Raw genomic sequence first — 41,581 nt, forward strand, 5'->3', positions numbered from 1 at the left:
GTCGATTCAAGCGGATTTGAGTCTATGTTCGGAAATATGCGTCGGTTCAAGCAGTTTTTCATCTTTGATCTGATATTTGCTAACGCCGATAGAATCGAATTATCATCGAAAGAATTAAAATAACGCCGATAGAATCGAATTATCATCGAAAGAATTAAAATAACGCCGATAGAAATAGACTAACGCCGATAGAACCCGCGCTAACGCCGCCGATAGAACCAAATTATCGCCGATAGGGGTTAACGTAGAGAACTCAGTACTATTTGAAAACTGTACAAAGTTGCAAATAAAAAAGGGAAAGCCACTTTGGCTTTCCCTTTTTAGTGTAAAGAAAAATACCTGTTATGAAGCCTTCTGCCCTTCCAGTACCTGCCCCTTTTTCTCCTTCGGTGCTTTCATGAAGATGAAGTTCATCACGATGGCTGTTAGGCTTCCAATGACGATTCCGTTGTTGGTTAGGATTTGGACTCCTTCTGGTAGGTTTGCGAATAGGGTTGGGACGGTTGTGATACCGAGTCCCATTCCAATCGAACATGCCATGATTAACAGATTTTCCTGTGATGCAAAGTCAACCTTGCTAAGCATTTTGATACCCGCAGAGATGACCATTCCAAACATTGCGAGCATCGCGCCACCGAGAACAGGTGTCGGGATGACAGTTGTGAACGCGCCGACTTTTGGGAGGAATCCAAGTATGATTAAAAATGCCCCAGCTGCGTAGATGACAGTGTTCTTTTTTACACCTGAAAGCTGGATTAGTCCAACGTTCTGTGAGTACGTTGTATATGGGAACGCGTTGAAAATTCCGCCTAAAATGGTCGCAATTCCTTCTGCACGGTACCCCTTTGATATCTCTTCTTCTGATAGCTTTTTACCAGTGATATCACCGAGTGCGAAGTAAACGCCTGATGCTTCAACAAGCCCCACAATTAATACTAAAATCATCATGATGATCGCTGAGGGCTCGAACGTTGGCATACCGAAGTAGAACGGTTTCGGCATGTGCATCCAAGACGCATCTGCAACAGCTGAAAAATCAACCTTGCCTAAGAAATAAGCAACAGCTGTTCCAATGATTAACCCAAGTAAAATAGCAATTTGGCGCATAAAACCTTTTGCAAAACGATACAACACTAATATAAAAAATAGCGTTCCAAATGAAAGGGCAAGATTTTGAACCGAACCGAAATCTGCGCTTCCAACTCCACCCGCCATGTCGTTCATTGCAACTGGGATGAGAGTGATTCCGATGATTGTAACAACTGACCCGGTCACGACCGGAGGAAAGTATTTTACGAGCTTACCAAAGATAGTAGAAACAAGAACGAGGAACACACCGCCGGCTAAAATCGAACCGTAAATCGCGGATATCCCGTACTGGTCACCGATTGCAATCATTGGTCCGACTGCTGTGAACGTACAGCCAAGCATAACTGGCAACCCGATTCCGAAGAATTTATTTTTCCACACCTGTAAAAGCGTTGCGATTCCACACATTAATAAGTCGATTGAAACGAGGTACGTGAGTTGCTCACCTGATAAACCGATGGCGCCACCGACAATGAGCGGTACAATTACAGCACCTGCGTACATCGCGAGTACGTGCTGAATTCCCAGAGAAGCGGTTTTGAACATGTTTCCCTTCATTAGCGACCAACCCCCACTTCTTCTAAAAATGTAACCTTTCCACCTTCGAGTGACTGGATTCGTGCTAGAGATTCAACCTTGAAACCTTTTTCGCGAAGCAACTTACCACCGTCTTGGAAGGATTTTTCAATCACTATTCCAATTCCAGCGGTTTTAGCGCCAGCTAACTCAACGATTTCAGCAAGACCTAGTGCAGCCTGGCCGTTTGCTAAAAAGTCATCGATGATCAACACATTGTCTGTTGGTTCTAGAAATTTCCCTGATACGGAGATTTCATTGGTTTCATTTTTCGTAAAAGAATGAACTGAAGCTGTGATCAGGTCGTCTACAAGTGTTAGAGATTTTCTTTTTCGAGCAAAAATCACTGGTACACCAAGTTCGAGGGCTGCCATTAATCCAGGCGCGATCCCTGATGACTCAATTGTCAAAACCTTTGTGATTTGGTCATTTTTGAATCGGTGCGCAAATTCTTTGCCGACCTCGACCATTAGCTCAGGGTCTATTTGGTGATTTAAAAAGGTGTCGACCTTTAGGACGTGGTCTGAGAGGACTGTACCTTCGTTGATAATTTTTTGTTGTAAAAGCTTCAATTGAGTTTCCTCCTTTAAAATGAAAAAGCCTGAACATCATTGCACTCCTCAAAATACGAGTGAGTCAATGACCTTCAGGCTTTCAACGAAGGAAAGTGGAATAAGCATAAATGCATTCCCATTGCTCACTCATAGTCAGCGCATTTACGGTACGCTGGTAGAAACTTACGGGCCATATCCCCGAGATTATATGAGTGAATGCCGATATTCAAATGGTATGTTGGTATTATATGACGTGAGGTGGGATTTGTAAATGGTGGGAGTTGGAAAAAGGAGGTGGGCTTTGCCGTTGTGTTTAAAAGGGGCTCAGAGACAAATGAAGCAAACCGAGCTGGTTAAATGTATATGAGCGAGGTCCTCGCAGACATTTCAACGCTGTTCTGAAGGTAGATCGTCTCTGAGCCAGGGCCTCAAGGACAAAGGGAAGCGAGTAATAATGTAAAATGTCGCTGATACCGATTATCGAAGACAAAACCATGAGGGAGCCTAAGCAAAATGTCTCTGAGGAATGTTATCGAAGACAAAATCTTGCTATACTTTTTTGAAATGTCTTTGAGTGCAATTCTCAAAGACAAAACTATCTAATGCTTTTCATAGAATGTCTTTGAAACTATTAAATGTAGTAAGGTTATATAGCGGTCACTTTGTTTTCTTCTACATGAAAAGGATGCACAAAAACGTACATCCTTTTCCATTGCTATACCACTGCCACTCAGCTGTCATACCCCTCAACAAAATCCTTCAACACATGCACGGATTGCACGCAGTCGCTTAATGAAGACCATTCGGCTGGGTTATGGCTGATGCCATCTTTACTTTGGACGAAAATCATCGCCACTGGCAACACATGTCCGACAATCATGGAGTCGTGACCAGCGCCACTCGGTAAATACACGGGTTTGATTCCTTGAGCGCCGACAGATTTTTCGAGTTTTTGTTGCATGACCTCACTAATCGGTACGGGTGCTTCACGCAATGTTTCTTCATATTGAAGCTCAATTCCATGTGCCGCGCTAAGTGATTTTGCTTTTTCAATAACCATGTCAACGAGTTGATCCCGTGTTTCTTTTTTAATATCACGAATATCGACTGTGAGACGCACCTCACCTGGGATGACATTCACGCCGTTTGGCAGTACATCAACCTTTCCAACAGTTGCGACCGCTGATGAGCTAACCTGGCTGGGGAGAGAATGGACCTCGTGGATGAACTGGCTCGCTGCAACCAAGGCATCCCTGCGGTCGTCCATTGGCGTGTTGCCCGCATGTCCAGCATGACCCGTGAACGTCATTTTTAACCAACAAGGCCCCGCGATTCCAGTTACAATCCCAACTGGAACACCAACTCGCTCCAACCTTTTCCCCTGCTCAATATGTATTTCCACAAACGCCTCCAGTTTGGAGAGATCCCTTTTTGAATTGAAAAAATCATCAACCGATAGCCCGATGTCCTCTAAAACTTTTGTAAAAGAGTCACCATGGATATCTTTTTTCGGCAGGAGTTCCTCTCTAGTTGCCTCGCCAATCATAGATGAGCTTCCACTGAACCCTCCGTTAAATCGCGCGCCTTCTTCGTCTGTAAAAATGACAACCTCAAATGAACGTTCCGGTACAAAGCCAGTTTGTTTCCATGCCTCAGCAACCTCTAGTGCCGCGAGCACACCAAGGGGGCCGTCAAAATGACCACCATTAGGAACACTATCAACATGGGAACCGGACAGGAGTGCAGGTAGATTTGGATTTTTGCCATCGATACGCCCAAATACATTACCAGCACCGTCCTCCGTCACAGTGAGACCAGCCTCTGTCATCCATTGCTTCACTAAATCCTTCGCGGCCTTTTCTTCACGAGAAAAACCGATTCGGTGTGAGCCGTTATCGGAAGTTAATCCAATTTCTGAAAGAGCAGCAAGTCGGGAAGCCAAACGCTCTCCACCAACACCATTTTTATCCAATGAAAAATCATAATCTGATATCAATCTTTCGAAAAAATTCATAGGGGAAAACTCCTTTACTAGATTTTTTATATATTCTATCACAACACGTTTCTGTAAAAATAATAGGAACAAATGTTCTGTTTTTGCTAGTAATCTATTATCTGAAATGTTAAAATAGGGGTACAGTTACATAAAGCGGGTGGGCGGTTAGCCACTTCCTTGAGAAGGGGGGTGGTCAGATGACGGCATACGAGGCAATGTCTGTGGCACTGCAATCTAATTTAGTTTTGCTAGGGCTCATAACAATTGTAGTCATGTTGGTCGTTGCAAACAAAAAGAAGTAACCGCCCCGCCCAACCAAGGCATTTGGGGTGATTACTTCCATTTGTAATCCTTTAAAGATTGGTTAGCCGCCTACTTTGCGGCATGTAATTGTGTTGATCAGGTGTTAGCGCACCTGATCTTTTTTATTATATCTTCATTATAAGCATTATAAACGTTTATTTCAACTTTTGCGGAAGTCATTTTGATGAAAAAAGTAGCGTGATATCTGTATTTATTGCTAACAAAAAGAAGTAACCGCCTATCCCGGCATTGGATATAGGTAGTTACTTCTTTTTGATATCACTTCTAAGTTCATGGGCAATCCGCTCACTGAGCGGTGTATCAAGTGCAACCGTAATTAATAGCACGATGAACTACAAATTCTACGATTTTCGGATAAGGCACAATTCCCTGAAGTTAGGGAGCAATTCTCCCACTTTAGGGCGCAATTCCAACAACTTAAGGCTCAATTCTCTTAAAATAGGGAAAAATCCCACGCCCTCACTCATAACTCCCCTGCACTGCTAGTGCTTTTTTCAGCATTTTCTTCTTCTTTTCCTCGTATTGTTCCCGGAAAGGGGTGGCCTCGTCCTTCGAATAGCCGCTTGCTTCAAGATCGGTTTCGAGCTGCAAATAGATTTGCTCGAAGACTTCGTCGGTTTCTTTTTCAAGCGTCTTGAACTCGTTGTAATAGCTACTCATCACCTGCAGAACGGCGATGCCATCACTCGATTCCTCCACGAAATCAGCTTTAGCACGTGCTAGTAGATCCTTCGCCTTCTTTTTTGTTTCCTTTTCTAAATTCTTAAATTCAACCGTATATTTATCTTTTATTACCATCAAAGGGTCAGTTGTTGCCGCCGCTTCAACCGCAGGCTCTGGTTCATCTGCAGGGACCTTTTTCATGTCCAAAAAGAGCTCGCGCTGTGGTAATTTCTCCACCTGTACCTGGACGGGCCTCATTTCCTGATGCACATACCAAAACACACCGAGCTCCACAATGATTGCGAGAATCAATAACCTCTTAATCATGTCTTCACCTCACCATACATTGTTACCCATTGCCGCAATCCTAATCCTTCATTATCCTCAGAAAATGTGACCGAACTTCAAACAAACGCTTGTTTAAACATGGAAACCCATGGTCATTACCCCAAAAAATTCAAACAAACGTTTATTTGAAAAAAATTATCCTTCTACCATAATAATTTGCCGCAATTTCTTAATAGCCTGGCGTCCCCAGGACTTCACCGATTCTACGGTAACACCATGTTCGGCTGCGATTTCCTTATAGTTTTTATCCTCGATAATTCGCCCTTGAATCCACTTCACCTGGTTTTCCGTCAAACCTTCGCCGTACTCTTCGATGAGGTCTACGGAATAACCATCCGAGAAATCTGCAATCTTTAGAAAAATCTGCTCCCCTAAAGGCTGGCAATGCTCCTGGTAACGAGCTTCCTTTTTTAAATGATCGAGAAGCTTTCCGCGTATCGTTGAAAAAGCAAACGTCGAAAACCGGGCATCTTTTCCTGAATCAAACCGGGTCGACGCCTCCCAAAGTCCGATCAAACCAATTTGGTAAAACGTCTCCCTGTCCCCGTACAGCCGTAAGCTTTTTATCACCTGAAAAATTAATGGTTTATACTGTTCTGCAAGTTCCTCAAACTCCATGCAAATAGTCCTTTTAAAGAACGCGTTCCTCATGTATTCCGCCGGTAAGTTCAATTTACTTGGTAACAGGAATGGGAGTCCAAAGGCTAAACTTCACGTACGAGGTATCTGGGAAGGGACCGTATGTAACGTTTGCTTAGGCGGAACTTTATGTTCGAAACAACAATACATGACAAAATTATAAAAAAATGACAAAAAAAGTTAAAAATGTGATGAAATTCACAGAAATATGCCGAATCAGGAAGTATTATATAGGTAGAAAGACTCACTTGGATCTACATCGATTGTTACACCGACGAAACACACCTTAGTGTTTTTTTACATATTACATATCCCTCCACCGACGATTCATTCCGTTGGTATGCAACCGAGTTTCGACATAAACAACTGAATAATGCCAAAGTTAAGGTGTGCATAATTTGTACACCTCCTTTCATAGGGATATTAGTCAGAATATTCATTACATATAGTTAGCAACATGGTAAACTATTTTAAAAGGAGGTTTTTCCATGGAACAAATTTTTCTTATTGATGGGGCTCGTACGGCATTCACTAGTTTTGGAGGCTCATTTTCAGGGACGGGTGCTACAGAGTTAGGATGCGCCACCGCAATTGAAGCAATGAAGCGCTCTAAGGTAGATCCCGCACAAATTGATCACGTCATTTACGGAAACGTCATTCATACCGAAAAAAATGCATCCTATCTTGCACGACACATTGCACTACATAGCGGTGTTCCTCAGGAAGTTCCAGCATTTATGGTTAACCGCTTATGTGGCTCTGGTCTGCAAGCTGTTGTTTCCGCGGCTCAGCATATTTTAGTAGGGGATGCGAAAATGGTACTTGCAGGAGGAACGGAGAACATGTCCCAATCCCCATATGCGAATTTTACACAGCGATTTGGCGGCTCAAAAATGGGCAATCTTCAATTTGAAGACATGTTGCTGACAACCCTCACGGACCAATACACAGGAAAAGGGATGGGGATGACTGCTGAAAAACTGGCAAAAAAGTATTCGATCTCCAGGGAGGAGCAGGACAAATTCGCGATTGAGTCGAATCAAAGGGCAGCAAACTCTTCTGAGAACGGAACCTTTGCGGAAGAGATTGTCGCCGTTGAGGTGAAAACGAGAAAAGGTAGTATTTTAGTAGAAAAAGATGAACACATTAAGCCGAACGCGAATTTGGAGTCGATGAGTAAATTACGACCGTCATTCAATGCAGACGGAACAGTCACCGCTGCAAACGCATCCGGAATCAATGACGGGGCAGCATCAGTTGTTGTTGCTGGTGAAAAAGCTGTCCGTGAAAATGGACTCAAGCCACTTGCAAAGGTGATATCGTGGGGAGTAGCCGGTGTTGACCCAACCATCATGGGAATCGGCCCGGTTCCAGCGATAAAAAAAGCACTCGAACGAGCGGGACTAAGCTTAGCCGACATGGACTTAGTCGAGGTAAACGAAGCATTCGCTGCGCAATATCTCGTAGTTGAAAAAGAACTCAGACTTGACCGGGAAAAAACAAACGTCAACGGTGGGGCAGTTGCACTAGGCCACCCAGTCGGAGCAAGTGGAGCGAGAATCCTACTATCAGCAGCATACGAACTAAGACGACGGGGGAAAAGATATGCGGCGGTGAGCCTCTGTATCGGCGGCGGCCAAGGAATCGCAATGATCATTGAAAATAATAGCTTTTAAGATAGTCGAGGCCTTCTGCTAAACACTGAAGGCCTTTTTATATTTGGAGGGTAGGGTTCCTTCGAACCTTCCACTCATCCAAAGCCATACAAAATCCTACTCCTCGACATCTCCAACAAACAAATAATCATTCAGCGCCAGCTGCAAGGTACTCTTCGATTCCGCAATTTCCGCAAAGCTGATATCTAACGCGATCATCTTTTTTACGAATTCCGCGCGAATGCCAGTTGGGACAATTTGGCAACCCATCATTTTAACGCCCTCTATCAGCTTCATGAAGCGGTGAATTACTTCGTCCTCCATGAAGGCAACGCCAGATAAATCCATGATTAGCGTGCGGATATGCTCATTTTCAATCGTAGACAAAATTTTGTCCTCAATCGTCATGACTCGACGATAGTCGATGCCACCAATCAACGGGATAATATACGTGTCCTTGTTAATCGGAATGATCGGCACAGACAGATTTTCAACAAGCTGCCTGTGCGACTCCAGCTGGTCGTCCTTGTACTTGGAATAGCTGATGAAAAAGTGTGTTAAGAAATGGTCGAGCAGGGTATTTATCCTTTTTTCAAGCGTAAAAAACGCGTCACGACTGGATTCATTATTCAATAGCAGGTCATAATTGTACTGGAAGTCCCACAGGGTGCGGCGGATGGATTGGACCCACTCAAGCTTGAACGCGAGTGTCAGAGAATTTTTTGCCCAGGCCATACCCTCACGCTTTGCAAATGTAATCAACTCGTGTTCACGTTCTTCGACTACAAAAAGTACAAGTTTATGAGCGTTATCGAGAAGGTTGATGTTTCCGACAGTCTGAATATCCTTGATTTTATCCTTCACATTGATGGCTTCCTCAAGCAATTTTTCCTCAAAACAGACTTTGTTTTCCAGGAAAAAATCTTTAATAGATTCTTTGTAGGTTACATCCAATTTCCGAACACCTCGATTAATGGTTTTGTGTTGTTTTGGCAGTCTGATGGTAAAAGTTGTTCCAGCGTTCAATTCACTTTCAACGGAAATGTCGCCGCCGTGCTGGTAGACAACGGAGAAAACCTGCGCGAGACCCATTCCAGTTCCGGAGTCCTTTGTTGAAAAAAAGGGTGTGCCAAGAAGTTTCATTTTTTCCTTCGGGATACCGACGCCTGAATCTTGAATTGTGACAATAACCTCCTTGTCATTGGCACAGTGGGTAATCGTAATGTTTCCAGTGCCAACAATCGACTCAATCGCATTTTTAATCAGGTTAAAAAATGCTTTCTTGAACTGATTTTTCTTGCCGACAATGACGGCATCCGTATTCTTAAAGTCCGTCTCAAGCTTAATTTCGTACAATTTATCTAAAAATAGATTTAAAATCGACTCCAATTCGGCCGCTAGATGGATCGCCTGCTCATCCTCATCCTCCAAATCAGGCTTGGACACCTGAAGCAAATCGTTCAAGGTGATAAGCGCGTCGTCGAGCTCGCTCTGAGCAATGTCAAGGTAGTTGTGCCCCTCCTCTTGTTGAAGAAGCTGCAAAAATCCTTTCACGGCGGTTAGTGGATTGCGTACCTCATGAGCAATCCCGGCAGCAATCTGCCCAACCGAGGCAAGTTGACTTAAATGTGTATCCCTCCTTTGTTTCTCATTTCTCATCTCATTCGAAACCATAAGAAGAAATCCCCCCACTAACTAACTTTAAAATAATTTTAATCTTTTGATATATACTTTAAAAATTCTACTGGAAAAACATTCAGTACTCAACGAAAACAACCGGAAAACTATGGAATTTACTGAAAAATACTACAAAGGTAGTAGGGACAGAGAACCTATCCTCATGACCCGATAATTCTTTTTTGAGAACATGTCGCATAATGATAATAAATTTTATAAAGTGCTCATACTTTTACTTATATGAGTAAAATTTCATTCAGCGAAAGGACCATTTCCATTTCGCTGGGAGGAAAGAAGGGTGTGGTGGAACTGAGACATGTCCAGTGCCCACTCCGCCTAAAAACTCATGATAGGACGCATCCAACTGTGAGGGAAAGATATGGGTCAACAGAGAAACATAAATTGGAAAATGATAATGAGTATTGCCCTAATGTTCGGGATTTTTTGCGCACCGACAACGAATGTGTCCGCAAAGGATCCAAAGGTGCTGGTCGTTTTTTCATCACAAACTGAAAGAATCGATGAGCATCAGCGCCTCCTTGATATGCTAATTAGCCATTTTACGCAGGATATTTCGTTCAAAAGCAGTAGTGAGGTCAAAGACGGGGATTTAAAGGGGGTGACCCATCTTTTTTACTATGGGCAAACGCGGGAGCAGCTACCGCAAAAACTCATCGATATTCTAGCTAGCTACCAAGGCACAATCATGTCAATTGGTCTCAATATCGAACAACAGCAAGCGATTTTTCCTTTTATCAAAACCAATCAAGCCGAGCTGTACACCGAGGAACTCTATCTACCGAAAGAGGATAAATCAATTAATGTCGACCCAACTAACATTATTCAGGTAGAAACAACTGCTGAAACCATAATCGAAGCGAAGCAAGCAAACCAAACCTACCCACTCCTTATTAATGAGGAAAACAAATATTATTACGCGACAAACAATTTATTTCCACCGAACTCTAATTTTTTAGCCGAGGCCTTGCATGAGGTCTTCAACACCGAGCACAAAACGCCGACCCAGGCGTACCTGAGGCTGGAGGACATTAACCCAGCTTCTAACTCGAAGGACTTAATGGAGATTGCGAGAATACTAGAGCAGCGCAACATTCCGTACATGGTGTCGGTCACTCCTGTGTATGTCAGCCCGCATACGGACGAGGAATATCACCTTGCTGATGCGCCGAACGTTCGCGCTGCATTGAAATACATGCAGGATCATGGTGGTAGCATCATTCTGCACGGCTACACTGACCAATATAAAAATACAAAAACTGGCGACGGCTTCGAGTTTTGGGATGCTGGGCAAAATACGCCTATTCAAAATGATAAAAATTACATCAAAAGCCGCATCCAACAGGGCTTGGAGGAGCTTGCCGAGTATAAGCTGTATCCACTTGCATTCGAGGCTCCGCATTATGCGATGAGTCAAAACGGCTATAAAGTGCTGTCTGAGCATTTTTCAACGATCGTCGGTCAACTCCAACTGACAGATAAGGACTGGCGCATCATGACCGAGTCGCCTTACATCACAAAACCAACGTATTTGCACGGCATGCAGCTATTGCCAGAAACGATCCGCTATGTGCGCTATGAGGACCCGCAGTCGATACAGGAAATGAAGTCCCGTATTCATGATTTTACCACCGTGCGCGATGGTGTCATCGGCGGCTTTTATCACCCATTTTTGGGAGCGCGGGGACTTATCGAAATCCTAAATGAATTTGAAAAAATCCCGGGAGTCGAGTGGATTGATTTGAAAAATCTACCGAACACAGTGAAGGCTGACGGCATCTCGATTGAATCGAAAAACGGGGAGATCATCCCAGACATCGACCTCGACTCGTATATCGACCTGGAGGCCAAACCAATGTCAATGTCCGAACTATTCCATTTGTTTTTTGATAATACATTTTGGGTGCTTATGGGGGTGGCGTTCACCTTATTGGTCGCCGTTGTCTCCTTAAAAAGAGGTGAATCAACATGAAATACATTCCACTCATACTCGCAATCATACTAATGGTAGCCTGGGACAACGGCCATGTCCCACTGACCCAGGGCGGGGAACTAGTGTCCACGTGGGACAAGGGAACGGGTTCATCATCCCACTCGGTGTTGGTGGTCTATTCGACGAAAACTGGTGAAATCTCGGACCAGCAGAGGGTGCTCGATTTACTCGTCGGACATTTTACATCAAACATAAAGTTTAGAAGTACGAAAGAGGTCACAACCGAAGATTTAAAGGACGTCACTCATCTCTTTTATCACGGTCAAATCAAGGAAACCTTGCCGAAAAATTTTAAAACGGCGCTAACTAAATTCGACGGAACACTTGTCGCCATCGGCCACAATTTTGAACAGCTCTCGGATCGGTTTTCTTTTATGAAAGTTGAAAATGAGGTGTCAGTTTCGAAAATAACAAATGACACAGAATCAATCATCATTTTTCCGCAGAGCATCCTGCACGTTACAGCGGAAAATGCCGAAACCATTGTAAAAGCGAGTCATGGTACGGAGAACGAGTACCCGTTGTTTCTCAGTAAAAATCAATCTTATTACTACGCATCACCGGTCATCGAGAAATCGAAGGCAATTTTCCTTGGGGAGGCGCTTCACGCTGTATTCGGAGATGAGCATGCCCACATTCACCCGGGCTACATCCGACTTGAAGACATCCATCCGAAGGTGAATGCGAAGAAGGTAATGGAAATTGCGGAAATTTTAAAAGAAAAACAGATTCCTTACATGGTCGCGGTCATTCCGGTCTACACCAATCCAGAAACGCAAAAAGAATACCATTTTTCCGACTCGCCCCAGCTATTAAAGGCACTAAAATACATGCAGAACAACGGTGGCAGCATTGTCCTCCACGGCTACACACACCAATTCCGCGCGGATGAGACAGGTGAGGGTTTTGAGTTTTGGGATGTTGACAACAATATGCCAATCTACCATACGCTTGATGAAGAAGTTGTGAAAAAAACACGGAGCGATTTCGCGTCAAACGCCGAGTATGAGGCATTTAGGAAAAGTCAGCTCGATTTTGAGACGAAATATATCGAAGGAAAAATTCAGCGTGGGATTGATGAACTAGTGAATTACGGGCTCTTCCCACTTGCATTCGAGGCGCCACACTACACGATGTCGCAAAACGGATACAAGGTTGTGTCCAATCATTTTTCAACATATGTCGGCCAGGTCCAGCTTAGTGATGAGAACTGGGAAGTGATGGGGACAGCGCCATCTCAAACCCAGCCGACGATGTTTGGCGGCATGACCCTACTCCCGGAAACAATCGGCTTCGTTGACGAACACGATCCAAACGCCATCGAATCGATGATCAAGGAAGCGCAGCGCTACACCGTGATGCGGGATGGCTTTGTCGCAGGTTTTTATCATCCATATCTTGGGGTGGAGGGCTTCGAGATGCTTTTAGGAGAGCTTGAAAAAATCCCGAATGTAAAGTGGATTGACTTAAAGGAGCGCGTCAATACGGTGAAGTCGGAGAACGTCACAATTGTGTCTGGAGACGGCCTCGTGAAAGTTGACATCAACTACACCGGTTTGTTTGCTTCATCCCTGGACTATCTTTTTTACAGAATAAAAGACATGGCGCAGTATATGACATGGGTGATGGTCGGTGCTGGTGCGTTTGCGGTCGTGCTTTTTACATTGTATGGACTCATTTTACGGTGGAAATGGAGGAGGGAATATTATGGCTGACACATTTATGTATATTTCCCTCTTTCTGATTTGGTCGATGTTGTTTTACCATATGTTTCTAATGCAGGGCGGTTACCTCCACTCGATTCGCCACCGGAAAAAAGCGCGCGAATGGGAGAAAAATCGCACTCCGTTTCCAAAGGTAAGCATTCTTATTCCGGCTCATAACGAGGAGGTCGTCATCCGTGCCACGCTTGAGTCGATGTGTGCTTTACGATATCCGCTTGATCGCCTTGAGGTTATTGTCATTAACGACAACTCTAGTGACAGGACTGGCGATATCGTCGATGAGTTCACACGGAATTACCATTTTATAAAAGCCATCCACTCCAAACCTCCGAATGGTGGAAAAGGAAAGTCGGCCGCGCTGAACATCGGCTTTTTGCGGGCAACCGGTGACATCATTTGTGTCTACGATGCTGACAACACACCCGAGCCAGATGCGGTTTACTGGCATGCGATTGCTTTAATGAATGATCCTCATGCAGGTGCCAGCGTTGGGAAATTTCGTGTCATCAATGCCGGTAAAAATCTGCTTACCCGCCTCATCAATGTCGAGACGCTCACGTTCCAGTGGCTCGCCCAAGCAGGTCGGTGGTTTTGGTTTAAAATGTCGACGATCCCTGGTACGAATTTTGCGATTCGGCGCTCGATTCTCGAAGAGCTTGGTGGCTGGGATGAAAAAGCCTTGTCTGAGGACACGGAACTCAGTTTTCGCGTTTACAACCTTGGCTACTACATCCGCTTTTTTCCTGAGGCTGTTACCTGGGAGCAGGAGCCTGAAACATTAAGGGTCTGGTGGCGCCAACGGACACGCTGGGCGCGCGGCAATCTGTACGTGATCACGAAATACTTATTGCGCTTTTTTAAACTGAAAAATAAAAAAGTTGGCGTCGACCTATTTTATTTTTTCTTCACATATCTGTTGTTCTTCGGCGGCGTCATGGTGTCACATATCATCTTTTTCACGAACTTATTTGTTGATTTGAACCTTTCCATCGGCTATGTGTCATACGCACTCTTGATTCTGGGGTTTTTGCTGTTCGTAACCGAGGGCATCCTCACCCTCAGCATGGAAAAAGACCAACTCAATACGAAAACCTTTTTCACCGTCATCTTCATGTACTTCACCTACTCCCAGCTCTGGATCCTACTCGTCGCCTACGCAGCATTCTTGGAAGTGAAGCGAGTCATCCTTCGCCAAGAAGTCAAATGGTACAAAACAAAACGATTTGTTTCGGGGGACACAGGGTCAGGTCCTTCTTCCCAAAACACAGTGAAGGAAGAGTGTAAAGGTGAGAGGTCTGGTTAAAGGAGTGAGAACAGTCGCTGCGCTACTTATTATTGTAATTGTAGTTTGGGTCGCTTTGCTTTTTCTAAAAAAACCGATGTCGCCAACTGAGGCCTTCATTAAAAAATGGATGACGAATCCGAACGGAACTATCGCTACTTACGTTCTACCGGACGAAGACTTCGACGCCGACCTCGCAAAAGGAAGGGAGTCGCTATCCGAGTCGCTTGGCTTGTGGATGCAGTATGCGATTGTGGTTGACGACCGAAAGCTATTTGAAAAAGCACACCAATCTTTGGTCGCCTACTTTTTAGAGGATGACGGGTTTGTGTATTGGAAGCTGAACAAATTGGGGACGAATCAGGTATACACGAATGCGTTGGTTGATGACTTGAGGATGATGGAGGCATTGTTTCAAGCTGAGAAAAAATGGGGTAGGGATTACTCGGCGACGGCTATGAAAATTGGAGAGTTCCTATCTGAGAATAATATTCGCGATGAGGTTTTGGTGGATTATTATGATTGGCAAAATGGATTTAGTGCGAAGTCGTTAAGTTTGTCATATATTGATCCGGTTGCAATCGAGTCGATGTGGGAGCGGGGATTGCTTGATGCGAAGACGGCTGAGAGGACGACTGGGATTTTACGCGAGGCACCTTTGAAGGGTGTTTTTTATCCAAAATCGTACCGGGTCGAGGATTATCGTTTTACGGATGAAGTTCACATGGTTGACCAGGCGTTGGTTGCTTATCATCAGGCGAAGCTTGGGATTGTGGCAGAGGATTTTTTAGAATTTGTAAAAAAAGAAATGATGGGGGCTGGCGTGGTTTATGGGAGGTATCAGTTGGTGAATGGTCAGCCGACAGTAGAATATGAATCTCCGTCAGTTTACGGGTTTTTGCTCATGTACAGTGTGGAAATAGGGGAAAAAGAGTTAGCGGAAAAGATTTATCGTCGGATGGCCTCATTTAGAAATAGCGATAAAGATAGTCCGTATTATGGCGGCTATTCGGTCGACAAGAGCGGGAATACACATGCGTTTGATAACCTCGTGCCGATGCTGGCGGAGCGGCTGTATTTGGGGAGATAGATGTTTGGGCAAGGACAAACTAGGCTACGAAACTAGTTGGAGTGTCTGTGAAGGTTGGGGTCGGGGACGAAATAAGGGATTTGAGCATTTCGAAATGTCTCTGAGGCAGTGGCTCGAGGAGAAACTGAGGGCTAGGTGTTATGAAATGTCTCTGAGAGAGGTCCTCGGAGACAAAATGAAGTAGGGTGTCAATTGAAATGTCTTTGAGGAGTGCACTCGGAGACAAAATGGGGTTGGTCTTCGGGCAAATGTCTTTGAGACCTACTCTCGCGGACAAATTAGATCTGACCTTCGGATAAAACGTCTCTGAAACAGCCTATCGGGTAAAAAATGATGTCTGGAACGGTGGGGATTGTCTTTGATAAGAGCTTAAACAATTACTTCCAATATACCAAACCACATAGTACGATAGACTCATAAACGAAAAACGGGGTGAGGGAAGATGGTCTTCTTTCGTAAGGTAGGTAAAGGAGTCGGTACGGTTGCTGGTGGTGTTATCGGTGGTGGAATTAAGATAGTAGGAAGGGCTGTAAAATCCGAGTGGGTGGAAGAGGTCGGAGATGGGGTTAAACAAGCTTCCACTATTGCATTAGATAACGCGGGTCAATTTGTGGATGGCGCCGTAAGAGGCACATACGGGGTTTTGAAGAAAGATGAGATTGCTAAGCAAGAGGGGTTTTATGATTTAAAAGACTCAACCGGAAGAACACTAAAAGGGATTGGCAGTGCAGTAAGCTATACGGTAAAAAGCGCAGGAACGACCATTGATGGGATAAAAACTGGAAATAATGAAAAAACGTTGCAGGGCGTGAAAAACATAGGCAAAGTAGCGGTCATTTCAACTCTAGCAGTTGGAGTGGTTGATGTAATTGATGGAGTAGATGTGGCTGATGCTGAGGAAGTTTCTACTCGAAATGATGCTTTAGCAGGGGATGTACATCCAGAAACAAATATCCCATTTATTGAAAAAACGGTTGAAGTTCCAGATGGGACAATCGTTGGGACATTCCCAGTTTTTGAATCAGTATATGATGTCCAACTCCAAGAAGATATGTATCTTCAGTCGGATTCGGTTCATTTTACATACGCAAATTATGAATTATATGAAGCAATTGAATCCAATCAAGCACTTTCGCAAGAGTTAGGCTTAAACAGTACGGATATCCAACAGCTCGCACAAGGTAACACACCGGAAGGATTTACATGGCATCATGCTGAAGAGGCGGGGCTGCTACAACTTGTTGACGAGGAGACTCATCATAACACTGGACACACTGGTGGAAGAGAGCTTTGGGGTGGAGGAGCCGAATACCGCTAAATCAAAAATAGATCCAAACAAAGAAACCTGAAATCTAGGTTTCTTTTTTGTGAACCAACCCTGTGAAAAAAGAACCACAAAACTCACGAAAAAATTGTCGGAAGGCAACACTTATTGCAATATTATGTTAATATTATAGTAGTTTGTGATTTTATACCTAGACCAGAAACGTGAGAGGTCTTTGAGAAAAGGACTTTAAACCTATATAGTAGGAATCAAAATATAGGACGAGTACATATAAATCCCGAAAACTTCAGATAGTAAAGAAATTGCGGAGGATCAATCATGCAAGCAACAAGTGTTATAAGTTATTACGACCTGCTTGAAGTCAATCAAACAGCGGCACAGGCAGAAATAAAAAGAGCTTATTTTAAAAAAATTCGTCAATTCCCAAATGAAACACATCCAGAAGAATTTCAACAGATTTCAAAGGCTTACAAGGTACTAATGGACCCTGATGCAAAGTCAAACTATGACCGTGAAATTATGGACAATGGGGCATATTCAAGATTATTGCAGCAGGCATTAGATAGTATGGAAAATGAGAATTATAATAGTGCCATTTACACGTTAGAAGAGATGTTAAGGCAGTACCCGAATGATCAAAAGGTTCGGAAGAATATGGCTTTATGTTATCTGAATCTAGAACGTTATGAAGAATCAAAAAGGATTCTATACCTTTTAGAAAATGAAAACCGGAATGATGAAGATACACTGTATCTACTTGCTCAAGTATTCCAAAACCAAAAGGCTTATCAACAAGCAATTAATTACTATGAAAGACTTATAGTGTTAGCCCCAGGTGAGTCGAACTATTATTTACGCCTTTCAAATGCCTATTTTCAATTAAATAATTACGATCGGGCTTGTAGTGTTTTAGAAGAAAAATTAAATCAAGGGAAAGAATCTGTGTATGATTATCCATTGTTAGAAGAATTATTTTTCCTAACCATGATTGCGGATAATAAAACGTATCATCAAAAGGTAATCACAAGAATAAAAAAGTTATATACGAATAGTGCCGAAAAGCAACAACTATTAAATATGCTAATTGGATTGTGTGATAATCTATCAAATGAAAATAATGGATATAAAGAGCTTGTTAGATTAGTCAGGGACATTAACAATAATGAGTTCTATGATGCAAATGACTGGATACGTAGTGCTGAATCCCGAATACGTCAAGATCTAATCTATTACGGTGATCCGAAACCTACAAATCAGGCTACATCATCTCCATCCCACTCAACATCTTCCCAGCAGGTTTATGAAGACAATGGTAGGGGGTCCGTTGGTTTCTCCATTCTTCTTGGAATTGTCTTATCGTTTATTGCTACACCAATCGTTGGAATTATCGCTGGGTTTGTATGGTACTTTAAAGCAAGGACCATTAAAAATTTACTGAGTGGTTTAGGTTGTCTAGTGGCAATTATCGTTATTGTAGGTTTTATCCTGTCCAATTTATAGCTAATGTAATTTCGTGTGTGGTGTGCTAGGCGCTCACATTTAAAAATAGTATAAAGTTAATTAAAAAAGCAGTGGATTCCTAAGAATACTACTGCTTTTCATTATGGAAAAATGCAGGTTAATGTCGAATTAGGGGGATTACTACATGGGATTTTGGAATAAAGTAGGGAAAGTGGTAGGGGCGGTAATTGATCACGCACCTGAAGTAATTGGAGCATTACAGCAAGAGGCAGCAAAGAAGCAGGCATCATTACATAAAGAGGCCGATAGAAGATTAAAAGAACATGAAAGAAAAGTGACGCAGGCGGAAAAATCGGATAGAATGAGTGACCCCACTTTCGCAAGAAAAGTAAAAGAGGAAAGGGAGAAATTAAATACATATAATAATCGGGGCTCACAATCGAAGAACGCTAGTGGTGAGATTACATACGGAGGACTTACACTTTCTCAATGGAATCAAAAGTGGATTAGATTAGGTGTATTAAGTTCTCTTACATTAGAAGATTTAAGTAGATACAACAAACATATAGGCTTATATAAAGCTGAGATGAATGGGCAAATTGTATATCTGGGCAGAGCAATTGAATACAATAACGGTGGGTTTAGAAAACGACTAAGAGATTATGTAAGAAGTAGTGATAGTGCTCGTACTCATGGGTCGGGGCAGAAAATGAATGAGAACAGAGATCACATTCAAATTTCGATTTTAATCGTAGGTGATTCTGCAGAAGATGTGGAAACAGTAAAAGTCCTCGAACGTGCAATGATTGGTCAGTTAAAAAAATGGAGTTGGAATGTACAACATAATAGATAGGAATAAAACTATGCGATAATCGGCACTGATTATCGCATTTTTTTATGAAAAGAGTAAAAAAAGTCCGCAAAATTCCTCATGAAATCCTTTATCTAAACATAAATTTAAACCAAACCATAATAGTCATTTTGTAGGAAGGAAATACTAAGCGAAAGTAGAAGTAATAGTAAAGTTTACCATATGAAAAGAGGTCCGACATTATGACTTTAATAGATGCGGAAGGAAACATAATTGAAAAATTCTCACGTATGTTTGAAGGAAACCCGGAAAAAATCAAACAAGCTCAAGTCGTAACGGATGCACTAAAAAAGCTGATCGAACTTTGTGGGGACGACCCGACCCGTGACGGGCTCGTTGAAACACCCCAACGCGTAGTCAAGGCATTCCTCGAATACACTGAAGGCTACCATGAGGATCCAAAGGACCATTTGAAAAAGGTGTTCGATGTCGCACACCGAGAGCTCGTTCTTGTAAAAAATATCGAGTTCCACTCCATGTGTGAGCATCATTTTGCTCCGTTCTTTGGTGTCGCGCATGTAGGCTACATTCCAGATAAAAAGGTAACCGGACTTTCAAAGATTGGCAGAATGCTAGAGGGGTATGCAAAACGATTCCAGGTTCAAGAAACGCTGACGAACCAAGTCGCAAACGCAATCGAAGAAATCCTCGAACCACAGGGCACAATGGTAGTCGTTGAGGCTAAACATATGTGCATGTGTGGGCGCGGAATTAAGAAGACAAACTCCGAAACCACAACAACAGCCGTAAGAGGCATTTTCGAGCAAAGCGCAAACTCTCGTCTTGAATTTCTAACACTATTAAACCGATAAGGGAGCCAGGGGCCACAGGGACGGTTCGTGATCCCTTGGAACCACAAGAACCGTCCCCCTAGTCCCCAAAACGAAAGGTAGGTGAATAAGGTGAGACATGCAGTTATTACAGCTGGAACGAAGGGATTAGGTAGAAAGGTTACCGAGGAGTTTTTAAAGATGGGTTGCTCGGTGACCGTGAATTACAGGAGCGATGTGTCTCGCGTTGAAGAGCTTAAAAAAGATTGGAATCCCTTTTTAGAATGCATTCAATTCGTTCAAGGTGACATTACAAAAAGAGAGGACATCACAAACATTTTCAATCAGGCAATGAACCGCTTTGGCCGAATCGACTATCTCATAAACAACGCGGGTCCTTATATTTTTGAACGTAAAAAGTTAGTAGAATACGAGGACCACGAGTGGAATGAGATGATTGACGGTAACCTCAGCTCGGTGTTTCATTTTCTTAAGCTAACCATTCCCGTCATGCGAAAGCAACAATTCGGTAGGGTCATCACTTATGGCTTTCAGGACGCTGAGAGCTCACCTGGCTGGATGTATCGCTCGGCTTTTAGTGCAGCAAAGGTTGGGCTGGTGTCACTTACGAAATCGATTGCTCTCGAGGAGGCCGAACATGGCATTACTGCAAACATGGTGTGCCCCGGGGACATAACCGGTGAGATGAAGGAGGCCACTATTACCACAGCCCGCACACGAAACGACCCAGAAACCCCAATCGGTCGCCCAGGTACAGGAGAAGATATAGCCAGAATCATCGCGTTTCTCTGTGAGGAAAACTCAGATTTTATCACAGGAAGTGTAATTGCGGCGTCGGGTGGCGTGAAAGTCGTGAACAAGATAGGGTCAAGGGGACAGGTTCACTGACCCAAGCTGGAACGAGGGACTTGTCATTGTGACCCACCACCATCCAACAAAAAAGGAGAGAACAAATGAAACGGAAAATAAAGGTAATGACGATTTTTGGTACGAGGCCTGAGGCAATTAAAATGGCGCCGGTTATCAAGGAGTTAGAGAATCACCCACATCAAATTACTCCAATCGTGACCGTTACAGCCCAACATCGGAATATGCTTGATCAAGTTTTAGACACATTCGAAATCAAGCCACAGTATGATTTAGACATTATGCAGGAGCGGCAAACGCTCACCAGCATCACATCTCGTGCACTCACTGGAATCGATGAAATTTTAATAAAGGAAACTCCAGATCTTGTTTTAGTTCATGGGGATACGACTACCACGTTTGCAGCGGGCGTAGCCGCCTTTTACAATCAAATCAAAGTTGGGCATGTCGAAGCGGGGCTTAGAACTTACAACAAATACTCACCATTCCCGGAAGAGATGAACCGCAAAATGACAACCTGCATCGCCGACTTTCATTTTGCACCGACTGAAAAAGCGGCGCAAAACCTGCACGCCGAGAACATCCCAGAAAGCTCCATTTTTATAACAGGAAACACTGGAATAGACGCACTCAAATTAACCGTCACCCCTTCATACCAGCACCCAATTCTGAACAAAATCGGCACAGACAAACTTCTACTACTCACAGCACACAGACGCGAAAACCTAGGCGAACCACTGAAAAATATTTTTAAAGCGATAAAACGGATTACTCAAGTCCACGAAGATGTCCAAGTCGTCTACCCGGTTCACCTAAACCCAGCCGTAAAAGATGCCGCAACAACTATTCTAGGAAACAATGAACGAATCCATCTAATCGACCCACTTCCAGTACTAGATTTTCACAACTTTGCAGCTCGAGCACATTTGATTTTGACCGACTCGGGTGGAATCCAGGAAGAGGCACCTTCACTTGGAGTTCCTGTACTTGTCCTCCGAGACACGACCGAACGCCCAGAAGGCATTGAAGCTGGCACGCTAAAACTCGCCGGAACTGATGAACATTCAATCTTCTCACTCGCACACGAACTCCTAACAAATCCAATTGAATATGAAAAAATGGCAAGAGCCTCAAATCCATATGGTGATGGAAACGGGGCAAAGCGGATTGTGGAGGTGATTTTACTCAATTTCCAAAATACACCGGATTATTCCACAGTATAAGAATAGTCAAGTGACGCCACTTGACCCACCTAATAAGACTAGTAATCAAGTTTTGGTTACTGGTCTTTTTAGCGTTTGGTGTGTAAACAATGGTTACGACTTGGAAAATCCCCAATTACTCCTGCCGAAGATACAATCTGACAAGTAAAATCTGCATATCCGCATGACACGCTAATCCACCAATACAGTGCCACCACCACTAAGTGTCGTTAAAAAGCACTTTTCCCACTTTGGGCTCCCCTAAAAAAGTACGGGACAATGGACCTATCCCATCTCATTGAGGGGACCACCGGAACCGTCCCCCTGGTTCCATTAAGACATGATAAAGACAACTTCTCGACTCATAATGGACTTGTTACCGTAATTAGGTGAACTATATAATTGGTTAAAGATTCAAAATTATTAAAATGAAAGGAGATTTAAGATGGAGAAAAAATGTTTTCGAAAACTGTTCTCGAGTTTCTTAATTGTAGTGTTAATAACTAGTTTCTTTCAATTCAGTGCAAGTGCCGAAACGAATAAAGATGAGACTGTGGTTGCAAAATTGAATGGTCGTGGTTTTAAAGAAGTGCAGAATCTAGGTACTCCTGCTACAGGTGCTGTTGTTACCGATGCAGTATTTGGAAAAGAGGATGGGAAGGATGTTGTTTACACAACGGCAAATGGAGGGTTATTTAATGTCATTGATGTGAAAAACAATACGGTTCTCTTTAATGCTCAATTAGGAAAAGTAAACCAGGTTTGGACACATATTATTGCTCCTGATGGGACCGTATATATTGCTGGATTAGCAGAAAGTAATGCTGGGCAACTTTGGAGCTATTCGCCAGAAACAAAATCCGTTAAGAACCTAGGGATTCCAGATGCAAGCCATCAATTTTGGAGCAGTACAACAGATGATGATGGTAATGTCTATATCGGAACTTACAAAGAAAAAGAAGGTAAAATATTTAAATTTGATGTCGCAAAACAAGCATTTATTGATATAGGAAAAGTAGATGTGGAAGGTGATTCTAGTTATGTACGTTCGTTATCCTACCACAACGGTTATGTATATGCAGGTTTAGGAGTTACGGGGAATGTATACCGAATCAACACCGAGACTCTTGAAAAGGAGAAAATCACCAAAAATGCACCTGACATTCTAGGAACAACAGTTGAAACTATGGGATTTGCCTATGATATGGAGGTTGCTGGAAAATACCTCGTTGTCCGATTTAGTGAAGTAAGTGCTATTTTATTTTATGATTTAGATGCACAGGAATGGGTTGAGGATACTGTAGTCGGAAAAATCGGCGATGGTTCAGAAGATGACTTTGGGGCTTTTGGATATTCTCAATTAGCGGTAAATGATAACAAAACCTATGTGATTAACAATCGCCATATTTTAGAGATAGACCTAAACACACTCGAAACAAAGGAAACTGGTATACGTTATCCTGCAGGATGGCGGGGACTTGCTTTTGTTGATTTTGGGGAAGAATCAACAGATTTACGTCTTGTTACGGTGAAAAGATCCGGAGAAATTATGACAGTGGATTTGGATGCTAATAAAATAATCGACTTGCCTTTAGCGATGAATGGGAATTTGCCATTGGATTTACATAGTCTTGGGCTTGGTCCTGATGGGAACCTATACATGACCACTTACCCTGGAGGTCCTAAAGGGGCAAGATATAACACGAAAACAGGTGAAGTTACTACGTATTCTCATGGCCAAGCAGAAGGTATGGCTGCTGGAAATGGCTCTGACATGTATTTCGGAATCTACTCCGGAGCATCTATTCAAAAAATGAATACAGATACGCTTGAATTTAAGACACTTTTCAATTTATATGATGATTATGAACAAGACCGTCCATATATCATGAAATTCGAAAATAATAAACTATTAATCGGTACGATTCCATACTATCAAAAATTAGGTGGTACGCTGACAATCTATGATCCTATTAAAGGAGAAAGAGAGACGCATAGAAATATTGTCCAGGATCAAAGTATTGTTGGACTTTCTTATAGAGATGGCAAAATTTATGGTTCTACCACAGTCCGTGGGGGATTGGATATCGAGCCAACTGCCAAAAAAGCAAAAATGTTTGTTTGGGATGTCGAGGGTAAAAAGAAACTTACGGAATTCGAACTAGACATACCAGAATTGGATATGCCACCAATGATAAGTGGGTTAACCTTTGATGAAGATGGCTTGTTATGGGGAGCAGTTGACGGGATATTATTTGCGATGAACCCTGATACTTATGAAATAGTAAAATCGAAGAATCTATATCCAAATATCAAAAATAGAGGGATGTGGAGACCTGTTCATATCCTATTTGGCGAAGATGGTTTGTTGTATACGGATATTGGTGGGAAACTTGCGGTTGTGGATCCAAAATCAGAGGATCTCGATCATGTTAGCTTAATTGAGAACGGACCTGAAGTCACATTTATAGAACTAGCATATGATGACAAAGGAAATCAAAATATCTATTTTGTTGACGGTGATAAGCACTTTTTAAAAATGATCCCGGTCATTGATGGAGGTAAACTACCAGTTGAACCCGTATACGAAACAGTTCCAGTAGCATTTTCAAATCCAGGATTTGAAGAAACAGTAGGAGAAAATAATCGTATTCCAGGCTGGTCATCTTTATTTGGCATTACAGGTAATGTTTCATACGCGGTGACCAATGAAAAGGTCAAAACAGGAAATTCTGCTTTGAAAATTAGAGATACGGCTCAAAATGAAACGGTGTTTGTCCAATCAGATCCAATTCCGGTTCAAACTGGTGTTGAGTATACTGGTACAGTTGAATTGTATTTAGAAGATGGTAGTGCAAGCTTCTTTATTCGTTATTTCGATGAATCTGGTAAACAAGTCGGGAAGGATCAGGATGGTGTTAATATCATTCATATTAGGGGCGGCCATAAACAATGGCAAACGGTGAGTGCGACAGTTCAAGCACCTGAAAATGCAGCATATGCCAAATTATTTGCAGGGGCTTCAAATTTCTTTACAACATCAGGCGCCTATTATGATGATTTCAAACTTACTTATGAGAGAGAAGTTGTCCTAGATAAAGTTGTTCTCACAGCAGAAGATACAACGGTACTACAAGGTGAGGAAATGGAAGCAAGTCTTTCTGTCCTTCTCACGAATGGAGATGCAGTCGATTTAGCTGAAGTTGATGTAGAGTGGGTAAGTAGTTCACCTCAGGTTGCAACGATAGATAACGGAAAAATTGTCGGGAAAAATGCAGGAAATACAGATATTCAGGCGATCGTTACCTATCAAGGGGAAGAATTTACATCAAATAAGCTGACCGTGACAGTCACAGTCAACACAGCTACATTAGCCAAGCAAGTTTCGGAGCTTTCAGAATCAAAACAAATCGACCATTCACTAACACAACAACTAACTAGCAGATTAGAACAAGCCCAGCATCATTATGATAAAGGTGATCTACAACAAGCAACAAAACACCTAGAAGATTTCACAAAACATCTAAATAACAGCAATGCTAGTGATGAAATTAAAGCAATGCTCACCAACAACGTAAAAGCTATATGGAAATAAGGTAAGACAAAAGACAGGAAAAATACCCCCGTTTGGTATACACATTTACCAAATGGGGGTATTCTTATGTGGTTGATATTGTAAATACAGAATTTTCGTGACTTCAACTAATATTTTGATATACCAAAACAAAATTTCATAAAAATCTGTACTAATCATAGATTTTCAATTCAAACAAACGTTTGTATGGCAGTTTGCTCTAGAATTGACGTGAAATTAAAATTTCAAACAAACGTTTGATCAGTAGGATTTTGGACCCCTGAAAAAGGACTGTTACAGTTTACATTCACTCAAAAAAATTATTCAATTTTACTCAAATATTTAATTCTCATCTAAAATCTGTTTCTTTACATAAGCACGACTTTCGAATCCACCTAATTTTGTAAATCAAAGCTCTTGGTAAGGCTTTTTTCCAATTCTTCCTTCAGTTGTGTCTCCATACTGGAACAGACCCCATCGGGACCAAAGGAACCGTCCTCCTGGTTCCTTAGTTGTACGCCTTCTGTCTTATCTTGTCGAGAACTTTCGCGGTTGATTTGACAAGTTCTGGCTAATTTCTCGGTATTGATATGATATATTTTAAAAAACTTGTAGAGATGGGGATTGATAGATTTGGTTTTCGAATTTGAGCGTGTAGCTTGTTTAATATAAGCAATTGACTGAATAAAAAATTGGGATAAGAGACCTAGTCATATGGCTCAATTACTGGAGGACAAAATGGAGGATAATATTAGTTTACGTGAATTTTTCCATACGCTTCGTAAGCGTGCTTGGTTAATAACGATTATGACGGCCGTGATCGTGGCAATAGTTGGGGTTGTGAGCTTCTTCTTTTTAACACCAATCTATCAATCTACCACGCAGATTCTGGTGAACCAAAACACATCGAACCAGCCGTACTTTAACCAATCAGAAATCCGAACAAACATAGACCTAACAACAACGTATAACGAAATTATTATGACGCCTGCAATTTTAGATCTTGTGAAGGAAGAGCTTAATCTAACTGGATCATTAAACAAGATTATTAGGGTTGGAAGCTCGTATAACTCACAGGTTATAAAAATTTCAGTTCAGCACACAGAACCACAGACGGCAGTAAAGATTGCTAATACAACAGCAGACGTATTTAAGAAAGAAATCGTAAAAATCATGAATGTCGACAATGTAAGTATCTTGTCACCTGCACAGCTTCCAGAGAATTCAGCCCCCGAAAAACCAAATCAAATACTTAATATGGCGATTGCGCTTGTAGTTGGATTAATGACCAGTATTGGACTTGCTTTCTTACTTGAATACTTAGATAACACAGTGAGGACAGAGCAAGATATTGCAAGACTTCTAGAGCTACCTGCATTAGGTTCAATTTCAAAAATGGACCTTAAAGTAGAGTTAACTGGTAAGTATGAATCAGGAAAACGAACGAGAGTAAGAGGTGATTCTCTTGGCACGTAAAAAATCAAAACGTAAACATCTTCAACAACAAAATCTCAGTTTAATCACAATGCTAAGACCGAGGTCACCAATTTCGGAGCAATATCGTTCAATTCGTACGAATATCCAGTTCTTTTCCGTTGATGGGGAAATGAAAACAATTATGATTACATCTCCTGGGGCGGCTGAAGGGAAATCAACGACAACAAATAATATTGCGATTGTATTTGCACAGCAAGGAAAAAAAGTACTACTAGTAGATGCAGACCTTCGTAAACCAACAGCCCATTATGTATTCCGAGTCGATAATTATGAGGGACTTACAAATGTGTTAACTAAACAAGTGAATCTATGTAACGTAATTCGAGAAACTGATGAAGAAAACCTGTATGTCTTACCAAGTGGACCGATCCCACCGAACCCTGCGGAAATCCTGGGTTCAAATGCCATGGACGAATTTCTAATGGAAGTAAAAGAACTCTTCGACGTCATCATTTTCGACACACCGCCAGCACTAGCGGTAACAGATGCTCAAGTACTTGCAAATAAAATGGATGGTGTCGTAATGGTTGTCAGTAGTGGAAAAACAAAAAAAGCTGCAGCATTAAAAGCGAAAGAGTTATTGATGAATGCCAAGACAAAGCTTTTAGGTGTTGTGTTAAATAAGACAAACAGAACAGAGAGTGAGTATTACTATTATAATGCGGGTAAGTAATTTGGGGAAAATATTTCTTTCTTCTTTTCTGACATGATTCGACTAGATGCTGAAATTTCAATGGAAGGAGGACGTTGAATGAACATACTAGTAACTGGTGGGGCAGGCTATATAGGCTCACATACCTGTGTTGCTTTACTTCAGGCAGGCCATTCTGTGATTGTTGCTGATAATCTATGCAATAGCAATAAAGAGACTATCAATAAAGTTAAGCAAATAACAAATAAAGAAGTCATTTTTTTTGAGATAGATGTGACTAATAAGAATGCTGTTGATACCATCTTTTTAAATCATAATATAGATGGTGTCATTCATTTTGCTGGTCTTAAGGCAGTTGGTGAGTCTGTAGAAAAACCGGTCCAGTATTATCATAACAACCTCTTTAGCACCATGATTCTTGCGGAAAATTGCCTTAAACATTGTGTGAATAAATTTGTTTTTAGCTCATCAGCGACAGTATACGGAGATAATAAAGTACCATTTGAAGAAACGATGGATCTTTTACCTACTACCAATCCTTACGGTGAAACGAAAGCGATGAGTGAAAAAATATTAACTGATATTGTAAAGGCAAATCCGGCGTTTTCTGTGTCCCTTCTAAGATATTTCAATCCGATAGGCGCTCATGAAAGTGGATTAATTGGTGAAGCGCCAAATGGTATTCCAAATAACCTTATGCCTTCTGTAACACAAGTAGCTAAAGGAAAACGTAAGTCATTAAAAGTTTTTGGTCATGACTATCAAACTATTGATGGTACTGGGGTACGTGATTATATTCATGTGATGGATCTAGCTGAGGGACACGTAGCAGCGCTCGAAAACCTTACTGTTGGTGTTCATGCGTATAATCTAGGAACGGGAAAAGGTACTAGTGTACTAGAATTAGTGAAAGCCTTTGAAATAGCAAATGGTATTGAGGTTCCCTATGAAATTATTGAACGAAGATCTGGAGATTTAGCTGAATGCTATGCAGATGCAACAAAAGCACAACGAGAACTAGGTTGGACAGCGAAGAGAGATCTTATTGAAATGTGCAGAGATGCTTGGCGGTTTGAGAAGAATTATATGGGATAGTGGGTATATGGGGATATTTATTGTTCGAGTTTGTAAAGATCTATCGAAGTTCATTTAAAATAAGTCAATCATAATACTTAAGGGTGCGGAAATTTGTAAAGTCCGTACTTTAATTTTGTGAAAAACAATAAAATGCTTATCTAATTTAGATAGAAAACTACTTGTTCCCGATCTGGATGGTCGAGGTGAGAAATTGTTCACTGTTATCCGAGGTGGGCAACAGATTACGTTACTATCTATTATTATCGAGTAATAATGCTCACATGGATGATGCATCTTCTCTTTATTGATGGGTCACGCTTTTCTTGAGATTCTAGGTAGTTTTGCACTTATTGTTTTTCAATATGAAGCAATAAAGGTTATGCCGAATTTAGGAGAGATGTTATGAGAAAACAGATTAAAGATTTTATAAAGGGTCAAAGAATCAAATTTGCTTACTCATCAGATAGGAAAAGACTAAAAAATAAGAACTTTACTATAATATCTAACAATTGTTGGGGAGGTATTGTATATGAAAATTTAGAAATAGAGTACTATACTCCTTTTGTTGGGTTATTTTTATATCTTGATGATTATATAAAATTATTAAGAAATCTAGAATATTATATGAGTAAAAAAATAGTTTTCACAGACATTTCAAAGCACGAAAAGGCAAATGAAGAAAGAAAAGAAAAACCTTATCCTATAGGACTCTTAGATGATGTAGAAATTCATTTTTTACATTATAAAGATGAACAAGAAGCGTCTGCAAAGTGGGAACGAAGAAAACGAAGGATGAATTGGGATAATCTTTTTATAAAAATAAGTGAAGCAGATGATTGTACCTTTGATATACTGCAAGAATTTGATAGACTAACATTCCCAAACAAAGTTAGCTTTACCAGAGAAGATTATCCTGATTTAAGTAATAACGTTACATTTGGTAATTATAAAGTCTCCACTGAAATGAATCATTACAATAAATACTTTGATGCTGTAACATGGTTAAATAATGGACAAATAGTTAAGAGTGGATGAAAACAGGGACGGTTTTAACGTTCCCTGTTTTTTTTCATCAGAAACTAAAAATATCCCTAACTATCTATTGAAAACGTAACCTATGAAAAACTTTTTCAAGAATAGAAGGAATATAGAAATAGCTTGTTACAGTCACCCTTTTCATTAAAAAATTATTCGATTTTACTCAAATAAATCTTCCTATTTTACAATCCGTATCTTCACGGAAGCACGACTTTCGAATCCAACTAATTTAATAAATCCAAACTCCTGTTATGTTTTTTTCCATTTCTACGTTCAATTGTTTCTCCATATCTGAACAGGCCCTGTGTACTGGGACCAATAGAACCGTCCCCCTGGTTCCTAAATTTTCTGGTCGAAAAATGTAAAACTTTGTAGAAGAATAGCCGATAATGTTTATATACATCTAGGGAAGAGGGAAGTTATGAAAATTAAATTAAAACTGAGTTTACTAGTTTCTTTATTGTTAATAGCTCTGCTATTCTCAGGGGGCTTATTTATTTTACAACAGAATGAAATAAAGAAGACTTATAAAGAGATAGAAACTCATCAAGCCTTACAATTAACATTGAAGTCAATCCAATACCGTTTTACAGGGATTTCCAATGACGAACGAGCGTATCTTCTGACCGGGGATGAGGAACTAGTAACTGGAACCCAGAATAAAGAAAAAGATATTGAGCAGTATTTTTCAGACATTAAAAAAGTAAATCTGGATGAAAAAGATGGGAAAGCACTAGAAGAAATCAAGAATAACCTACAAACCTATTTTGAAACAAATAAAAGAGTGGTAGATGCTTACAGAAATGGGCAGCATGAAAAAGCTCTTGAGATACATATGGAAGAACAAAGATCCATCAGAAAAGAGTTAGTCGATCCTTCTGTTGAATCACTTATTGATGAAGTAACCAAAACGATTGACAGTGATACAAAAGCAGTGGAAAAAATGCAAGAAATGGGTTCGACCATTTTATATGCCATTACTCTTGTATCAGTAATCGGTGGGACTATCGCTTCAATCGTGCTCATAAGATCAATTAATAAACCAATTATGATGATGAATAGGCGCTTGAAGGAAATTGCAGAAGGCGAGGCCGACCTTACACAAGCCATATCGGTAAAAACAAAAGATGAATTAGGAGAAATGGCGTCATCCTTTAATCTGATGGTTAGTAAGTTAAGAGATTTAGTTAGACAGGTCGCGATGAATGCAGAGCAGGTGGCTGCAGCTTCAGAGCAATTATCAGCCAGCTCTGAAGAAACGACAAGAGCAACAGAAGTCATTGCTTCAACCGTTCAAGAGGTAGCAGCCGGAACAGACAAACAGGTTCAAGGCTTGGAGGAATCCAATCAAACAATCGTTGAATTATCTTCATTAGTAAGACAAATTGCAGAAAGCTCACAATTTGTATCAAATACATCGGTTGAAGCCTCAGATAAAGCTATTGACGGCAAAAATTTAGTTTCAGGAATTATTAACCGGATGAACGAAATCAGTCAAACGGTGAATCAACTCTCTGAAAAAGTGAAGACGTTAGGAGAAAGCTCTAATCAAATTAACCAAATCATTGGAGTCATTACTGGTATTGCCGAACAGACAAATCTATTAGCATTAAATGCGGCCATTGAAGCAGCGAGAGCGGGAGAACACGGGAAAGGATTTTCCGTTGTTGCAGATGAGGTTAGAAAACTAGCAGAACAATCATCGACTTCTGCACACCAAATTTCTTCTCTAATTGCTGGGATTAAAACAGATACGGAAGAAACTGTACAAACAATGAATGACACGACAACAAAGGTTTCCGATGGAATCACATTTATTCAGGATGTGGGAAGCTCATTTAACCAGATAGGACAAGCTGTACAGGAGGTCACTTCCCAAATTCAAGAAATCACATCAGCGGTACATGAATTGTCAGCAGGTACAGAACAGATGGTAAAGAGTATGGAAGTTGTAGCTGACATCACTCAGGTAACCTCTGAAGGAACCCAAAACATGTCAGCATCTACAGAAGAACAACTCGCTGCCATGGAAGAGATCACAGCATCCTCTACTTCATTAACTAAAATGGCGGAAGAACTACAAGAGTTGATAAAGAAGTTTAAAATATAAGTTTGGACATGTCCCATAAAAACTCGAAGACTAGCAAGGCTAGTCTTCTTTGTGTTTAATGTGGTGGTCTTAGGCTTAATAAATTGCTAAAGCGTATTTATTCCGGCTGTAGGCGCAATTCTGCAAATTAAAGCGCAATTCCACTTAGTTAAAACGCAAATACCCAAAATAAAACGCAAATATCATCGCGAACTACGCAATTCCCAATTATCGTATTCCAAAACTGGGGACCAAAGGAACCGTCCCTGTGGTTCCAGCACCACTTCTGTAACACTTTCATCAAATTCAAATTTTCACCTTTCGAAATATGTTAAAAATAGGAAAATTCTGATATTATATTCCTTATCTCTATTATATAATAAATTACGTAATTTCTAATATTATTGTATTTCCAGTAGCGTATGATTTGAAAATACCACAATTTCCGAGGTGAGCAATGAATATTGTATTTTTCATTTTCGCAATCGCCTATGCAGTTTATCAGTTCTTCTGTAAAAAAGAGGATGAGGAAGAAATTGAAATGGATCCATCTATATTGAAACCTGTTTTAAAACAATATCTAAACTTTATAGGCTTCGGTATAGTGGTATCAATCCTCGGTTGGATGATCTTTAAGGAAGCCCTTTTACTATGGTTATTTTTGAATACCTCTATTTTAGGGATTCTACTTGTTAGTTTAGTTCAAAAAAGGTACCTTTTACAAAATTTGTTGTTTGGTTTCTCGATAGTTGCTATCCTATTCTGCGGGTTTCGAGTTCCAACTCACTCTGATTCATTCCAGAATGGGGTTACTGATAACAAACAGCTCTATTGCCCGAGTGGCTTAGATTGTGTAAAAGTGTCAACCTATATCGATGAAAAACAAAACTTGGTAACAAAAGCAGAAATCGTTCCAATAACCAGTGGCGACACAAACTGGTATCTCATCTTCGCAACCGGTCACTTTTCTTATGAAGATGAGACCGGAAAAGAAGTGAATTATAAGGGAATCAACATAGCGGGCTGGTGGATTGAAACAACCGATTGAGAGAGGAGGGTCACGGAACCTTCCTTTTTTCGCGTCTAAATATAGTGGACCTGTCCTTTTATCCAATCTATTTACCTACTATTTTTATGTAATCATTAGTACTACACTTTTTTTGAAATTAATTACATCCAAGAATTTTTTCCAAAAAGGACTTAACTATTTATAAATGACAATCGTCAAATAATTGAAAGAGAAATTTTTTAGGGGGTAAGGGGTGTGCAGAATCATGAAAGAATATCAGAATTAATGGATTTATATGGAACTTTTGTTCTTCACCTAGCTTATTCATTTATACGAGATCGACAAACTGCAGAAGATTTAACTCAGGAAATATTCATTAAATGTTATAAGAATCTTAATGCATATGAAGGGAAAGCGAAATTAAAAACATGGGTTTATAGGATAGCGATAAACCACTGTAAGGATTATGTTAAAAGTTGGCATTACAGAAAAGTCCAAGTTAGTAATTATTTTTCAACCATGTCCTTCGGCTCACAAAACGGACCAGAAATCGATTACCAAAGAAAAGAAGAAAATGATCAACTGATGAATGACGTTTTTAAACTTCCCGCCATTTATAAAGAAATCATAATTTTATACTATTTTCATGATTTTACCTTAAAGGAAATTAGTGAAGTTTGTGAAATCAAATTAAGCACAGCAAAAGCAAGGATGGTAAGAGCAAGGGAACTATTAAAACTCTCAATAATAGAAAGGGTCGATGAGGATGGAGAATCCATTGAAAAATGCTAAACAACGACTTCTCGAAGGTGAATTAGCTGGTTTCGAATTTGACGCTAAAATGAAAAAGAGAGTATTAAAGCAAATACACTCTCCTAGTAAAGTGAAAAAACCAAATACCATTTTTCCTGTTGTATTAAGTGCATGTTTAATAGTTTTGTTTTTTACAGGTACATATAAATTTATCCTTTATAACATTCAAGATGGAAACAATGCTGATCAAAATACAGATAGTAATGTTACTGTTGAAAACGACAATAATTCGGTACCGCCTAATAAAGATGAAGTAGATAATATTCCACAAATTGAAAATGAGAATGATACGCTGTCACCTAATAAAAATGAAGTTGATACTAATCCTGAGGTTGAAAACGATAATGATCCTAACGAAAAAGATACAAACAAACAGGAGACGAACAGTGAGCAAAAAAATGAAGCAACAGACATAAAACAAACCACTGAGGAGGAATCGCCCTATTTTGATAAAGAGTTTCTCTCTTTAGCAGAACAAGGTTTTATTAAAGGATTGCCTCTTAAAGTAGGTTCTACCGTTGGTGAAATCAAAAAACGATATGGTGAACCGTTGGAATATGGTACCGCTGAGGGTGCTTATTCATTAGTTTATCAAGATTTCATATACTATTATCCAACAACTATGGATTATAGCGAGCGCGCCAATGTAAGTGACGATGTATTAACTGTAGCTGCAACCTTCTATTTGAAGGATAAATTATACTTAAGTGATATGAAAAAAGGATTGGGTGAACCTTCAGCTACTTGGGTTAGTGAAATTGACTATCTTTTTTATATTTCATATTATTTAGATACTTTTTATAATATAGATGCTGTTACAGAATCTGGAGAAGAAGGAGTAATCAAATATATCGATATAACAGATTGGAATCCGAGATAAAGAGTTACTTTATTCATTTGCGGAGTTTTATGAGGTATCCGTTTCAAAAACAAAACATGAATGATTAAGCCCCCACAACAGTGAGGGCTATTTTTGTTAAAATCTTGGTGCACTGTTTACTAAATCAATAGATAAAAATTTTTATCCATCCGAAAAACGATAACCATAAAGGAATACTGAGTAACGTTCCCCAGAAAAATCCTTTTGAAAAATTATCTTTTTGTTGCATATCATCACGTCCTTAGTACTTATATACCCAAGACATTTGCAACTTATAACCTAATTGTTCGGTTAAAGTCTTTCTTTATAATATACGTGCAGCACCTTAGCAAATGCGCTAAATGTTTCAAAATCAACTTCACCTGGAGTAGGCTTTCTAAGTTTTTGATCTTCTTGGAACCTTCTTACAGCATCGACAGTAAAGTCTTGATATTCATCAATTTCAACGTGCTTCATTTGAGTGTATCCTAATGATGCTAAGAAAAAGTGAATTAACTTAACCATTTCCCCTTTGTCACCCTTTTTAATTCGCACAGTCAAGTCTCCTTTCGATATACCTAAAACTTTAGCTTGCGGTTTCCATTGAAAATCCTCTGCAACATCGTTAATAAACTTTTCCCATGTAATACCATGTCTACTTAGAGCATTAATTGGATCGGTTCTACGCTCTGGATCCAATGTCTTGTGTGCAACAATATGTTTTCTTGGGTCTAAATTAAACGTCTTGCAAAGATACGAATGGTACCAAACATATCGCTTATAGGCTTCTTGGAAATTAATTTTTCCTCCCCAACAAAATTCAACACCAATTGCTGCATCATTCGAATCAGCACCGAACATGCGATTATCGGTTGGTTTGTTGTACTGGACATGCCATGCTTTTTCATTTAATGGAATCATTTCTAAAATATATTTATCATCAATGAACGTATGTGCACTTGCACTGGGTTGTTGGTTATTGAAATAATTCCAATTTTGATAAGCAGTTGACCCAGGATTGCCAGTATCATGAGAAACAATAAACCGTACTGTTTGTATTTTTTGACCACTCCGAGAATTACCAAGCCTAATGTAATCTCTAGTAATGTTGTACAAGCTCAACCACTCCTTTCCTTTTATAATATGAATCGTCATTCATTCTCGTGAGTATGATGGATGAATGTTACCTATTTGTTAAACTAGTCATTATGAAACCTCCAATCTACAAAAACAAAAAGCTACCTCAAATGAGATAGCCTTATTTCTTTGCTAAACCTTGGGCTTGTTTTGCAGCTGCCCTTTCTTGTTTAGATAGCTATTCTTCCATTCAACGTAAATAAAATATGCCCCGGAAATAACCGCGACCACATCTGCAATCGGTGAAACATCTTTCACGTATTAACCATCAATTGTAATATGTTTGCTTATAAGCGTTGGATCTAGGGAGTTTTTAAAGGTGTCTTTTTATCAAAACAAAAATCTCGTTAATTAACTAAGTGCCAAGGGCCCCCACTAGATTTTTCAGTCGGGTTTAAGGTGGGAAGAACAACCCAATTTTTGAAAAAGAAACCAAAAAGCGTGGACTCTCTAAACATGTTTTGTATAATTAAGGATAAATACCAATTGGAGCGAAGGTGATGTCAGATGAGTATTTCAATGATTGAATCACTATCAATAGGGAAGCAAGGAGACCCACTCTTATGTGAAGATCTGTATGTATGTACAGATGACTTTGTGGCGGTAGTAGATGGTGCCACAAATATTTCTGGTAGGAAGATTAATGGCAAGGCACCAGGAAGACTTGCAGCAGAAATAGTTAAAGCAACGATAGAAACCTTACCAAGAGATGTTTCTTTACAGGACATGGTTTCTACAATCAACGATAACCTTCAGAATACCTATGCCGAAATGGGAATACTGAAGGACATTGAAGAATTTGCATGGATGGCACCTACAGCTAGCCTTGTTGTGTATAGTGACTTCCATAAAAAGGTTTGGCAGATAGGTGATTGTCAATGTATCATTGATGATCAACTGTATCAAAATGAAAAGATTATCGATGAAATTACGGCAAATGCAAGATCTCTTTACTTGGAGGCGGAAATAAAAAAAGGGAAAACAATTGATGAATTATTAATTGATGATCCTAGCCGAAGGTTTATGCAAGAATTAATTAAACAGCAATACTACTTGCAAAATGACCCTGAAAACCAGTATGGTTTTGAAATCATTAATGGTTTCCCAGTTGATTTTTCTAAAGTCAAAATTATTGAGGTTCCAGCTAATGCGAAAAGCATAGTACTGGCATCTGATGGCTATCCTTTTTTAAAAAGTAGTCTAATTGAATCGGAAGAAATACTACATAAAGTGTTAGAAGAAGATCCTTTATGTTTTAGGACCTATAAGTCGGCAAAGGGATTAGTTAAAGGGAATCTTTCCTTCGATGACCGCACATATTTAAAATTCACGATTAAAGAGAGGTAATAATGATGACTCTAAAGTGGTTGGAATGGGCGCAGCAAATTCAAGCAATTTCCCAATCAGGGTTAGCTTATTCAAAGGATGTATACGATATTGAACGATTTAAGGAACTACGTGAGTTAAGTGCGGAAATTGTTGCGGAGTTCTCAAACAAAAATCTTGAAGAAGTCAAAAAGATTTTTATCAATGAAGAAGGCTATCAAACTCCAAAAATTGATATAAGGGCAGTTGTTTTTAAAGAAGACAAAATTCTAATGGTAAAAGAAACAAGTGACAATGCTTGGACATTGCCAGGTGGATGGGCAGACATAGGACTATCTCCCTCTCAAAATGCAGTAAAGGAAGTAGAAGAAGAATCAGGATACATAGTAAAACCCAAAAGGGTGCTCGCTGTTCTAGATAGAAACATGCATCCCCACACACCAAATATTTATCATAGCTATAAAATATTTATTGAATGTGAACTTATAGGGGGTCAACCTAGAGGTAGTGTAGAAACGTCGGATGTAGGATTCTTTTCAAAAGATTCCCTTCCAATCCTTTCAATAGAACGTATTACAGAGGCTCAAATACAGAAATTATTTGAGTGTAATGGGAAAGAGGATGTAGAGGTTTTGTTTGACTAAAGAGTCATTGAAAAGTGTATTCTATATAAAAAGCGCCAGTCCTCGCACGAATGTAATTCGGGCGAGGACTGGCATTTTTGTTTCATGAAGGGAACCAGTGGAACCGTCCCCGTGGTCCCGACCACTTGTACCCACAACACTTCATCCCTTTACCCTATCGAAAGGTCAATGAATCTGTCCCTTTGTCCAACCTTTTTCCTACTAACACTCCTCCAATTCTCCCAAAATGACAAATTTCAACATCATCGATACCCATTTTTAGCCATATTTTACTATGACTTTTAGTGCTAGTTCCATAAATAGTAATTTAGTATAGTTTGAATATGTCGAAAATTTCGTAACGTTTTGAAGTCGAAATTTTCGAGAAGGTAAACTATTTTTTCGAATTTAGTAGTTTTATGGGACACGTGGATAGGTACCTCGTCCCACAGACCTGGGTCAGTTAACCTGTCCCTCTGTCCCAATATGAAAAGGGAGGATAAAAATGGCTAAGAGAATTACGGTCTTATTACTAGTTTTATTATTAGCATTTAGCGGTAGCGGTTTTGCGTTTACAGGCGGAATCACACCGAAACAGCTAGATGCACAGAAACCGACGAGTGAAATTAAAAACAGAGAAGCAACAGATGCACCGAATATTGACCCTGACCAAGAGGTACGTGTTGTCGTCGAAATGGATGGCGATGCTCCGGTTGAAGTAGCAACGAAAAAGGGAAAAAAGTATGATGAGCTTTCAAAAGGGGAAAGAAAACAATTAGAAAAGGCTGCAAAGAACAAGCAAAAAGCAGCGAAAGATAAGATCAAAGGGAAAAACATCAAAGTCAAGTACGAGCAAGAATTTGATGCCATTGTAAATGGCTTTAGTGGGAAAGTAAAATACGCGGATATCGCAAAAATCAAAGAAGTTCCTGAAGTTAAAAATGTCTACATCGCAACTGAGTATGAACTTCCAGAAGAAGAAGCAGACATGAAATACAGTAAAGAGCTAGTTGAAGCGCAGCAAGTTTGGCGTGACTTTGGCTACAAAGGCGAAGGTATGATTGTCGGAATCATTGACTCCGGAATCGACCCTTCTCACAAGGACTTTGTTTTAACAGGCAGCTCTTCTGCTGATTTATCAGAGGCAGACGTCAACGGTGCAATTTCTGAGTTTGGCCTTCCAGGAAAGTTCTGGACGGAAAAAGTTCCTTACGGTTGGAACTACATGGACAATAACGCCAACATTGTGGATGTAAATGCGGATACAAATATGCACGGTATGCACGTAGCAGGAACAGTTGGTGCAAACGGTGACGAAGAAAATGGTGGCATCCAAGGTGTTGCTCCAGAAGCACAATTACTTGCTTTACGTGTATTTGGTGAAAATGTAGCATCTACATACGGCGACATTTACATTAAAGCAATTGACGATGCAATCAAGCTAGGTGCAGACGTTCTAAACATGAGTCTTGGCTCCACAGCAGGATTCGTAGATGCTGAATCTCCTGAGCAACAGGCTGTAACGCGTGCTGTTGAGAATGGCGTCATGATGTCCATTTCAGCGGGTAACTCGAATTACTTTGGAAGTGGTACTACTTTCCCATATCCATACGCAACAAATCCTGACTATGGTGTAGTAGGATCACCTGGTGTATCCTATGATTCACTTCAGGTAGCCTCATTTGAAAACACAAATATGCTAGTTGACGCAGTTAGTGTAAAAGTAGGCGATGCAGAACCAACTCAAGTGATGTACTTATCTGCAAGTCAGGCAAATCCAGTAGGTGGGACAAGCTATGAACTAGTAGCTGCTGGCCTAGGTACTCCTGAAGAATTTGCAGGTAAAAATCTAGAGGGCAAATATGCATTAGTTCAACGTGGCGGAATCGGCTTTGTTGATAAAGCAATAAATGCGCAGAATGCAGGTGCGGCAGGTGTAATCATCTACAACAATACAGATGGAACAGTGAGCATGGCGTCTGATGCATCGATTACAATTCCACAATTATTCATGCTAAAAGCAGACGGTGATCGCGCTGCAGCGGCACTTAAAGCAGGACAAACGGTTACTGTTACATTTGGCGGAAACCAATTGGCTATTCCAAACACAAACGCAGGAAAAATGAGTGATTTCACGTCTTGGGGGATTACACCAAACCTAGATTTCAAACCAGAAATCACAGCTCCAGGAGGACAAATTTACTCAACAATCAATGACGATAAATATGCAATTAAGAGCGGTACTTCAATGGCGGCTCCACACGTAGCAGGTGGATCAGCATTAGTATTAGAGCGTGTGGACCAAGAATTTGGTCTTGAAGGTGCAGATCGATCCAAGTTAGCGAAAAAGTTCTTAATGAACACATCTAAACCAGTTGACTTTGATGGATCACCTGTTTCACCTCGTCGTCAGGGTGCAGGTTTGATGCAGCTTCATGCAGCATTTACAACACCTGTCACAGTAACTGATCCAACTACAGGTGAAGCAAAAGTAGCGCTTAAAGAAGTTAATGATAATGTCGTTACATTCTCTTTAACAGCTGAAAACCTAACTAATGAGGCAGTATCTTATGAAGTAAATGCAAGTGCTCAAACAGATACTCCTGTAAACGCAGGAATTTATGTATCTGCACCAAACTTATTTGGCGCATTGGATTTAGGAGCAATCGCAACTGTTAACGGTCAAGCAACGAGCACAATCGAAGTACCTGCAAATGGTAAAACAACATTTGAAGTATCGGTTGATGTGAGTGAGTGGGATGCAGATTTAGCATCCATTTTTACAAATGGGTATTGGTTAGAAGGTTTTGTAAAATTAACTGACCCAACAGATTCGAACCCAGATCTAGTCGTACCTTATGTAGGATTTAAAGGTGACTGGAACGCAGCGCCAATTTTTGACGCTCCAATTTGGGATGAAGCGACTTACTATGGAACAACAGGTATCATGTCACATGTGAGTGGTACCAGCTACAAATACTTAGGTATCAGCCAAGCAACTGGTTTGATTGATACAAACCTAATTGCTATCTCACCAAACGGTGACGGAACGAACGACAGTGCAACCTATCTGTTATCGTTTCTCCGAAATGCAAAAGAATTAAACCTATCTGTAATTAATCAAGATGGCAAGGTTGTAAAAGAAATCAAGTCCGAAGAATTTGTCCGCAAAAACTACTATGATGGTGGACGAGGCCAAATGCATTACCTAATCTCTGATTGGACTTGGGATGGAACAGTGAAAAACGGCAAGGTTGCGCCAGAAGGTCAATACTACTTACAAGCAAAAGCAACACTTGACTATGAAGGTGCCGAAGCACAAACAATCACATTCCCAGTAAAACTTGATGTAACAAACCCTAAGGTAAAAACAACTTTAAGTAAAGATGGTAAAACAGTCACAGTGGATGTTTCAGATAAAACAAGTGGAATTGCTCACTGGACAGTATTAGTTGACGGTAAATCCGTACTTGACGTACCATACGTAAAAGGCGAAACAGAACACGTCTTTGCGGATTCTATTACAAATGGTCAAGAAGTTAAAATCGTTGCAGTCGATAATGCAGGTAACAAAACTGAGAACGTTGTAAAAGTCGGAAGTAAAGGCAACAACGGAAACACAGGAAACAACTAAAACTAAACTATGAGACTAGCAATCATTTTGGTTGCTGGTCTTTCTACGTTTGTTGAGTTGAAAAAATGCCAGTCTCAGGCCGGCAAATCGCTAACACGCAATTATTCTGGCCATAAGCGCATTTCATCATGTTATTGTACCCATATGG

30 protein-coding genes, 3 pseudogenes and 1 riboswitch are annotated in these 41,581 nt (G+C 40.5%); of the genes and pseudogenes, 25 read left to right on the forward strand and 8 right to left on the reverse strand.

Annotation, left to right across the window (positions count from 1 at the left end; translation table 11 throughout):
• Positions 1-342 precede the first annotated feature (342 nt).
• The 3 genes from V7097_RS04165 to V7097_RS04175 form a co-directional block, all read right to left on the reverse strand.
• A complete protein-coding gene (locus tag V7097_RS04165; protein WP_335702331.1) occupies positions 343-1,647 on the reverse strand; it encodes a nucleobase:cation symporter-2 family protein in 1,305 nt (434 codons plus the stop codon).
• The gene (locus V7097_RS04170; protein ID WP_335702332.1) at positions 1,647-2,237 is read right to left on the reverse strand and encodes a xanthine phosphoribosyltransferase; all 591 of its coding nucleotides are present in this window, start codon (positions 2,235-2,237) and stop codon (positions 1,647-1,649) included. The genes V7097_RS04165 and V7097_RS04170 overlap by 1 nt, the downstream gene beginning before the upstream one ends.
• Before the next feature lie 112 nt (positions 2,238-2,349).
• Positions 2,350-2,451, reverse strand: a riboswitch (purine riboswitch).
• Between the two features lie 498 nt (positions 2,452-2,949).
• On the reverse strand, positions 2,950-4,233 hold the full coding sequence (locus V7097_RS04175) for a M20 family metallo-hydrolase (protein WP_335702333.1): 1,284 nt from the start codon (positions 4,231-4,233) through the stop codon (positions 2,950-2,952).
• A gap of 179 nt (positions 4,234-4,412) precedes the next feature.
• On the opposite strand from V7097_RS04175, the gene V7097_RS04180 reads away from it, so the two are divergent.
• Positions 4,413-4,517 carry a putative holin-like toxin gene (locus V7097_RS04180; RefSeq protein WP_335421361.1) on the forward strand — a complete coding sequence of 35 codons (105 nt, stop codon included), beginning with the start codon at positions 4,413-4,415 and terminating at the stop codon, positions 4,515-4,517.
• Between the two features lie 481 nt (positions 4,518-4,998).
• Here V7097_RS04180 and V7097_RS04185 read toward each other — a convergent pair whose 3' ends face one another.
• On the reverse strand, positions 4,999-5,529 hold the full coding sequence (locus tag V7097_RS04185) for a hypothetical protein (protein ID WP_335702334.1): 531 nt from the start codon (positions 5,527-5,529) through the stop codon (positions 4,999-5,001).
• A 156-nt stretch (positions 5,530-5,685) separates the two neighbouring features.
• Positions 5,686-6,201: a sigma-70 family RNA polymerase sigma factor gene (locus tag V7097_RS04190; RefSeq protein WP_335702335.1), complete on the reverse strand. Its 516-nt coding sequence runs from the start codon at positions 6,199-6,201 to the stop codon at positions 5,686-5,688.
• A 476-nt stretch (positions 6,202-6,677) separates the two neighbouring features.
• Between V7097_RS04190 and V7097_RS04195 the strand changes: the two genes are divergently transcribed.
• Complete coding sequence (locus tag V7097_RS04195; protein WP_335702336.1) at positions 6,678-7,865, forward strand: acetyl-CoA C-acetyltransferase; 1,188 nt, start codon at positions 6,678-6,680, stop codon at positions 7,863-7,865.
• A gap of 96 nt (positions 7,866-7,961) precedes the next feature.
• Here the strand turns inward: V7097_RS04195 and V7097_RS04200 are convergent, their stop codons facing one another.
• On the reverse strand, positions 7,962-9,518 hold the full coding sequence (locus tag V7097_RS04200) for an ATP-binding protein (protein ID WP_335702337.1): 1,557 nt from the start codon (positions 9,516-9,518) through the stop codon (positions 7,962-7,964).
• Between the two features lie 433 nt (positions 9,519-9,951).
• Here V7097_RS04200 and V7097_RS04205 point away from each other — a divergent pair, with 433 nt between their 5' ends.
• From V7097_RS04205 to V7097_RS04295, 20 genes and pseudogenes are all read left to right on the forward strand, one after another.
• Positions 9,952-11,511, forward strand: coding sequence for a DUF2334 domain-containing protein (locus V7097_RS04205; protein WP_335702338.1), 1,560 nt, complete (start codon positions 9,952-9,954; stop codon positions 11,509-11,511).
• Positions 11,508-13,247 (forward strand): polysaccharide deacetylase family protein, encoded by a 1,740-nt coding sequence (locus V7097_RS04210; protein ID WP_335702339.1) that lies wholly within the window; start codon positions 11,508-11,510, stop codon positions 13,245-13,247. The genes V7097_RS04205 and V7097_RS04210 overlap by 4 nt, the downstream gene beginning before the upstream one ends.
• Entirely contained in the window at positions 13,240-14,559 is a 1,320-nt protein-coding gene (locus tag V7097_RS04215; RefSeq protein ID WP_335702340.1) for a glycosyltransferase family 2 protein, read from the forward strand. The genes V7097_RS04210 and V7097_RS04215 overlap by 8 nt, the downstream gene beginning before the upstream one ends.
• The gene (locus V7097_RS04220; RefSeq protein WP_335702341.1) at positions 14,543-15,628 is read left to right on the forward strand and encodes a hypothetical protein; all 1,086 of its coding nucleotides are present in this window, start codon (positions 14,543-14,545) and stop codon (positions 15,626-15,628) included. The genes V7097_RS04215 and V7097_RS04220 overlap by 17 nt, the downstream gene beginning before the upstream one ends.
• A 442-nt stretch (positions 15,629-16,070) precedes the next feature.
• Positions 16,071-16,946: an HNH endonuclease gene (locus V7097_RS04225; protein WP_335702342.1), complete on the forward strand. Its 876-nt coding sequence runs from the start codon at positions 16,071-16,073 to the stop codon at positions 16,944-16,946.
• Between the two features lie 285 nt (positions 16,947-17,231).
• Positions 17,232-18,413 (forward strand): J domain-containing protein, encoded by a 1,182-nt coding sequence (locus V7097_RS04230; RefSeq protein WP_335702343.1) that lies wholly within the window; start codon positions 17,232-17,234, stop codon positions 18,411-18,413.
• A 145-nt stretch (positions 18,414-18,558) separates the two neighbouring features.
• Positions 18,559-19,227, forward strand: coding sequence for a hypothetical protein (locus tag V7097_RS04235; protein ID WP_335702344.1), 669 nt, complete (start codon positions 18,559-18,561; stop codon positions 19,225-19,227).
• Between the two features lie 248 nt (positions 19,228-19,475).
• Complete coding sequence (gene folE / locus V7097_RS04240; protein WP_335702366.1) at positions 19,476-20,057, forward strand: GTP cyclohydrolase I FolE; 582 nt, start codon at positions 19,476-19,478, stop codon at positions 20,055-20,057.
• 90 nt (positions 20,058-20,147) lie between these two features.
• Complete coding sequence (locus V7097_RS04245) at positions 20,148-20,924, forward strand: SDR family oxidoreductase (protein ID WP_335702345.1); 777 nt, start codon at positions 20,148-20,150, stop codon at positions 20,922-20,924.
• Between the two features lie 65 nt (positions 20,925-20,989).
• On the forward strand, positions 20,990-22,126 hold the full coding sequence (gene wecB, locus V7097_RS04250; RefSeq protein ID WP_335702346.1) for a non-hydrolyzing UDP-N-acetylglucosamine 2-epimerase: 1,137 nt from the start codon (positions 20,990-20,992) through the stop codon (positions 22,124-22,126).
• 424 nt (positions 22,127-22,550) lie between these two features.
• Positions 22,551-25,700: an FIMAH domain-containing protein gene (locus tag V7097_RS04255; protein ID WP_335702347.1), complete on the forward strand. Its 3,150-nt coding sequence runs from the start codon at positions 22,551-22,553 to the stop codon at positions 25,698-25,700.
• Between the two features lie 717 nt (positions 25,701-26,417).
• Positions 26,418-27,155 (forward strand): YveK family protein, encoded by a 738-nt coding sequence (locus tag V7097_RS04260; RefSeq protein WP_335702348.1) that lies wholly within the window; start codon positions 26,418-26,420, stop codon positions 27,153-27,155.
• On the forward strand, positions 27,145-27,849 hold the full coding sequence (locus V7097_RS04265) for a CpsD/CapB family tyrosine-protein kinase (RefSeq protein WP_335702349.1): 705 nt from the start codon (positions 27,145-27,147) through the stop codon (positions 27,847-27,849). The genes V7097_RS04260 and V7097_RS04265 overlap by 11 nt, the downstream gene beginning before the upstream one ends.
• Before the next feature lie 78 nt (positions 27,850-27,927).
• Positions 27,928-28,923: a UDP-glucose 4-epimerase GalE gene (gene galE, locus V7097_RS04270; protein WP_335702350.1), complete on the forward strand. Its 996-nt coding sequence runs from the start codon at positions 27,928-27,930 to the stop codon at positions 28,921-28,923.
• Between the two features lie 384 nt (positions 28,924-29,307).
• Positions 29,308-29,940, forward strand: a complete 633-nt coding sequence (locus V7097_RS04275) for a DUF1919 domain-containing protein (protein ID WP_335702351.1) — start codon at positions 29,308-29,310, stop codon at positions 29,938-29,940.
• Positions 29,941-30,364: 424 nt separating this feature from the next.
• Positions 30,365-31,114, forward strand: a pseudogene (locus tag V7097_RS25990) (MCP four helix bundle domain-containing protein); the annotation flags it as partial.
• 300 nt (positions 31,115-31,414) lie between these two features.
• Positions 31,415-32,053, forward strand: a pseudogene (locus tag V7097_RS25995) (methyl-accepting chemotaxis protein); the annotation flags it as partial.
• Between the two features lie 436 nt (positions 32,054-32,489).
• Positions 32,490-33,080 (forward strand): hypothetical protein, encoded by a 591-nt coding sequence (locus V7097_RS04285; RefSeq protein ID WP_335702353.1) that lies wholly within the window; start codon positions 32,490-32,492, stop codon positions 33,078-33,080.
• 216 nt (positions 33,081-33,296) lie between these two features.
• A complete protein-coding gene (locus tag V7097_RS04290) occupies positions 33,297-33,833 on the forward strand; it encodes a sigma-70 family RNA polymerase sigma factor (protein ID WP_335702354.1) in 537 nt (178 codons plus the stop codon).
• A complete protein-coding gene (locus tag V7097_RS04295; protein ID WP_335702355.1) occupies positions 33,808-34,734 on the forward strand; it encodes a hypothetical protein in 927 nt (308 codons plus the stop codon). The genes V7097_RS04290 and V7097_RS04295 overlap by 26 nt, the downstream gene beginning before the upstream one ends.
• A 291-nt stretch (positions 34,735-35,025) precedes the next feature.
• On the opposite strand, the gene V7097_RS04300 is transcribed toward V7097_RS04295, so the two are convergent.
• Both V7097_RS04300 and V7097_RS04305 read right to left on the reverse strand, forming a co-directional pair.
• Positions 35,026-35,238: a peptidoglycan-binding domain-containing protein gene (locus V7097_RS04300; RefSeq protein ID WP_335702367.1), complete on the reverse strand. Its 213-nt coding sequence runs from the start codon at positions 35,236-35,238 to the stop codon at positions 35,026-35,028.
• 93 nt (positions 35,239-35,331) lie between these two features.
• Positions 35,332-35,835, reverse strand: a pseudogene (locus tag V7097_RS04305) (peptidoglycan recognition protein family protein); the annotation flags it as partial.
• 522 nt (positions 35,836-36,357) lie between these two features.
• On the opposite strand from V7097_RS04305, the gene V7097_RS04310 reads away from it, so the two are divergent.
• The 3 genes from V7097_RS04310 (at position 36,358) to V7097_RS04320 (ending at position 41,433) form a co-directional block, all read left to right on the forward strand.
• The gene (locus V7097_RS04310; RefSeq protein WP_335702356.1) at positions 36,358-37,197 is read left to right on the forward strand and encodes a hypothetical protein; all 840 of its coding nucleotides are present in this window, start codon (positions 36,358-36,360) and stop codon (positions 37,195-37,197) included.
• A gap of 5 nt (positions 37,198-37,202) precedes the next feature.
• Positions 37,203-37,820 (forward strand): NUDIX hydrolase, encoded by a 618-nt coding sequence (locus V7097_RS04315; protein ID WP_335702357.1) that lies wholly within the window; start codon positions 37,203-37,205, stop codon positions 37,818-37,820.
• Positions 37,821-38,304: 484 nt separating this feature from the next.
• Positions 38,305-41,433 (forward strand): S8 family serine peptidase, encoded by a 3,129-nt coding sequence (locus V7097_RS04320; RefSeq protein WP_335702358.1) that lies wholly within the window; start codon positions 38,305-38,307, stop codon positions 41,431-41,433.
• Positions 41,434-41,581: the final 148 nt, after the last annotated feature.

This window comes from Bacillus sp. JJ1562 (genome assembly GCF_036962705.1).
Lineage (GTDB): Bacteria > Bacillota > Bacilli > Bacillales > Bacillaceae_L > Ferdinandcohnia.

Excerpts from the sequence above, each read along its gene's own strand:
- galE (WP_335702350.1), top strand. The coding sequence starts at position 27,928 with ATGAACATACTAGTAACTGGTGGGGCAGGCTATATAGGCTCACATACC.
- V7097_RS04190 (WP_335702335.1), bottom strand. The coding sequence starts at position 6,201 with ATGAGGAACGCGTTCTTTAAAAGGACTATTTGCATGGAGTTTGAGGAA.
- V7097_RS04235 (WP_335702344.1), top strand. The coding sequence starts at position 18,559 with ATGGGATTTTGGAATAAAGTAGGGAAAGTGGTAGGGGCGGTAATTGAT.
- V7097_RS04210 (WP_335702339.1), top strand. The coding sequence starts at position 11,508 with ATGAAATACATTCCACTCATACTCGCAATCATACTAATGGTAGCCTGG.
- wecB (WP_335702346.1), top strand. The coding sequence starts at position 20,990 with ATGAAACGGAAAATAAAGGTAATGACGATTTTTGGTACGAGGCCTGAG.
- V7097_RS04320 (WP_335702358.1), top strand. The coding sequence starts at position 38,305 with ATGGCTAAGAGAATTACGGTCTTATTACTAGTTTTATTATTAGCATTT.
- V7097_RS04180 (WP_335421361.1), top strand. The coding sequence starts at position 4,413 with ATGACGGCATACGAGGCAATGTCTGTGGCACTGCAATCTAATTTAGTT.
- V7097_RS04200 (WP_335702337.1), bottom strand. The coding sequence starts at position 9,518 with ATGGTTTCGAATGAGATGAGAAATGAGAAACAAAGGAGGGATACACAT.
- V7097_RS04260 (WP_335702348.1), top strand. The coding sequence starts at position 26,418 with ATGGAGGATAATATTAGTTTACGTGAATTTTTCCATACGCTTCGTAAG.
- V7097_RS04205 (WP_335702338.1), top strand. The coding sequence starts at position 9,952 with ATGTTCGGGATTTTTTGCGCACCGACAACGAATGTGTCCGCAAAGGAT.
- folE (WP_335702366.1), top strand. The coding sequence starts at position 19,476 with ATGTTTGAAGGAAACCCGGAAAAAATCAAACAAGCTCAAGTCGTAACG.
- V7097_RS04225 (WP_335702342.1), top strand. The coding sequence starts at position 16,071 with ATGGTCTTCTTTCGTAAGGTAGGTAAAGGAGTCGGTACGGTTGCTGGT.
- V7097_RS04165 (WP_335702331.1), bottom strand. The coding sequence starts at position 1,647 with ATGAAGGGAAACATGTTCAAAACCGCTTCTCTGGGAATTCAGCACGTA.
- V7097_RS04215 (WP_335702340.1), top strand. The coding sequence starts at position 13,240 with ATGGCTGACACATTTATGTATATTTCCCTCTTTCTGATTTGGTCGATG.
- V7097_RS04255 (WP_335702347.1), top strand. The coding sequence starts at position 22,551 with ATGGAGAAAAAATGTTTTCGAAAACTGTTCTCGAGTTTCTTAATTGTA.
- V7097_RS04315 (WP_335702357.1), top strand. The coding sequence starts at position 37,203 with ATGACTCTAAAGTGGTTGGAATGGGCGCAGCAAATTCAAGCAATTTCC.
- V7097_RS04230 (WP_335702343.1), top strand. The coding sequence starts at position 17,232 with ATGCAAGCAACAAGTGTTATAAGTTATTACGACCTGCTTGAAGTCAAT.
- V7097_RS04185 (WP_335702334.1), bottom strand. The coding sequence starts at position 5,529 with ATGATTAAGAGGTTATTGATTCTCGCAATCATTGTGGAGCTCGGTGTG.
- V7097_RS04275 (WP_335702351.1), top strand. The coding sequence starts at position 29,308 with ATGAGAAAACAGATTAAAGATTTTATAAAGGGTCAAAGAATCAAATTT.
- V7097_RS04195 (WP_335702336.1), top strand. The coding sequence starts at position 6,678 with ATGGAACAAATTTTTCTTATTGATGGGGCTCGTACGGCATTCACTAGT.
- V7097_RS04300 (WP_335702367.1), bottom strand. The coding sequence starts at position 35,238 with ATGGTTAAGTTAATTCACTTTTTCTTAGCATCATTAGGATACACTCAA.
- V7097_RS04175 (WP_335702333.1), bottom strand. The coding sequence starts at position 4,233 with ATGAATTTTTTCGAAAGATTGATATCAGATTATGATTTTTCATTGGAT.
- V7097_RS04295 (WP_335702355.1), top strand. The coding sequence starts at position 33,808 with ATGGAGAATCCATTGAAAAATGCTAAACAACGACTTCTCGAAGGTGAA.
- V7097_RS04285 (WP_335702353.1), top strand. The coding sequence starts at position 32,490 with ATGAATATTGTATTTTTCATTTTCGCAATCGCCTATGCAGTTTATCAG.
- V7097_RS04310 (WP_335702356.1), top strand. The coding sequence starts at position 36,358 with ATGAGTATTTCAATGATTGAATCACTATCAATAGGGAAGCAAGGAGAC.